The following is a 57,464-nucleotide window of genomic DNA, read 5'->3' as shown; positions in this document are numbered from 1 at the left end:
CGATCTCGTCGTGCGGCCCACCCCGAAACCGCCACAAGGCCTCGTTGCAAGACAACTCGGCACGGTACGATGGATGCCGTGCGCCTCTCCCGGCTATCTGCGTGCACGAGGCATGCCCGTCGTTCCAAACGATCTTGCGCAGCACAATTGTCTATATATCGGAGACACACCGGACGACAACCGGTGGACATTCCGGCAAGGCAACCAAGTAGAGACCGTCGAAGTCAAAGGACGCTATATAGCGAATGATGTGAATGCACGGCGTGAGGCTGCATTGGAGGATTGGGGCGTGGCAAGCCTGCCGGAGTTTGCCATAGGGGACGATCTCCGCGCCGGCACACTGGTACACATACTGCCCGAATGGCTATTCGAGCCGCGTGCCTACAGCGGGCCTGTCTGGCTCCTGTATCCGCCGAATCGGCTCCTTCCACCGAAAGTTCGAGCGTTGATTAGCTGGCTCGTGGAGCCGTCCGGTTGCTCACTTGGCTGAGCCCGCACGCCGAAAACCCAAAGCATGCAGTGTGCAACGCTGACCCTGCCTCGTTGTCACGTACGGCACGTCAGATTCCGATGTGCCCGACTGGCGTATCGACTGCCCCGTCCAAATGCAGCGGCAGTCCAGGCGCGGGCTTGCGCTGCCAGGATGTACTGTGTAGCGGTTGGATCCGCGTTGATTCGCTCAGAGATCCGACGATACGCCGACCGGCCAGATCGAGTTTCGTCGCCAGAAACAGCCAACCCTCACCAGTGGCGACAAGCGTGATGCCGCCTACCCACGCTTGGTTCAACCGCCAGCCATCGAAGCACCGATTCAGCGAGCTCGGCGCGACGGCCGGCTATGGCCGACGAAGGAGCGCTTATCTATGACGATTCGATGGCCGGCTACGGATGCGAATTCAACTCGTCGATGAAACACGCTCGAGGCTGCGTAGCCGCGAGGGATGTTGCAATGAAACCGAGATAGCGTAACCGCAAGCGTCTCCGTCTGACGGCCGCCGACGGAGTTCGGCCCCGACGGCGCGAACGTTTCGGCAGACCGCGTGAACCGCGCTCGCTTGGCCGGACTTCGCCGAAACATATCGATGGCGGAGAGAGGCCGGCGCCGCACCGATTAATTGAATGCTTTACTGAAAAACAGATAGGCGGCGTTGGGAGCGAGCGAGTTTCGTGTGAATACGGAGAACTGTGCCTTGAACTTGACGCTGCACTTGCACTCGGGAATGTTATACGCAACGACGGGGCCAACAGCCGCACTCGCAAACCGGTTTCCGCTCGGGACAGGCTGCCCGTTCATCCTATCGTCGGTAAATTGCCGTGCGTAATAGCCTGCCACGCCTGCCTGCCATCTGCCGATGACTTCACTGATCGCTACATCGACATCCGCCACCACGCCATTCTTGTACTGGGTCGCGGAGTTCTTTCCCGCGACATCCAGAAAGAAATGCACACTGAACTCGGTGCCGTCACCCAGGATGTTGGGTCCGGTCAGATAAGTGAGTGCCGCATTCGGAATGTAGTAGTACGTGTTCTGTCCGGTCGTATACAGATCGGTGGTGTTGTATTTCCCGGTCGGGATCACCATCGAATAGCCGAGCTTCACGGTCAACCCTCGCGGCAAGCCCCCGTCAAACGATCCGAGGTGCTTGCTCCACGTCAGGACATCGGTATAGATGTCGTTGACGCCCTTGAAATTCTGGCGCCTGCCATTGACTGTAATATTGCCCCACCCGTACCCGGTGGCGACGGAGCTACCCAACGTTCCGCCGAACAGCTTGAAGGGATAGACGTAAAGCAAACCGAACTCGGCAATCCCACCGGGCATCCTGACCGACGTCACGGAACTCTTTCCCGAGTTGTCATAAAACTGGTCTCCATACGCCCCGACTCCAATGAACGATCCATAAAGTCCCGGCGTCGGAGGGAGGTAGGCGTTCTGGATGTCGGTACCGCCGACCGGACCGCCATAGGTCACACCCTGTGCCCCCATCGCACCGCGCGAGAGTGCCCAGAGAAAGAGTCCGAGAAAGATGAATTGCCTCATGGTTTGTCTCCTGTTTTCGTGTTTTCTGTTATTCGAAATGCGTCCGTCATGGCCATGCCAGACGTGCGTAGTGCGGGGAGTGAGCCGATCGGCGTGCGACGGCGACTCCGGCATCAACGGATGCTCGTGCTGGCGCGCAGCTTCGGTAATGCCGCGTCTTTCGCGAGGCAGAAGCGGGATGCGCCGAACTCACCGGCAAGACGCCGCATGAAGTCCTCGAACCCGAACCACGCCCGGTTGCCCGATGTGAGCGGATGGACGACCAGCACCCAAGGTTCGTCCGGGCGCATGCGCTCATGTGCAACGGCCAGCCGATAAAGCTTGTCGTAGGCAACCGCCGCATCGAGCGCACCAAAAATTCCGCCGAACCGCGGGTGGATCAAGGCGCCGTCGATCAGTGCCGGATCGGTGGGCAGGACATCGAGCCGGCTCGTGGCCGTTGCCGTCGCATCATCGCCATGCGCTCCCGGGCCGGAACGCGGCAGGAACCGGGAGACATACTGGATGCCGTGAGCCGCGAGGACGTCGTCCGTCCACGGATTGATGGCGAGCCCCGGGGGCCGAAAGCCTGTCGGCGCCTCCCCGGTTACGGCGCGAATGCGCTCCACGGCCAGTCCGACAAGGCGATCCTCTTCTTCGCGCGACGCAATGCGCGACCAGATTTCGTGTTTCCAGCCATGCATGGCGAGCTCATGGCCTGCGGCATGCCAGATCCTCATCTCGTCCGGATGCAAAACGGCGGCATACCCTTCCGCAAAGTACGTGCAGCGAATTTGCAGGTCGTCCAGAAGCTTGAGGATCCGCGGATGGCCCAGCTCCAGACCGATTCTGTTGTAGGCGGCCCATTCAATCGGGGGGACATCGGTCGGGCAGTCCCACGGCAGCGAATCGCCAGCCGCATTGCCAAAATTGTCGAATGTGATACACAGCATGATCTGTAATCCTAATTTAAATGACTGATCCCGTCCGGCGCATGACTGCGATTTGGCACACGACGCCGCCGATCAGGTGCGCGCAGGAAGCGCGTCGCTCACCCGGTTCTCGATTTCCCCGATACCTTCGATCTGCATGCGCACGACGTCGCCGGGTGAAAGAAACAACGGGGGCTGGCGCGCGGCACCGATACCGGCCGGCGTGCCCGTGGCAAGTACGTCTCCTGGTTCCAGGGTCATGGCGCTGCTGAGTTCTTCGATCTGCTCGAAAATGTTGAAGCGCATTTCCGCCGTATTACCGTCTTGCCGCAATTCGCCGTTTACCCATGTGCGGACCTGAAGCACGTGCGGGTCGGGGATCTCGTCTGCCGTCACCATCCATGGGCCGAGCGGGCCGAGCGAGTCGAACGATTTCGCAAGCGTGATGGTCGGGCTGCGGCTGTGCCGTTCGCGGATACTGGCGTCGTTGCAGACCGTATATCCGGCGATGCAATGCACGGCATCCCGTGCCGAAACGTTACGGCAGCGCCGGCCGATGATCACCGCCAGTTCGACTTCGTAGTCGAGCGTCGACATGCCTGCCGGAACGATGAGCTCGTCAAACGGCCCGGTGATGCACGAGACCTGCTTGTTGAACCAGATCTGATGCTCCCCCACACTCACGTTCAGATGAGCGATTTCGCGGATGTGTGACGCGTAGTTGCCACCGATCGCCAGAAACGTCGACGGTCGCCGTACCGGCGGCAAAAGGCGGACAGCCGACAACGGCAAGCGCGCTGTGGATTCGCGTGCCAGCAGCGCGAGCATGCGCCAGGAGGTCGCGAGCCCCGGCAACCAGTCCGCGAGTTCCGTCGATAGCGCCGGCAATCCGGCGGTCACGTCGATGATCGTGTCCGCCTCGACCACGCCAATGCGGTCTGTGCCGCCTTCGCGAAACATGGCAAGTCTCATCTTCTCTCCTGAGTGTTTTGTGGTGCGTCCCCGCAGGGACCAGAACAATCGGCGTATTCGGTATGCGAAGCAGCGAAGGCCGCCTCACAAATCCAGCGTGATAGAGGCCGACTTCGCGCGCGAAACACAGGGCAGGATGACGTCGTTCGCTGCTCGCTCCGCATCCGAAAGCACCGCGTCGCGGTGATCCGGGATGCCATCCAGTACCCGCGTCATGCACATGCCGCAGACGCCTTGCTCACAGGAAAGCGGCACGTCGATGCCGGCCCGGGTCAAGGCGGCGGCAATCGAGCAATCCGCCGGCACTTCGACGCGCCGGCCGCTTCGGGCCGCCCATACGTCGAAGTCGCCGTTCGGCGCTGACACATCCGATACGGGCCGACTCGCACCGAAACGTTCGCAATGCAGACGATCTGACAGCGAATATCGCTCGCTCAATGTCATGGCCTCGGCCAGCATGGCGTTCGGCCCGCACAGGTAGACGTTCCGGGTGGCATCGAGGCTTTTGAAGAGCGCTTCGAGATCCAGCCGTTCACATCGCGGATCGTCCCGAAAGTGATAGCGAACCCGATCCCGGTACGCACTGCCGTCAAGCCGGTCCACGAACGCCGCCGCCGAACGGCTACTCGCGCTGTAATGCATGTCGAAATCAATGCCCCGCAGTGCCAGATGCTCCGCCATCGAGATGATCGGCGTGATGCCGATCCCCCCCGCGATCAACACGACGCGTCGATGCATCGGCGACAATGCGAAGCAATTGCCGGGGCCACGCACCTGCACGGTGTCGCCGACCCTGCATGTGTCGCACAGGTAATGCGCTCCACCACGCGAGGTCGAATGGTGAATGGCCAGCAGATAGTGATCTCGAGCGCCGGGAGAGTTGCACAGTGAATAGGCGCGCACGCCTCCTGGCACTTGAACCTCTATGTGGTCACCCGGTGCAATCTCGGAAAGCGGCATACCGCTCTCGCTCGCGAGCGTCACTGCAAAGATATTCTCGGCGAGCCGATAACGATCCACGAGGCGCAGCGGCCGCCACTCGTCTATCACGCTCCGTATGCTTTGGTCACGCATGTGATTTCCACGCTTCGTCGTCGAATTGACTGAAAAAAATGGCCTGCGTCGGGCATTCGCTCGCGGCCTGCGCGACTCGGGCAGCATAGGCGTCCACCGGTGCATCGGGCACCAGTTGCGCGCGGTTCGTGTCGTAGTCGAGCACGAACACTTGAGGACACACGCTCGCGCAGTTGCCGAAGCCGCAGCACATATCGCCCGTTATCTCGACAGTGACCTGACTCATGAGCGATCACCCCGCATTGACACGAAGCGAAACCGCCATGCGAAGCAGCATCGGGAACGTCAGATCCGGCACGCGTTCGAAGCGTGTTTCCGTCAGACGCATCCCGGGGAAACGCTGGAAGATCGTGCGCAGCAGAACATCGCCCTCGAGGCGGGAGAGCTGGGATCCCAGACAGAAGTGGCCACCGCCTGCGAACGCGAGGTGGCGATTGTCGGAGCGGTCGATAACGAAGCGGCCGGCATCCGGGAAGCGCGTTTCGTCACGATTTGCCGCATGAAGCCCGAGCAGCAGGCGCGTGCCTTTCCCGACGGTCGTGCCGCCGACCACGATCGTCTCTGACGCGTAGCGGTGCACGAAATGCACGGGGGCATCGTAGCGCAACGACTCTTCCCAGGCCGCGCGGGCGAGGTCGGGTTGAGCCATCAGGCGAGCCTTCTCGCTTTCGTGATTCAGGAGCGCCAGCACCGTGTTGGTCATCGCTACCTTGGTCGTGTGATAGCTGGCGACAAGGAAGCCGATCAGGGTCGTGACCAGTTCGGAACGCGTCAGGCCGTTGTCCGCGCCTTCTGCCGCGATCAATGCGCCGACGAAGTCGTCCTCCGGAAGCTTGCCTTTGAGCGCGTCGAGCACGTCGTCCATGTATTCGTAATAGAAGGTTGCGGACGCATCTGCTTCGGCCAGCCGCTCCGGTGTGATGTCCGACACGCTCAGTACCGCGTTCAGGCCGTGCTGCCGCGCGAAGAGTTCGCCGGCATCGGAAAGCGGCACGTGCAGTAGCCGGCAAGCGATTTCAGCCGGAACCGGATCCGCGAAGTCGGACACGAAATCGATCTCGGTTTCGCCTTCGAGCTTGTCCAGATGGTCGAGAATGACTTTTTCGACCCAGCCCCGCATGTTCGCGACGGTTTTCGGATTGAACGCCGGGGTCACGATACGGCGGATGCGCGTGTGATCGGGCGCATCGATGTTCGGCAGCGATTCGCGATAGAAACGTGCCGCAGCGCCCGTGCCGATGCGCTCGGGAAACATGCCGGGCGCCTGCTGGACGGTCGCCAGCGGGTTGCGCAACACCTCGTCGACATCGCTGTATCGCGTCAGGACGATGCAACGCTCGCCGTTGATGTCGATTTCGAAATGGTGAAAGTCGCTTTGCAGCGTGCGGTAGGTCGGGTACCGGTCCGCGAGAAAGGCGGCCGACTTGAGATCGGGGGTGTCGAGAGGGCGCATCTGATTATCCGGAAAGGGTAGGCAATCCGTCGTGCGTTGCCGGCATCGGCCTGGCGTCTCCAGTGCCCGAAGCGTCTGCACATCGGTCTGGTGGGAGTATGGTTTTCCGCTCCCATCCGAAGGACTCGTTTCCTTTTGCGAGAGCACCATCACGGCGCGCCGCTGCCGTGGCGGCGGTTGCAGCGCATCGAGGCATTTCCGGATTGCGCGCGGCGGCCCGCAGTGTTTCCCTTGTGGCACAAGGCCCGGTACGGAAACCGGTGTCCGACGACATGCTGGGATGAATGGAGTACGGTAAATGGACCCGATAACTGCTGCGCTCGATACTTGCCGCTTCGCCGAAATCGAGGCGGGTCACGCACAATCGAGCGGCCCGTGGGCCGTACATATGCCCGGCGACGTATGGCCGGTTACGCTGTATGTGTTTACCGGTGCGACGTGCAACCTGTTCATGACGCGGTCTGGCCAGAGGAATACCCTGCACGACAAAAGCGTATGCCTGATCCTGCGTGCACGGGAACACATCGTTCAGGACGCCCTATTCACCCGCCCCAACCAGCCTGTCGATTTGCGCAATCCCGCCAATGTCGATCGCTTCCAGACAATCGCGTTCGGCGAGTCGCCGGACAAAGGCGTGACGTCGACATTTTTCATCGGCATGGCGCCAGCAAAAGGCGTGAGCACCTCGCTATTCGATGCTTTGCCCGACGTGTTGCTGTTGAACTTTGACGAGTTGCCGGTGTGGCTGTGTCGCGCGACTGACGCCATTCGAGAAGAACTGACGTGGCAGCGCCCAGGATTTCGCTCGGTGGCAACGCGTCAGGCCGAACTGATCGTGATCGACATCATTCGGCACTACATCGCGTCGCATACCCCTCAGTTGCCGGCATGGGTATCGCTGCCGGACCATTCCCGAGTAACAACGGCCTTACGCGAGTTTCATCGCGACATATCCCGCCCTTGGACACTGGAGATGCTTGCGATCGCGGCCGGAACATCGCGTTCGCGGTTGATCGCTGCGGCACAACACGAGTTGGGCGAAGGTATCTTCAGCTATGTCACGCGCTTTCGCATGCAGGAAGCCTCACGGCTTCTGACGGGCACCCCGCTTTCGGTCGGCAAGATCGCATGGCAGGTGGGCTACCAGTCTGAAGCGGCATTCTCGATCGCATTCAAGCGATACAGCGGGGTACAACCCCGTCAGTTTCGAGGCGAAACTACCCGGCCGGTCTGACCTTCGCAAATATCAAACAGGGACATCTGATCGTAGTGGTGACCCAATCCCGGACAATGCGTTGATTTTTCTTCCTCAATGGCTGGCGTCAGTCCGTCATTGGACTGATGCGGTCCTATGCAATTTTCGGGCATCAGATAGTGGCTGATATCCCGATGTGCGTCCCGCACTCATCCGGCGTACGAATCCAGCACCGACCCAAGAGCAACGGCATCACGGTACCGTTAGGTTTTTTGCAGAAGTCGGCGAATAGAACGGGATATGAAGAATGCGTCCGTCTCCGCTCTGCGATCGCCGCTCCGCCCGCCAGCGTCGGATTACGCGCCCACGATCGCGCTCGCGGTCAATCGGCCAAGCTGGGGCGCGAGGATCACGCCGGGATGAGCGACGACGGCATAGACGCCTGCAACACCCGGCAAGAACCCGTTGACTGGCGCCCCGTCGTTCGTCATTGGGCGAAGCACCGACTTCGCGGAGAGCGGCGTGAGAGCCGGCGGATCGGCAAACAGTGCAGAAATGTCTGAGGCCGTACGCTCAGCGAGGGCTGCAAGCCCGCTGTCACCCTCTTCCGGCGGATCCGCGGCTGACAGCAGACTGCCCGATGGGCCGACACGCACTTCAAGATCCTGCCCGTAGAGCAAGTGGCTGATGAGACCCGGCTCGGCAGCGAAACGCATCAACACCGCCGGTTCCTCGCGAACAGGCAAGGACACGTCCAGACCCGCTGCGATGGCAACCGCGGAAGCTGCATTCGCCAGGACGACGACATCCGCCGGCACAAACCCATGCGAGGTGCGTACGCCGACTGTGTGCCCGTTGCGCGTTTCTACCGTTCCGACTGCGCAAGCGCACCGAACCCGCGCGCCGGCGGCCTGCGCACCGGCCAGCAACTGATGCGTCAAGTCGATCGGCTCGACCACGAAATCGTCCGGTGCCCATGCGATCAACTCGGGAAGTCGTGCAAGACGCGGCTCCATTCGGGCCACCTCTCGACGCCCCAACGCTTCCATTCGCACGCCCGCTGCACGCTGCTCGTCGATCAATGCAGCCGTCTGCGCATCCGTGTCCAGCCAGACAAGTGCCCCACGCGTCGTCACCGGCAACGGGCCCAACTCACACTCCAGCCGGGCGAACTCCGGGAGCGCTCCGAGCGTGCGGGAGAACCGAGAGGGGTTTTCGGACGGAAGCACGCTGCCGGTACCCACCCAGCCGAACGACCAGTGAGTCGCGCCGCCTGCGGGCGCCGCCTGCCGTTCCAGCACTGTGACCTCTGCGCCCGATCGCACAAGATGCCATGCGGTGGATGCACCAATAATGCCTCCGCCGACCACGACGACGCGCAGCGGGTTGTGTCTCATGAATGTCATTCAGAAGTTGCGGGATTCCGAATATACCGCCCGCCCCGTCTCATATTACCGGTCCGCTGACAGTGGCGACCAGCGTGCATCGCCCAGCTTTAGAAAAACTCGTCCAGCAGGTTGTAGAACCTTATGCGCCGCATGTCAGGTACTACACCGTAGACATCAAAGAATGGTGCTACCCATTGTTGTCCCAGGTTTCGCGTGATGCTGCGCGTGGCGAGCGCCAAGTCTTGGTAGCGGTCGCTGACACCTAGCCTGCCGCAATCAATGAAGCCAGAGAACGTCGAGCCATCAGCCATCAAGTTGGGCAAGCAGGCGTCTCCATGAACCACGACCGCATCGACGGTATCCGGCGTGCTCGACAGCAACTCGGCAAATACATCGGCCGCAGTACGACCCAGTCGTTCGTTGTCGAAATTGGCTTCATCGACTACCTGCGCCTCCACCCGCGCCCGCGCATCGATCACGCGCTGCCCTGGCCGGTGATCGAACGGACACCGCTCCCACGGTATCGCATGCAGGCTACGCAAAGCCTGCGCGATGATTTGAACGATCTGTGCAGGCGCCAAGTTCGCAGCACTGGCCAAATCGCGTCCGGCAACGGCAGTCATCAGCAACCAATGACGGCCGTTCTCGGTCGTGGCTTCCAGCACCTGCGGGCATGGCAAACCCACCTGCCGCATCCAGCGCAGTCGCGCAATCTCTTGCGGCAACTCGCTCAGCGAGTCGGCACGCTCGGATTTGACGAATACCTCGGCACCGCTCTGGCGACGCAGGCGAAAGACATCTGCACGCGATTCGCCAACGGTCTGCCGCTCCATGCCGCCGTCTAAAAAATAGGCATGCCACGCAGCCGGGAAAAGCAGGTTGTCGCTGACTTTGTTCACGATATTCACATCCGTATCAATAGTTTTTCTTTCCTTTGGCAGCATCGACGATGCTTCGCTTTCAAAGCTAAGCACGTATGTCGTTGGTTCACGCAACTCGGTTTCGGCAAGATACACGTATGATCGGATTATCGATAAGAACTCGCCTGCCGCCGCCAAGTGTTTGCGATAACGTCACCCGACTGAATCAGCATCGAGTGAGTTCCGCAGCGGCAGTTTCGCGGCTTGGTGCGATGATGCCTAGGAACAAGCCGGTCCATCGCGGACGAGGCAGAAATCAAAGCGTGTACGCCTACCCAAGCCGTGGCATCGGGATACCGATATTGCTGGTGCTCGCTGAATCCTCGAGTACGTCCCCGTAAACTCTGCGCGCGCAACTGCGGGCGTGACCCGCTACGTGGTGTTAGAGACTCATGGGCGTAACGTTCAACTTGAAAGTTAGGGCGCGCATCGTCAATCCTGTGCTGCAACCTTACTCAATAGCACGAGCGCTATGGAATGCAGTCACCTCTTACGAATCAGTCCCTGGCTAGACGATCTCGTGATCGATTCATGGAGCAGCCGGAAAGCACACTGCACCATACCAGAAGGAACGCTTCCTTCACCATCGAGCTTCCTTAGCGCATCAGCATCGCGAAGAAGATTGCGGCGATGTACAGCGCGATGCCGTAGTACAGGTGCGCGATTACGCCCCGCCGACGTGCCGCCCAGGGGTCCGGCGTGCGCGAGCACAGGACACCCATGCCGAACGCTGGAACGACGATGAAGAACGGTATCGCGAGCGTGAGTAGACCTGCTGCGATTGCAACTGCCCACGTCGGATCGGCAATCCAGTCCGTGCCGCCACCGAGCAGGATCGGCAAGAAGCCGAACGCAGCACCCAATGCGTAATGTGCTATCCAGCCGATCGCTTTCTCGCCCGGGATCGGAGGCGTCGCGAAAATCGGCTTGTGGAAGAATTGTCCGTGTGCCATGTGCCCGATCCAGCGCCCCACGACATCGAAGCCGTAATTCGGTACCTTGAACGTCTTTTCGAGAAACACCGCCCACAAATCCGACAGCGCCGTGGCAACCAGACCGATAAAAACGCCTGCGATGATGATGTCACTCATGGTTTTTCTCTCTACTTTCTAGTCACGAAACGCGTCGACGCTACCTGCATCGAGTCGGTCTTTCCACGTATCAGGACAAAGCCACCACCGAAGGATCGAGCGATGGCAGCTCACGTTGCTCCGCCATCGCTGAAACGCCCTGCTCGCTGTAAAGCTACTGTGCATTCAGAATCATGTTCAGCACGCGCCGCAGTGGTTCAGCCGCCCCCCATAGCAATTGATCGCCCGTGGTCAACACGCTGTACATCTGCGGCTCGACGTTGAGGCGACGCAGTCTCCCTACGCCGATCTTCAGCGATCCGCTGACGGCGGCTGGCGACAGCCGCTGCATCGTTTCCTGCCGGGTGTTCGGCACCCAATCGACCCACTCGTGCGCGTCGCGAATCAGCCTTTCGAGACGATCCAGCTCGACGTTCTCCTTCAGCTTCAGCGTGATCGCAGCCGAGTGGCTCTGCAGCGCGGCGACGCGCACGCAGAGTCCGTCAACCCGGATCGTGCCCGGCGGCAGCCCGAGGATCTTGTTCGTCTCGACTTCGCCCTTCCATTCCTCGCGGCTCACGCCGTTGCCGAGGTCGCTGTCGATCCACGGAATGATGCTACCCGCGAGGGGCGCGCCGAACGCTTCGAACGGGTATTCGCTCGCGCGGGACGCCGCGTGTGCTTTCGCCAGCACGTCGAGCACCGGCGTGTCGGGATCGGCAAGATCGTCGTCGACGCGCCTGGCGACGGCCGACATCTGGCCGAGCAGTTCCTTCACATGCTGTGCGCCGGCGCCCGACGCCGCCTGGTAGGTCATCATGCTCATCCATTCGACGAGCCCGGCGCGGAACAGCCCGGTCAGACCGATGAGCGAGAGCGTGATCGAGCAGTTGCCGCCAACGTAGTTGCGCACCCCGGCAGCGATGCCGGCCTCGATCTGTTCGTGATTGACCGGGTCGAGCACGATGATCGAATCGTCATCCATCCGCTTCGCGGACGCCGCATCGATCCAGAAACCGCTCCAGCCCGAAGCGCGCAGCACCGGATACACCGCCTTCGTGTAGTCGCCACCCTGGCAGGTGATGACGATGTCCATCTCGCCGAGGCTTTCGACCGAGTTCGCATCGAGCAGGCGGTGCTCGACACCAAACGGGTCACGATACGTGTGCCCTGCCGCCGACGTGCTGAAATATGTCGGCGATATTCTCGAAAAATCCCCCTCTTCGCGCATCCGCTTCAGCAGCATGGAACCCACCATGCCGCGCCAACCTACCAGTCCGACCTTTATCATTACGTCCCCTGCCTTATCAAAATTGTTTCCATCCTCTTCAACCCTGGTATTCAAGATGAATCAGCGGGTACGGCCTGCCTTGATCGTCGACGGATGAACGGCCCGTGCGCTCGAAGCCCATCTTTTCATAGAAGCCCATTGCCTGACTGTTCTGCTCATTAACGTCAGTCGTCATAGTCGGATGAAGCGTCAGGCCGTGGCGAACCAGCGCAGCGCCAATCCCAGTGCCTCGACAGGCCGGATCAACGAATAGCGCCTGCATGTGCCCGTTCTCGATGAACATAAAGGCCAATGGATAATCATTGGTATCGACGGCAAGCCAAAGCAGCGCTTGTGGCAAAAAACCGCACACCATCTCGTCAATCGCGCGGCGGTCCTCCGGCGACAAAAAATCATGCGTCGCATCAACCGCACCTCGCCAGATTTCAACCGCGCGCGCACCTTCTTCGGATCGAGAGGCCCTAATCTTAATCATTTGCATATTTTCAGATATTGGATAATCCGAAATCCCACACGAAAGTAGGTTCCCAATGTCAATTAATCCATGTCCCAAGCCAAAATCAAATTTGAGTGGTAACAAATTGCATTGAAATCAACTTCCCGGGCGGAAAATCGAGCCACCTTGACCTGCCGCCCATGGCGGTGCCCTGAAGGATTTTGCGGGCGAATCATTGGCTGGAACCTGCCCGTACATGCCGACCGTAACGATGGAGCAAGACTGGACGGTTCAGGAGACGGCAACGCTTAACGCGACGATCCCGCCATCGCCTGGCCGGTGAACGTCCTCGCAACCATTTGCCGTCACGTGACAACCTTCAAGCCCGCCCGCGCACAAGCTGCATGGCAACTTCCGCCACGCGTTGACCCAAATGGCGAGCCGTCGCCAGATCCGATTCCGGCGGCACGATATCGGCCGCCTGATCGACATTGGATTGCGCCCCTGCACCGAGCCAGAATCCCAAGCGGTTCAAGTCCTGGTCCGAGCCGGCCGTGGAATTGTTCGCCGGCGGTAGCGCAAGGTTGACCCAGTGCATGCCGTGCTGGGCGGCAAACAGCGCGATTTGGATCAAGGTGGCAAGCTTGTCGCCGGCGTGAGCGCCCGAGTTTGTAAACCCTGCAGCGACCTTGTCTTTCCATGCGTCTTTGGCCAGGACGGCGTTCGAGGTCGCTTCCTGAAAAGTCTTGAATGCTGCAGACACGCTGCCCATATAGGTCGGCGAGCCGAAGATGATGCCCTCCGCCAATGCTAGGTCGTCCCAGCGAGACGGCGCCTCCTCGGTGGTCAGGAGAAACGCTTCCGCACCTTGAATCCGTTCTACGCCAGCGCGCACCGCGTCAGCCTGCCTGGCAGTGTGGCCATACGTGCTGTGATAGATGATTGCGATTCGAACAGTCGACATACCTGCAATTCCTTGAACGTGCGGCCGAAGCCGATGACTTGCGCCGGGCAAGCATTGCCCCTGGGGCCTGCCGGCAGGCAGACTCCATCGGGGGGAAAGCGTTGATGTTCAGTCGCCGGAACTAGCCGATGAGCTGATCCAGTTTGTCCAGAAAGCGAGGCCAGGCCGCGCCAAGGCGCACGTAGCTGAGCGCGGTCGGAGACGGAAAGCCCGACTGCTCCATATGCAGCAAGGTGCCGCCTTCATGTGGCGTCAAGGTCCAGGTGACGATCGTCTTCAGCCTGCTCGCGGATTCCGTGCCATCGCCCCAGCGATAGCTGAGCAGCCGTTCCGGCTCCACCGCGATGACCTGGCAATTCGTGATGCCCGACCACCCGGGCAACGGCTGCGCGCGCAGCGTAAAGCGGTGACCGACCTCAGGCACAAAGTCGTTGGCCATCAGCCACTCCTCGATCAACCACGATTGCGTGAGCGCGCGCCACACTTTTTCGGGCGGATGCCGAAGGTTCCGCTCCACGACCAGATTGTGCGATTCTTGCGATACCGTCATGTGTCCATCCTGTCCAGCAGGTCAGACAACGCGTCGATTCGATCCCGCCAGAAGACACCGTAGACACCGAGCCAGTCGATCAAGGGCGCGAGCCCCTCCGATCGGACACGGTAATAGGTTTCTCGTCCTTCCGGGCGCCCTTCCACCAGCCCTGCCTGTCGCAAAACGGCCAGATGCTTGGACACGGCAGGCTGCGATACGCCCGCATGCGCGGTCAGTCGTCCGACGGTCTGCTCGCCTTCATGGGAAAGCCGTTGAAAGATTGCCCGGCGGGTCGGCTCGCCCAACGCGGCGAACAGGTCGTTAGCAGTAGGTTCCAATCCATCGCTCAAAGGTTATGAATCTGAATGATAACCGTAGGGTTATGGATTTTCAACCCTGCCGCCGGCCATTTCCCCATCGAGTCGATGCTGCTTGTTTGACGCATCGGCGCGCGCTTCGGCACTTCGTCGCTGATGCTTTGTTTGATGGTCGACGCTTGCGTAGACCGAAATAAAGTCGTCACCGTTTGCGAAGAAAAAATGTCACTTCGCCGCCTCTCGCCGGCGATGAAGGCCGAAACCGTCGCAAATTCATGAGGTTACTCGTCGCGAATTAAAGTTGTCACCGGCCGCGGTATTGCGAAGACGAGTGTCAACTCCCGCGCAGCGCCGTTGCAGCGCTGACAGCCCCTGTCACGCGTTGTGCGCAACCGGAGTTTGAGCAGCCGGTCACGCCGTAGTGGTTACAAGGTATCTGATAAGAAAGAGGCTTATCTCGCGGGTGATTCCTTCGGCGATGTCGGCAAACAGCTGCGAGCGAGACCGGGTGGCCGTTCTTGAGTCGCGCGAAAGGCTCTTGACGTCCCATACCCGACATCGGCGGTACTGGTTGGGGTGCCCAGACGCTGACGCTCGTACTGTCGAGTAACGAAGGGGATGTCGCCGCAGGCCCGTGCCCTCGATGGAGGTCGGCTGCCCCGTAGAGATCCTCGGACAGTCGCCCTGATACCGCTGCATTGCAGTGGACCGATGTCTACACCTAGGGCTTGGCTTCAATACCGCCGTCGGCCAAAAGCGCTGGAACTTTGCTCTCTGCGAACAACGTTCGCAACAACCGTCCGAAACTGCACCACATCGAAGTAGCGCCATGTCTTGTCGCGCCTTCGCGTTGACGGCAGCCTCATGCTGGCGCCCAAATTGACTGGTCCTCGGATAGACGCTGTGATCCGCGCACCCAATTCTTTGTCGCGAGTACGTTGTCGTTCGAGCCGGGATTTTCGGTCGCCCGGCAGCCTCTGTCACGCGGTGCCCGCGCACTTTTTCCGATTTCGCTTGCACCTCACGTTACGTCAGCTTTTATGGTCGATACGGACGAAACGGCCTGTGCAATGGCGTGGCGCTGGAGCCGGAGCTGGCCCTTGATCTGAATGGGCCGCATGCGCATGGCCATTGACCACGTATCTAATCCGTTGACCGCGGGCTGAAGCAGCGTGCCAGGCCCGCGTGCTTACGTCCGCTTGTCCAGATTCATCAGTAGGGAGCCACTTTCATGGCGTTAGCCGCCGAACTGAAACAGAATGCTTCGCTGTATTTCCTGGCGTTGGGTGCCTTTGCGATTGGTACCGAAGGATTTATGCTCGCGGGGCTGCTGCCGATCATCGCGACAGATCTGTCCATCAGCGTCGCGGAGGCGGGACAGCTCGTGACCGTCTTTTCGCTTGCGTATGCGATCAGCTCGCCGATCCTGACGACGGCCGGTGCGGGCGTGAACCGGCGGCATTTCCTGATTGTCGCGCTGCTGTGCTTCGCAGCCGCCAATTTCGCGGCTTGCGCATCGCCCGGCTATCTGCCGCTGCTGGCCGCGCGCGTCCTGCTAGCCGTATCGGCCGGCCTGTACATGCCGAGCGCGAATGCGCTCGCCGGCTCGCTGGTCGCGCCGGAGCGTCGGGGGCGTGCGCTCGCGACCGTCCATGGCGGGGTTACGATCGCCGTCGCACTTGGCGTGCCGCTCGGCGCGTGGATCGGCAGCCACTTCGGCTGGCGTGCGACCTTCGCCAGCATCGGCGTGTTGTCCGCGCTCGTGACGCTCGGGGTGATGGTCGGCTTGCCGCGCGGGGTCGGCGCGAACCTGTCGGTACCGTCGCTCGCCCAACGCGTGGCCGTCGGGCGCCAGCCCGCCGTGCTGGTCACGCTGCTCATTACGACCCTATGGGCCGCCGGCATCTGGACTATCTATCCCTATCTCGCGCCGTTCTTGACAGGCCGCCCTGGCTTCAGCGGCGCGCAAGTGGGCGTCGTGCTGCTGCTGTATGGCGTGTTTGCCGGCATCGGCGTATCCATCGGCGGTCGTGCGATTGATCGTCTCGGCAGCGGGAAGGTATTGATCGCCTGTCTGATCGTAATGACGCTGTCGTATGAGAGCCTGACCGCCAGCGCGCTGCACCTGGAACCCGCGCATGCGCGCGTCGCGATCCTGATCGCGATCGCCGCATGGGGTGCAGCAGGCTGGGCGTTCAACCCGGCTCAGCAAACCAAGCTGATCGACATCGCCGGCCTTGACGTCGCGCCGGTCTCGCTGTCGCTCAATTCATCGTTCACGTATCTCGGCTTCGCGCTCGGCGCGGCGCTTGGATCGTTCATCGTCGCGTACCGCTCCGTGACTGACATTGGCGCGATCGGTGGAGTGTGCGAGGTCGCTGCGCTGCTCATCGCGCTGGTGACCCATCGCCGTGTCCGGCCTACGGCGACGCGCATTCACGGCGCGGTCCCGACTGCCCCCACGCCCGCCGAACGTTCGACGCAGCCATGAAACGACACGAATGCAAGACAACGTAACGGGACACGATGAGCCCGTAGTGCCTTCGTCCCGGTTGACGTCGACAGCGCCGGACTGACAGAGATCTTGACCCGACGATCGACATTGACGGATCGTTGTGGGCGAGTCGGAAATCGTGATACGAGGAAAAGTACCTCACTCACGCGGAGGCGATCGTGATGGAGGCACCGGCAGACGTGCCAAACTGATGAGCGAAGCCGTCGCACCTTTCTGGTTCAAACCGATCACCAAAACCGGGACTGCCATGACTACCGAAGAGCGACTCAAAAGTTCAGGGTTAGTACTGCCTCCAGTTCCTTCTCCTATCGCCAACTTCGTGAGTTGGCGGCGATCCGGCCAGATTCTTTATCTATCCGGTCAGGGGCCACGCGATGCTTCCGGCATGATTATCAGCGGGAAATTAGGTCCGAACTACAGTGTCGAACGAGGCTATGCCGATGCCCGTCAAGTGGGTCTGCAGCTTTTGTCGACAATTCAACAGGCGGCAGGATCGCTTGATCACATTGCCGGCGTTTTGAAAATCTTCGGCATGGTGAACGCAGCGCCGGACTTTTGCGATCATCCGAAGGTCATTAACGGCTGCTCGGACCTGTTTGTGGAGGTACTAGGCGATCGCGGTCGGCACGCCAGGTCGGCGGTTGGGATGGGTTCGCTACCCAACGGGATGTCGGTGGAAATCGAAGCGATCGTCGAGATCGTGAACGGGCACTAAGACATCGATGGTGACGCAATGACGAATGCGATCTCGCGGCACTACGATACGCTCCTTGCAGAGCACTACACCTGGATGTTTGGAATGCCTTTCCAGGCCAAAGTGGATGAGCAGAGAAAACTGCTCGAGGCGCTGGGAGTGGAGGCCGGCAAGCATGGAACAGCCCTCGATCTCGGCAGCGGGCCTGGATTCCAGTCGATTGCACTCGCGAGCCTGGGTTTCGAAAAAGTCGTTGCCGTCGATACGAGCCAGACGCTACTAGACGAACTCACTACGCGGAAGGGCGATCTTCCAATCGAGACGGCCTTCGCCGATCTGCGAGGCTTCGATCGCTTGGCCGTTCCCGGGTCTTCGGAGGCAATCGTGTGCATGGGCGACACGCTCACCCACCTGGACAGCATGCAGGACGTAAAGGACGTGTTCAGGAAGGCGCGAGATGTTCTGCAACCGTCGGGCCTTCTGATCCTGACTTTTCGGGATCTCTCCATCGAGCTAACCGGGTTGGACCGTATCCTCCCCATTCACGCTGATCACGATCGCATCATGGCGTGCATACTCGAATATGGCCCGGACGCCGTTGTTGTCAATGACCTTGTCCATGTTCGAGAAGCGGGAGCCTGGACGCTTCGCAAGGGCAGTTATCGAAAGCTCCGGCTGCATCCTGATACGCTTTCTGATGAATTGAGCCGAATGGGTTTCACCGTGAGAACAAACGCGCCAATTGGCAGAATGCACGCACTTGTCGCGGAGAAGTGATCGAAGGTCGTGGAGGAAAATTACTCGTTGAAAGTTGCTTGCACAACCTTTTATATTTCTCTTGCACATGACGTTACGTCAGATTTTATGGTCGGTACCGACGACTGGGAAAAATGCGACTGAAAATCGGCGATCTTGCGAAGAAGGCGGGACTGAGCGTCCGTGCATTGCATCACTATGATGCAATCGGGTTGCTGTCGCCGTCGCAGCGTACCGAGGGCGGTGCGCGCCTTTATGGGCGCGACGATCTCATCCGGCTGCACCGCATCGAAGCATTGAAGCGGTTCGGGTATTCGCTTCCGGACATCAAGGCCAGCCTCGATGGTCAGTTCGCCGATCCACCGCTTCTGCTTCTGCAGCGCCAGATCGCCGAACTCGACGCACAGGCGTCACGCGCGCAGCGTCTCGGTCGTCACCTGCGATACATCGTGGACATGATCGCCACCGACGGCGAGACCACGACGACCGACTGGCTGAATGCTCTGGAGCTGATGAACATGGTTCAAAAACACCTCGATGACGACGAATTCGATGCGCTGCTGGCAGCCGGGCCTGAGTCGATGCCGTCGACCGATCCGGCATGGTCCGCGCTGATCGACGAAGTTCGCGAGGCCGTGCAACGGCCATCGCCGACAGACAGCGACGCAGCCATGGCGCTCGCGTGGCGCTGGATCCGGCTGGTGGTGCGGATGACCCGCAACGACCCGACGCTCGCCGCCAAGCTGATGACAATGCAGCTCGACGAGCCGCGTGCACCACAACTCGTCGGCATCACCGCACCGATGCTGGCGTGGATCGATGAAGCATTCGTGCACGCGCGCTGCGCGCTATTCGCGAAGTATCTCGGCGCGGCGCAGATGAGCGAAGTGCGCAATCGCCAGTTCGCGATGATGAACAGCCGCGCGTGGCCCGCGCTGGTAGGCGATTTGCGCGCGCAGATGGAAGACGGGGTCGATGCAGGGGCGGCACCGGTACAGGCGATCGTCAAGCGCTGGCAGCAATTGTTTCGCGACAGCTTCTGCGGGGAGGACAAGGTGCTCGAGGCGCGCGTGCTCGATGTGATGATGCGCGAGCCCGATCTGCAGCTTGGTGTCGGCATCGACGACGCGTTGCTTGCCTATCTGCACCAGGCGAACTTCGCTGGCCACGGCGTGATCGCAGCCAACGCCGGACCCAAGCCGAGCGCGTTGATGGTAGCCACGCAGCGGGCTGCGCACCAGTTGCTCGATCGGCCTCTGGTGCTGGACGATCCGGTCGCTCTCGCTGTCCTTGGTGCGACTGAAGCCCAGGCTGTGCACGACAACATCGACCGGTTCCGGCATCCGGCTTCGGTCGGACTGCGCAGTTCGGTGATCGTACGCAGCCGGCTGGCCGACGACGTGTGGGCGGCGGCGATCGAACGAGGTGTTCGCCAGTACGTGGTGCTCGGCGCGGGGCTCGATACCAGCGCGTACCGGCATCCCCATGCGGCCGAGCGTATCTTCGAAGTCGATCTGCCGGCGACGCAGGCGTGGAAGCAAGCGCGCTTGCGCGAGGCAGGCATCGCATTGCCGCCATCGCTGCATTTCGTGCCGGTCGACTTCGAGCGCGTCGGCTTGGCAGAGGGTCTTGCACGTGCCGGTTTCGACGCGGATGCGCCGGCCATATTCAGTTGGCTTGGGGTGACGATGTATCTCGACGAGGCGGCGGTCATCGATACGTTGCGTTTCGTCGTCGATCGTTCCGAAGGCAGCGCGGTGCTGTTCGACTATGCTCTGCCGCTGTCGAGTCTGCCGCCGATCCTGCGTATCGCGATGGAGCAGATGACGTCGCAATTCGCCGAGCGCGGGGAGCCGTGGAAGAGCTTCTTCGAGCCCGCCGCACTTGCCGAAAAGTTGGTCTCGCTGGGTTTCACCCAATGCACCACATGGACGCCGGACGATTTGAATCAGCGTTATTTCTCGAACCGCACCGATGCGCTGCTTCTCGGAGAGGCGCCCACACGGCTCGTGCTGGCGACAGTCTGAATCCGGTGCCTCTTTCCGCCTGAAAACTCGCTCTAGATCTGGTCCGGAAAGCCCAAGCGGGTCATATCGCTCGCTGACCCTCACATTAGGAGGTCAGTTTCAGCCTTACCCGATTCCTAGCAGCTTAAGGATAACTTAAGTATGGCATGGCAACGTGCATATGCCGCGCCGGTTCGATACCGTGCGGCTCTTGTTTTGTTCGTCCACGCAGAGTGACGGCAAACTCACCAGGCAGCGATCGATTCATGAAATTCGTTGCTTGTCGTTCGCTGCGCTCGTTCGACCCGGTGCGAGTCCGGGTCTTTTTTTGTTCCGACACCTTTCCTGCAGCGATGGGCCGGCGCGAAACGCCCATATGGGCCCGCGGATCGCACATTCGCATTCACCTTCGATCCGGCTCATCAACATCATCGTTAACATTATCTTCAGTTCGGGAGGCGCATGCTGTTTCTACGGCATCGCACATCGTGTGACTGCCCTTCCCAACTCACTGGAGGTCACGACCATGAAACTCGCCATTCGAACCGTCATGCTGGCACTTGCGGTTGTTCCTGCACTTGCGTTCGCGGGACAAGGTCTTACTCGGGCGGAGGTTCGTGCACAACTCGTTCAGATCGAGCACGCCGGATACAACCCGGCCCGCAAAGACATTCACTATCCGCAATCAATTCAGCAGGCAGAAGCGCGCCTGCACTCGTCCGAGTCGACTGCCCAGGCAGACACAACAGGTTACGGTTCCGCACAATTCGCAGGTAGCAACTCGGGACATGCCCTCACGACACATGCCCCGTCTCGCTCGATTTATCTTCACCACTGACGGACCTGTTCACGGCATCGTTTATCGTCCGGCCGGCAATCCATCGCCGTTCGGACGATACTGTTCCCCACCGTCAGCAAGCCTGGCGAATCGTCATCGTCGTCTGCTCGTCCGCGTCAACGAAACATCGACCGAATATGAGTCTACGAGTGTGATCCGCATGAGCGCATTGCTCCACGAAAAGAAGCTTCACCAAATATTCGACGTGAGTTTTTGGTTAAAGGCAGTCTTCTCGCTTTCCGAAGATCAATACCGGCAAAGTAAAGGACGGCTTGTCTCGAGTGGCTTCAGGACATAATCGTCGGCACCGCCGTCTAACTCTCGCAGCCTGTCGTCGAGCGCGTCGCGGGCGGTGACGACCGCGACCGGGACAGAATTTCCCATCGCACGGATGCCGGTCGGCAGGTCGAGCCCGTCTCTGCCCGGCAGCCCCAGGTCGAGCACCACGAGATCGGAATGCTGAGCCTCCGGCGCCGTGGAAGCCGACGTGCCGGTCCTGGCACAATCGACCGCGTAGGTCCCATTCTTCAATGCATCCTGGACCGCTTCGCCGATCATCGGATCGTCTTCGATTAGAAGTACCCGCATCCGATTCCCTCGTCTTCGCGAGCCGATTCGGCGCGTCGATTGCGCCGAATGCCATCGGGGGCTACCGTGCCGGCAATCGCGGAAAATCGTTCAATCGTCCGACAGTCCTTCGGCCCCGGGTCGTGCAACCAGTACCCGCAACAGAACCGGCAACACCAACAAAACCAGTGGAAGCTGTACGATGAGCCCCGATATGATTGCCACCGCCAGTGGTTGCTGCATCGCCGAACCCTGACCGAACGCGAACGCAAGCAGCAGCAATGCGAGGATCGCAGCGATCGTCGTCATGGCGATCGGCCGCACCGGTTGCGGCCCGCAGCGAGCAGCGCGACGTCCGGTGCCATTGCTTCATCGCGCACGAGCGCCTGAAACTCCGATACATAGAAGATCGCGACCTCAGTCACGATCCCGACGATCATTGTCATCCCCATCATCGCCGAGATGTTCAGCTCGATGCCCGTCACCCACAGTCCGATGAAAACCGCACCGGTGGCACACAGCGGCATCGCCATCACGGCGAGCGCGACGCGAAGCCGCTCGTAGAGGAACAGCAGCAGCCCAAAAACCAGCGCCACGGCCGCACCGAACACCGCGAGAAGCCCGCGGAACGCGATCTGTTGTTGCTGATACAGCCCACCGAGCTCGTAATACACGCCCGACGGCAGCAGATTGGCGTCGCCGAAGCGATGCGCCGCGAGTTCGGGTAGCGGCATTTTCCGGGGATCGCTTTCGACGCGAGCCAAATCGTCCTGCGACAGCGCGGTCGATACCTGAGAAAGCGGTTTTGTCTGGTAGGTCGTGCAGCCGGCGACGAGGCCGCACAGCGCAACGCACAACGATGCCGATTTCCATCTGCTCGACAGAGCGTGGTCAACCATTATCGACACCGGGGTATGAAGACTTGAAAGCGAAATGCAATCGATAGCGCTGCATTGCACGGTAGAGGCAAATTCTCTCGCTCCCCACCTTAAGTGCGCGTTAGCAAATACGCTGGCCGATAAGCGAATCCCGTGCGTCCCATCAGTACTGCTGCGGTGCACGGTGCAGCCTCAGTCAAGTGCGTCATGGTCGTCGTGATCGACGCTGTCTACGGCAGAGGTGAGGACGGTTCCCTTGTTCGCGTCGACACGAACGTCGTATGCGTTGCCGTCGCTGACCACCTCGACGTCGTACACCCAGGATTGCTTTGAATTTTCATACTCTGCTCGCGCAGCTTTGCCGTGCACGTGCTGCTCGGCCGCACTCACTGCCTGTGCGAGCGTCACGGGTGCGTGCACGATCGACATGGCGTCGTTTTCCCTGTTGCCATTCGCGCCATAAGCTGCTGCGGCGCCAGTAACGACCAGAGCGGCAAGAGCAGAAAGATTGATGTAGCGATACATGATTTCTCTCCGAAGAAGCGCAGGAACTTGCGCAAGTCGAAGCGTACGAAGAGAGACTTAGTCTTACCTCAGGTATGCAATTTTTCTGCGTGAGACACCTCCGGCATCGCGAATACCGTCTAAGTGAAAATGCTCGCGCACTCCGATCGGTATTTATATGCATAAGCGAAACTTCAATCTGATATGTAGGTTTCCTCTATTTATAGTTAACCGCATCTTAAGATTTGGCTGTCAAGCTTGTCCTGCCGGTTGCGAATCTCACGTGTTCGTACTGGAAATGCGTAACTTCATAGAGAGACCGATCATGAACCTGAAACTCAAGCTGCTCGCCCTATCGCTGGCCGTGCTTTCTCCGGTGGCATCATTCGCCCAGTCCGACAACGCTCCGCTTACGCGCGCGCAGGTACGGGCACAACTGATTCAGATCGAGAAAGCCGGATATTTTCCGCAGCGCAAGGATCCTAACTACCCTGACGCTCTTCTGGCCGCTGAGCGACGCATCTCGCTCGAACGAACCGGGAGCGGCGTTGGAAGCGATCCTGCTAATCAGACCGCTTCGGGACAGCATGTGTGGAAGAGTGACGAGAGCCAGTTGTATCGGCATCACTGATCGGGATGTCGGGTGGCATGATCACACCGCTTCGGGATCGGCTGGTCGCGTGCGGGGCACGCCGGAATGGCTCGGCAAGCCATTCCGGAAATCCTGTCATGCCGGACTGCCCTGCAGAGCGGAACGCGGGAATTCGAGCCGTCGCACGACATTCGACAGCTTCGCCAATGCCCGGCCCTGATGGAGTGGCGCGCAAGGTTCTCACGTCATGCTCAATGCGATGCGCGCTTGAACCGGGCACGTATGCGTGAAGGACCTGAATTCCTTCTTGATCAACCCGCGCGAAAACCCGCTGCCCAGGCGCTACCGCGCCAATGCGCTTTCTGCGTCACACCCCTGGTCATCCGTTCTTTTCGGCGACGTCGTCGGCAGTTGTCGCTTCGCTGCGTGTCGCGCGTCATCGATCGCACGATTCTCACTCGCCACCCTGATGCGATCGAGCGTAACGTCCGCGATCGCGATACCGGTACCCTAAACGCTGGAACCATGGCGAGTGCTAACGCCAGCAGAGCATGGATTTGCAGTTTCATCGAGTTATTCCGCCGTCGCGGCTCCAACCCTTCACATGGTTACGGAAGTCATGATGCGTACCGTCGGTCCGACGACACCGGCCGCTTCGTTCGACATCGAGAATGCCTCCTTGTCGTCCATTCCTTCCACGCTTGCCGGGCGGCACCCAGTATCGAGCCGTATCGAGTCAATCTCGAACAGAACAGCCGCTGCGAGCAGCCTAGCTGGACAAACTTAGGAAAAGCTTAGGGCGCTGCCCTGGGCATGAGCAGAGACGCGGCCCGGCTTGCCCTTCTGCATCACGGTCCCGACTGCAATTCAGGTGCGTGGCGACATACCGCCACGACCAGCGCGCGGCCGGGCCGGCACCTGTTAACCATTCCTTAAGCCTTCACCGTCATGATCTCGCCATGAGATTCAGCACGGGCGTTGATCCGGGACTGTCAGGAGGCTAAGGCAATGGGTTCAGCAATGAAATTCACGGCGCTGGCTGCGATCATGCTCGTGCCGGCACTGGCGCTTTCTCAAACGTCGCGCGCTCCGCTTACCCGGGTACAGGTCCGCAATCAACTGATCCAGTTTGAGGACGCCGGTTACTACCCGTCGAGAAAGGACAACATGTATCCGGCGCCGATCCAGGCCGCAGCGGCAACGGTCTCGTGCGAATTCTCCGGGAACCCTGCCCGGCAGGCGGCGACCGGTCCCGCGCCGTTGTTCCATTCGCCTTCGTATGCGCTGTCCGGGAACGATTCCTCGCTTGCGTCGCGGCGATCAAACGAAATGGAGCCGGCATGCGCATTTTGCTGGTAGAGGACGATGAGCAGATTGGCAGCGGCGTGCAGCGCGGGCTACGCCAATCGGGTTTCGCCGTCGACTGGGTTCGGGACGGTGAAGCCGCATCGACCGCATTGCGCTCGACACAGTACGGTCTGATCCTGCTCGACCTCGGACTCCCCCGGCAGGATGGCTCCTCCGTGCTCGCCAGGTTGCGGCAGCGAAACGACCCGACCCCGGTCATCATCGTCACTGCCCGCGATACCATTGGCGATCGCGTGGCCGGCCTGGATGCCGGCGCGGATGACTACCTTGTCAAACCTTTCGCGCTGGAAGAACTGCTCGCACGAATCCGTGTCGTCTCCCGAAGGCAAACGGGAAACGTGCAAACGGTGTTCCAGTCCGGCACCCTGCGGCTCGATCCTGCGCAGCACCGCGTCTGGCTCGGGACCGCGGAAGTGCCGGTGACGGCGCGGGAGTTTGCCATCCTGGAAGAACTGATCCGCCGTCCGAAGGGAATCGCTACACGGGAGCAGCTCGAAGAGTGCCTCTACGGATGGAACGAGGAGGTCGAGAGCAACACGGTCCAGGTCCACATACATCATCTTCGCCAGAAGCTCGGTACGGACGTCATCGTGACCGTACGGGGTATCGGATACCGGATCGGAGAGCCCGGATGAAATCGCTCAGGCGCAGACTCCTGCTGTGGCTCGTGCCCACGACGCTGTTGATCGGCGTAGTCGCCAGCGCGGCCACGTACTGGGGCGCATTGACAGAAATCGACGAACTTCTGAGCGATCAACTGAAGGCGGTTGCCCGGCACGTGGTAGTCGATGCCAACGGGCGTCTGTCACTGACCGGCTTCAAGCACGGTGACGACGATCGACTGTCAGGCCAGCAATCGCACGGTGTATTGCTGGAAGTCTGGCGTGGATCGGGTGTCCTTTTCAGCACCGACCCCGACTCGTCGCTTCCACCTCCGCATGGCCCGGGGCTTGCGGACATCGCCGTTCAGGGGCAGCTATGGCATACCTACGTGTACCGTAGCGGTGACACCCTGATTCGTGTCGCCCAGGCACAACGTGCGCACTGGGAGGCCGTCGCCGAAATAGCGATGCATCTGCTGTGGCCGGTTCTATCGTTACTCCCCGTTCTCGCGCTCTTTCTATGGTTCGGGATCGGCTACGGGTTGCGCCCGCTCCGGGAAATCGCTTCGACGCTCAGACGGCGCGACGCCGACAACATGCAGTCGATCGACACGACTGCAATGCCCAGCGAAGTCGCTCCGCTGGCCGACGCAATCAACGACCTCCTGCTTCGACTCGACCAGTCGTTTTCCGTACAGCGACGCTTCATCGCAGACGCCGCCCACGAGCTACGCACACCGATCATGGGGCTCGGCATTCAGGCCGAGCTCCTCCCCCGTGCCCAGGGCGAACAGGAACGGGACGCGATCGTCACGCAGATTCGCATCGGTACGTCCAGGCTCGCCCATCTGGCGGAGCAGTTGCTGACGCTGGCGCGTCTCGCGCCGCAGGCTCCGGAAGCCCCGTTCGAGCAGCTCGATATCGCAACGATCGCGCTCTCGGTCGTGAGCGACCGGGAGCGAGTTGCGAAAGCTCATCATGTCGACCTGGGGCTCGTTGCAGCGGATGCCGTGATCGTTCGGGGAAATCGGGAGGAACTGCGGATTCTGCTCAACAATCTGGTCGACAACGCGATCCGCTATGCGGGCGCGGGCGCATGCATCGATGTCGTTGTCGGGGAAGACGGAAATCACCCGATACTGGAAGTTCGGGATACCGGACCAGGCATTCCCGATAACGAGCTGACGCGAGTCTGTGAGCGCTTTTATCGCGGCGCGGGTCAAAACGCATCGGGAACGGGCCTGGGTCTCTCGATCGTGCAACGTATCGCGGAGCACCACCAGGCGGAGCTGAAGATGACCAACCGGAGCGACACGCGGGGGCTCAGTGTTCGAGTGATCTTTCCTCGCCGGACAAGCTGACAGGAAACGTCCGAACGCCCCGCAACATCGCTCCGGTACATGCCCGTCTTCCCCTGAAACGCCCTGGCGCGCTTCAGGGGACTCCCATCGCGATTACGGTGCGACGGGTTTGCCGGTCGCGTCCTTGACTCTGACCTTCCATTGACTCTCGATCTCGCCCACCACCGATTGCGGCAGCGAAATGTAGTCGAGGCTGTCGGCGGCCGACGTGCCGTTCTTGAATGACCATTCAAAGAATTTGAGCGTTTCCTTCGCCTGCTCCGGCTTGTCCTGTACCGTATGCAACAGCACAAACGTCGCGCCAACCACCGGCCATGCGTCCTTGCCCGGTTCGTTCGTCAGGATCTGGTAAAACGACTTCTTCCAGTCTGCGCCGGCGGCAGCGGCCTTGAAGGTTTCCGTCTGCGGCTGAACCACGGCGCCCGACGAGTTTTTCATAGCCGTGTAGTCCATGTGATTTTGCTTCGCATAGGCCCACTCGACGTAGCCGATCGCACCCGGCAGACGCTGCACGAACGCCGCAACGCCGTCGTTACCTTTGCCGCCGGTACCCGTCGGCCAGTTGACCGTCGTGCCTTCGCCTACCTTCGCCTTCCATTCCGGGTTCACCTTCGACAGGTAGTTCGTCCAGATGAAGCTCGTGCCCGAGCCGTCGGCGCGGCGCACCACGGCAATGTCCGTATCCGGCAGATTGACCTTCGGATTCAGCGAGGTGATTGCCGGGTCGTTCCACTTCTTGATCTTGCCGAGGTAGATGTCGCCAAGGACCTGACCCGAGAGAACGATCTCGCCCGGCTTGATGCCGGGCAGGTTCACTGCGGGCACTACGCCGCCGACGACCGTCGGAAATTGGAACAGGCCGTCCTTGGTCAGTTCGTCATCTTTTAGCGGTGCGTCCGAGCCGGCAAAATCGACGGTTTTCGCGTTGATTTGCTTGATACCACCGGACGAACCGATGCCTTGGTAGTTAACCTTGCCGCCTCCCGACTTCTGGTAGGCGTCGGCCCACTTCGTATAAATGGGAGCGGCGAATGTGCTCCCTGCGCCAGTAATGTCCGCAGCGTGGGTGCTGGCTGTGAAAGCGGCAAGCACAAGGCCGGCAAGGGCGGAAATCCTCATATCATCTCCAGTTCGACGCCAATTCGTCGGGTGCCGAGACGATAGAGTCGCAATGTGACTAAAATGTGACAGCACGTCCTTTCTGGTCCTCGTCCCTACCTCGCGCCACGCGAGTTCGCCGTTTTCCCTTTCACGGTGTTTCTACTCGAATAGATCGACAGTCACGAGCTTCGCGATGCGATCAAGGCGAGCACCGGAAAAAATTTGAAAAACAGACAAATCTCGTCCAGATTGGAGTGGCTTCACACTTGAAACTACTCCGTGAGCAAGAGAATGCCGTTCAATTGGTGCAACGCGAAAAAACGGAGTTCTCACTATCGAACCGACTTGATGCGGTGATCAATTGCCATTATGTCCGTGACCTCGGGCAATCCGCGCTTGCATTCGGAAGCCCGCCTTTCTAGTATGCGAAATCGAGGGTCATCCTAGGCACCCGTTTAGTGAGGATATCCATGCAGCCTCGGTCGGCGGCACCTTACTATGTCGTGGTGCTCGGTGTCCTGATCGCTTTTACACTGATGGGTCTGTGCGTTTTTCAGTTGCTCCAGAGCCGTCAGGACGCGCTTGATCGCGCAAGCGAAACTTCGCGCAATCTTGGTCTGATGGCAGAGAGAGATATCGAGCGCAATTTTGAGCTCTACGACCTGTCATTGCAGGCTGTGATTCACGGACTGCAACGGCCCGATGTGATGGCTGCCTCCCCCGCCCTGCGGCGAGCCGTGCTGTTTGACCATGCCATGACCGCCCAGTACATTGGCGCGATGCTTGTGCTGAACGCAGCCGGCGATATCGTCCTCGACTCGGAAAGTGACGTACCGCGTAAGGGCAATTTTGCCGATCGGAAGTACTTCATGATCCAGCGCGATCACCCCGACATTGGGCTCTACGTTAGCGATCCATATGTGTCGCGCCTACGCGGTGGCACCCGCAGCCTCGCGTTGTCGCGACGTCTTTCGAACGCCAACGGCGCATTTTCCGGCATTGTGGTGCTCACGATCAATCTCGAATATTTCAACAGATTGTTCGCTGGCCTTGCGCTCGGCACCCATGGTTCGATGTCCCTGATTGGCAAGGATGGAATCATGTTCATGCGCCAGCCGTTCGACGTGCGCATTATCGGGCGCGACATCAGCCAGGCGGTGACTTTCCGGCGTTTCCGGGCTAGCCCGGAGGGCACGTTCTCGGAAACGGCGTCGATCGATGGCGTGCGGCGGCACTACTACTTCAAGAATCTGCCGAATCTACCGTTGATCATCATGGTGGCCGAAGCTGAGCAGGACATCTATGCCGGGTGGCGGCACCGCGCGATCACAATCGGCTCACTGGTGGCGGCGTCCGGGGCTGGCTCCATCGCTCTGTCCCTCTTGCTGAGTGCGCAACTGCGGCGCCGAATGCGGGCGGAGTCCGAGCTGGTACTGCTAGCGCGCATTGATGGCCTTACCGGACTCAACAATCGTCGTACGTTCGGGGAGATTCTCGATCAGGAATGGCGCCGCGCGCGTCAGGCGCGCTCCGTGTTTTCACTGCTGTTCGTCGATATTGACCGCTTCAAGGCGTACAACGATACCTACGGTCACCAGGCCGGAGACGACGCACTAGCCGCAGTCGCGAGGTGCATCGGCGAGAATATTCGCATTCCGAGCGACCGCGCGGCCCGCTATGGTGGCGAAGAGTTCGTAATACTTCTACCCGACACACCACCTACGACCGCAGCACTTATCGCCGAAAGGATTCGGGCTGCGATCAGTGGCTTGATGATCGTACATTCGAGCAGCGAGTTTGGGCGCGTGACGGCCAGCATCGGTCTAGCCAGTTGGACCCCGGAAGAGGATGTCGATGTGGGGGCGGTGATCAAAGCGGCCGATGACGCGTTGTACCACGCGAAGGCAGTCGGTCGGAACAAAGTTGCCGCCGGCCCGTCTCGATCGACGTTTGCAATGTGAATTTGCGCCGGTCTCGGCGACTTCCCACCGGAGACTAATGCTCGAGCTAGCCGGCCGAATCGTCGCTGTCTTGGTGCACCGGAGCGCTGGCTACCGGTACGCCGAGGATGCTGCTCAGGAATATTGGTGTCGCCGCGAGCGATTCGAGGTTCGGGGCCTCGGAATAGCACCCCCCTGTTTTTCGTACTTTTTCAGGGGTATCCCGATCCAGATGCGACAAAGGTTTGCGGTCTGATCCCAAAAATGATGGAAAAACGGGGCGACGCCGGTGGCCATCGTCCTTACGTTTTGGCAACGGGGTACCCAATGCTGTCGAATGGTCGCCGGAAGTCCGCCGGCAGTCACCCATTCTGATTTACCTCCGTGCGGCGACTAAACTGAAATGAGTAGCGAACGGAGCACCGGTTCGAGGCGCGCTCACGGGGTGCGCAGGCCGGCGCTAAGCAGCCATGAGCACGAAATTCAACCTGCCTGTTTGGCCGCCGCGCGAGCACGGCACGGGGCGAGCGTTTGGACTGGCGGTGGCTCTACACGTCCTGCTGGCGGCGATGGTGATTTCCAGCGCAGGCCTGTCGCACCACCACGCCCCCACTGGAACGGATACGGTAATTAAGGCGCCCGGCACGCCGTTGCTGTTGACGACGTCGGCCCAGCATACCGCCAACCCGGCGTCGGTATCACTCGTTCGGACTCCGTCTGCCGAACTCGGAACCGTGAACGCGCTGGTGCCCGTTGCGCGCCATCTTCACGGGATCACCATCAAACCCCAGCGTCTGAAGGCGCCAGCCTTGAGGATCAGCGCGATCGCAGCACGCCGGCCCCGGTTGCCGATCGCCACGACCGTGACTGCGCAAGCAGACGGCGAAATTGAGCGCGAACGTACCGCTCGGCTCGCGGCACTGCAGGACATCGCCGGCGGGCCTCCGCCGAAGATTGACGTTGCTGCGTCTCAGGACTATGCAAAGACGGTAGCCCGCCGGGTGCGCGCCAACGTCGTCGTGCCGTTCGAGATCCCAGGCAATCCATCTGCCGTCATCGCTGTCACGTGCGCCCCCAGCGGGGCGCTGCTCAGCGTCAGGATGCAACGTTCCAGCGGTAACCCGCAGTGGGACCGTGCTGTGCTGGCAGCGGTCGAGAAGTCGGACCCGATGCCACGGGATATCGACGGCGCGACGCCAGCGAGCATCGTTCTTACGTTTCAACCGAAGGGCTGACGGACGCGCGCAGGCGGTCGGTCGGATGTCGGCGCCCGCCTCTTCTCGCCAAACCTGGTTCGCTCAGTCTAGCGAAGCCGTAGCGCCGCTTCGACCGGTATCTTCAGTTGATCCAGAAGCAGCGCAAACCCGATCGCGGTCATTGCCACGGCTCCCACCAGCGACCACGGTAACCTGGCCATCAGCGTACCTGACAGTACGAGCCCCGAGACGATCGTGACGTCGATCGCGGATGACAGCAGTAGCCACCGGCCCGGCCGTGAATGCCAGAGATGGCCGCGCTCGCGTAATACATAAAGCACCGCCTGATTGCCGAAGGCGATCGCGAGGAAGCTCAGGCTTTGCAATTCTCTGATTGGAAAGCGACCGTACAACGCGCCGGCGGCCACGATGCCGCCAGAAAAGAGCAGCTTGCAGCTCCCGAAAATGGTGGCTGCGGTGACGATGCGGCGCATGTGCCAAACAGACGGTGCCGGTGCCGGTCTTGCCCGGTCAGTCGTCAAGGACATCGTCAGGAAATCGTTTGTGACGAGCAGCAACACCATCATCATCGGGGTGAGCAACGCACGATGGACAACCACGAGACCATAAGCCAACAGCAACACGACCTCGATCTTCTTCACCAGCATGTTTAATGCATAGATCTGAAGACGCCGGAACGCGGAGCGACCTTCGTGGACGGTCGAGAGAATGCCTGCCAACCCCGGTTCCGTCAGAACGATCGCGGCCGCTGCCTTCGCCGCATCCGTGGCGGATGAAACGGCGATCCCGACCTGCGCCTGACTCAGTGCGGGCGCATCATTGGCTCCATCTCCGCACATGCCGACAACGTGTCCGCTATGTTGCAGTTCCTCCACGAGACGGTACTTGTCCTCCGGCAGTACACGGGCGTAGACGTCGAACTGTTGAAGATCGGCGTGATGGTATGAGGCTGCGGCAGGATACGGTGTGGGCCGAAGCCCCACTTTCCCGGCAATGACGGAGGCTGTGGCGGCCGAATCCCCCGTAACCATCACAGTGCGCACACCGAGCCCCTTGAGCGCTCCGATGAGTTGGGCGGAATCAGCACGTGGAGGATCGCTCAGTGCGATTAACCCGGCCAGCTGCATCGAACTCCCCGGTGCTCCTACCGCGACCGCAATGATCCGGTGACCTTGATTGGCAAGCTCGTCTGACTTCGCACGTGCGCCTGGCGCTACATCAGCAATCTGCTCGATCGCCTGCAGCGCGCCCTTTACTACACGCATCGGCTCATGGCCATCGTCCGACAGATAGGCTTCTGATATTTTCGTCTCCGGATCGAACGGGACGAAGCGTGTCGGTTCTCGATCGTATCGCGCGGGAATCAACGACGCTGCAGCTCGCTGAACGGCTGCATCGAGCGGATCATCACCGGTACGAGAACTTGCCATTGCGGCTAGAAACAGCAAACGCTCGCGATCAAAGCCCGGCATTGGCGAGGTTTCTTCGACTTCCAGCGCATTCTGAGTGAGCGTGCCAGTCTTGTCGGAGCAGAGCACGTCCATGGCTGCCGCCTCGTGCACCGCGGATAAACGCGTGAGCAATGCACCGCGACGGCTCAGCGCAAGCGCACTGAGCGCCGCGGTGAGCGTGAACGTAGCCGGCAGCGCCACCGGCACCGTTGCCAGCAAAGCCGTGAGCGCAAGACGCATCAGTTCGGCGCCCGGAAACCCGAGAAGATACGCATATCCCACCGAGACGAGCGCGACGATCCCGTTAACGAGTCCGAGGCCTTTCACTGCGGCGAGCACCGCGTGCTGTTCGGAACTTGGCGCGTGCGCGATCCGAACGAGTTCGACGGTGCGGCCAAAGTAAGTACGTGCGCCCGTCGCCGTGACCATGGCTGATGCCCGCCCGCTCCTGACGAGCGAGCCCGCATGGACTATCCCGCCAAGCTGAACCTCGACAGGTACGGACTCTCCGGTCAGCATCGATTGATCCACCATCACGGAGCCCCTCGTCACGCGCACATCTGCCGGCACCACGCCCCCAAGTGCCAGCTGCACTGCGTCACCAGGCACGAGATCCGCCGCAGGCAAGCGTGTCCATTGGCCGTCGCGGCAAACAAGCGCGTTCGGTTCGAGTCTTTGTTTGAGTGCGGCGAGCGCGACGCCGGCTCTGTGTTCCTGAACGATGCCGAGTACGGCGTTGAATACGAGCAGTGCGCCGACGACAGCCGCCTCGATGTAAGCGCCCATGCCAATCTGCAGCACGATGGCGGCTTCAAGTAGCCAAGGCACCGGTGCCCAGAACTTGGGCAATAGCACACGCCAGTATGGCGCCGCCTGTTCGCGGATTGTGTTCGGTCCGAATTTTTTCGCGCGCTCGCGCGCTTCGACAGTCGACAGTCCGGCAGTCGATTCCAGCGTCACGGTCTCTTCCATGGACGAGGCACCTTCAATACCGCGCTACCCAGGGTCGAACCGCGGAGGGGCCCACGGTGATATGTGGCATGCGGTTTTCGCGTCCCTGTAAAAAAGGCATTACTGCCAATTCAGCCAGAGCGCTTCGATAATGGTCATTTGTGTCTGCACAAAACAAGCCACAACCGGGGAACCGGTTCAATCAGGCGGCTTGACCGACAACCTGCGGACGCGCCCACGGGCAGATCAACTTGCCGCAGCGGTGTGGCGTCAGTAGGGCACCCCCTCTTCGATCGGAAGTGAGAAGTCACGGGACCATTCGTTCCAGGAGCCGAGGTATAGCCGCACGTTCCTGATGCCGGCTTCCTCGAGAGCAACGAACGTTGTGGACGCCCGCGCGCCCTTGAAGCAGAAAACGACGACCGGCGTATCCTGCTGAATCCCGACTGTCGCGCATTCCGCCAGAATCTCTGCTGGAGACTTGAACATCTGGCCGGCCGGTGTCGGCTTCAGCATGCGGTACCACTCGAGCCACACCGAGCCTGGAATGCGACCTTTTCGCGGGCAAAAGTCTTTACCGTACGGAGATGAGCTTTCCCCAATCCACTCGTCGACGTCCCGCACGTCGAGTTTCACCACGTGTGGGTCGGCGACCGCGACTTTCATCTCGTTCAGATCCACCAGAATGCCGGCGCCCTCCGCTCCGACGGGAAACCTGACGGGCGTCGGCGCCGGTACGTCGGTCGTGCTCGGTAGCCCGGTTGCGCGCCAGGCACTGAACCCGCCGTGGAGCACCTTGATCTTGTCTTTCGGATAACCGAGATAGCGGAGCAACACGTAGCCCCGGCAGGACTGTCCAAAACCCGTTGTCATAGACTGCTCATAGACGACTGCTGTTTCGTGCCCGGACAACCCGACCTTGCCGAAGGCGTCGGCGAAGGTCTCGCGCAACGCCGCTATGCCTTGCGGCGTCGACATTGCCAGATACGTGAATATCTCGTGGATGTTGACTGCACCGGGCAAGTGGGCTTCCGCGTAATTGGCAGCGTCTCTCGTGTCGATGAGCACCGCCGGCATCATTTTCATGAGTTCCGCCAAGTCGGTGGCGGAAATGAGGACTCTTTCATGCATGGCAAGCCTCACTGGCTGATGACGAAACACACTTCTGCGTAGCTGTCTTCGCGACGCGCGACAGTCGCCTGCGGCAAGAATTTGGAGGCGTTCACCGCATCGACGTTGATGTCAGTCAATCGCGAATACCGGGAAGCCCCGTTGACGCAGGTCAACGGTCGGCAATCGCCACGACCATCGATCCGGTCACGTCGGCGGATTTCTGGTCAGGGCAACCCGGGCCCCGTCGCGCGCGACGAATCCCTCCCGCTCAAGTTCGGCCAAGACGCGATACAGGGTCTCGTGTGCGATCCCAAGCGCGCGTGACCACTGCATCAGCGACTCCGGTACCGTGAATACGCCACGGGCGTCGCCTTCGAGTCGCAGGCAATGCAGGATGCGCTCGCGCGGTGATCTCAGCGTGAGGCGCTCGGCGCGTGCACGGGATTGCATCAACGCCTGGGACAGGAGCCTGATCCAGTCGATCGCAAAGGTCGAATCGAGCCGCAGAGACGCCAGCACTGTTTTGGCTGGCAGAACCAGCAATTGACTGGCGACCGGGCAAACGCCGTCGCAGTGGTATCGCGCGCTAAAAAGACTCGCTTCCGCCACAAAATCGCCAGGTCCGGCGATCTGCAGTGTGATGGACTCGCCGCGGGCTTCGTCACGCCGCAACAATAGACGGCCCGCCTGAGCCGCGTACTTTGCAGCCCATTAAGCTTAAAGGTGGTGGGCGGTGCAATGCACTACTTGGTCGCCCGAGACAAAATCATGTGCTCGAGGCCAACTCGCCCGACCGGTGCCTCAGCGAGCCACGGAATGAGCGCGGTGCGCTGCGCCAGATCGTCCGCCACGCGGCGCACGAACGGCACCTCGTAAGTGCCCCGCTGACACAGCATCGGGTCGGTCGTGCCGCTCGCCAGCAACGACTGGTTGATGACCCACGCGTACGGCGTAATTCCGGCGCGCGCGAGGTCGGCGCTCAGGCGTTCCGCTTCGTGAACGGGAGTGGCTTCTGGCAACGTGACGATCAGGATGCGGCTGTAATCCGGGTCGCGCAAGCGCGGCAGCAGTTGACGGACCGACTCGGGCATGTCGCCCTGGGTGCGCATCACTTCGCGGTGATAGCCCTCTGCTGCGTCCAGCAGCAGAATGGTGTGCCCGGTCGGCGCCGTATCGAGCACCACGAAGCCGGACTTGCCCTGATCCACCGTACGTGCGAACGCGCGAAAGACCGCGATTTCTTCGGTGCACGGCGAGCGCAAGTCTTCCTCGAGCATGGCCCGGCCGCCCGCATCGAGGTGCGATGCCGCTTTCGCCAGCACCTCTTCGGTGTACTGCTGTACTTCGCGCGCCGGATCGATGCGGGTGACGCTCAGGCGAGGCACGACGCCGTCGACGGTAGCGGCCACATGCGAGGCCGGGTCCGTGGTCGAGAGGATCACGCCGTGTCCGCGGCCGGCCAGCGCAACAGCGATCGCGGCCGCTATCGTAGTTTTGCCTACGCCGCCCTTACCCATCGTCATGATCACGCCATGGCCCGCAGCCGACAGTTCGTCTACGAGGCCGCCCAGGCCAGGCGGCAACGCGGTGTCGGGCATCCGGCGTTCGGTCGGCATGCGCACGCGCTCGGGATGCGCCATGTCGCGCAGCGCGTCCAGCCCGACCGTGCCGCGCGGCAAAAACGGAATGCGCGTCTGCGGTAAGCCAGCCAGCTCGCGCGGCATGTCGGCCAGCGCCTGTTGCGCGCGCAGCGCCATGGCGGTCGCAATCGCGTCGTCGGTGCGATCTGTGGAGAAGAGGCCGTTGATCGCCAGCACCTGGTTGCGAATGCCGAGTTCGGCCAGCTCGTGCCGCGTGCGATTCGCTTCGCGCAGTGCCGCGACTTCGGGCCGACTCACCAGGACGACGGTCGTTTGCGCTGCACTCGACAGGCGTTCGACGGTCCCCGCGTACAGCGCCTTCTGATTTTCCAGCCCGGCTAACGGCCCGAGGCAGGAGGCACCGCCCGTCGACGACGATATGAACTCGTTCCACGCCGAAGGCAAGGTCAGGAGGCGCAGCGTGTGCCCCGTCGGCGCCGTATCGAAAATTACGTGATCGAAATCGGCCGTCGCGGCCGGGTCGCCGAGCAGTTTGGAGAATTCATCAAAGGCGGCAATCTCGACCGTGCAGGCGCCGGAAAACTGCTCTTCCATATTGCGGATCGCTGCCGCGGGCAAGACTCCGCGATAGGGGCCGACCATTCTGTCCCGGTATGCCTGCGCGGCCGCTTCGGGGTCGATATTCAACGCGAACAGGCCCGGAGCCCCGGGCACCGGCGTCGGCGATTGACTCAAGCCGACGCCGAGTACCTCGTCGAGATTGGAGGCCGGGTCCGTGCTGACGATGAGCGCCCGCTTGCCGGCATCTGCCATGGCGAGGCCGGTGGCACAGGAAAGCGAAGTCTTGCCGACGCCGCCTTTTCCGGTGAAAAAGAGATATCGGGTTTGCGTTTCAGGAAGGGACATGGTCGCGCTCTAGCAACAGCCTGAGCCCGGCGCGCGGCAGCTGCCGGCCTTGATGTGCGGTTTTTCCGCCGTGGTCAGCGCGATGCCGAGTTTCTGCACAAGCTGCTGGCGTGACGGATACATGCCCGTCGATACGATGTGGCCATCGATCACTAGGATCGGCAGCCGTTCCATGCCGGCTTCCATTTCCTTGACCACCGCGGAGTTGGCGGCGAACGCTTGCGGTTCCTGGCCCAGGTTGTAGCGGGACACGGTGACGCCGTGCGCCTCGACCCATTTCAGGTCCGCGGCGAATTGCGCCAGCACGGGGTCCACGTCCACACCGCATACCCCCGTCGAGCAACACATCGCGGGATCGAACACTTCGAGTTTCTTCATGGCAGCGCCTCGGAACAATCGGGATTCAGGGGTTTCCACAAGCACGGATGCGTCTGCGGGCAAAGGTGCGTGAATTCGGGCAGATTGCGAATTAGCTCGGGAATGTGGTTTCGCTCGATCTGCGTGAAGCCGCGCCGCGCAAAGAAGGTGCGGGCTGCTTCATCATTCGGAATAAGGTAAAGCGCGCGCAGCGATCGCGTTTGCGCTAGCGCAACGGAAGCGTCGATAAGACGGGTACCCAGACCGGATGCGCGCAGTCGCGGGTGAACCGCGACCGAACGCAACAGGGCTGCGTCGCCGGTTTGTTCCAGTCCCGCCACCCCGACGATCGCGGCGTCGCGCACGGCGACGTGAAAGCCGTCGAGGCTCCGTGCCGTGAGGTCGCTCGCCGGCAGCCCGCAGGTGTCCAGCAACGCGCGGATATGGTCGAAGTCCGTGGCGGCTGCCCGGCGAATGTCCTCAACGGGCGTACTCATTTCAATCCTCCGCTGCGTTCACGGCGTCGAAGCGTCTGCCGGATGGTGATGCATCGCGTCCGGATCGTGCCCGGCCATCGCGTCGTGCCCATGATCGGACAGTTGGGCATCGAACCAGTCGTGCAGAGCGGCGACAAGACGAGGCTGCTCGCTGCGATACACGATTTCGCCGCCGCGGCGCACGTCGTGATATTCGATCGTCAGCTCTCCGCGCCGGGCAGCACGCAATACAGCGAGGCCTGGCATGTCGTTGCCGTGGATCTGCTCAGGCGCGCCGAAGTCTCCCTCCGAGAAGCGACGGGCGATCGCGGCGAGATGTCCGCGGATCAGCGCGGCCTGCCGCGCGTCGGGACGCTTCGTGACGACCCGCTGGATGCCGCCGTCGGCCGTCTTCGTGAAGATGTGGGTGGTGGCCGCGAGCGAGAACGGCATCACGTCCGCGCCGTGTTGCGCGACCTCCTTCCGGCGTGCGGGTGCATCGGCAAGGGTGAGCGGCGAAACAAGCGCCATGCCTAGCAAGACCAGAATCGATGCAGCGACGACTGTTGCTGAACGGCGTTTCATGGAATATTCCACCTGGAATCGTGCCGGAGCCTGGCGCCGGCGTCCTGTTCGACGGTTGAGTGCAATCATACGGCGGGCACGCGCTTCTTCGCTCTACCGGGTGGATACCAGCATGACGCGATCGCGACTACGAGAATTCATGGCAATCGCAGCGACTGCGACCGCAGACACGAGGGAGACGAGCCGCACTGTCCACTCGACGGCACCGTAATCCCGATCGATGTCTTTCAAGACAACCTCCCTGATCTGTCGCGGATGGTGGCTCGTCTGACCTGCCCCCTTCAACAGGGCCAATGGGCTTCTAGCAAAGTTCCTTTAAACCAGCTCCTGGAACGCGGCAGGAGCATCCGCGGTTGCCCGATGTTTCGCCGCAAACTCTGACGGCGCAAGCCAGTTCAGTGTGCGGTGCGGCCTTTGCTCGTTATAGTCCTGACGCCATGCCGCGATGACAGCCCGAGCGTGCGCGAGCGTCGTGAACCAGCGCTCGTTAAGGCATTCGTCGCGGAACTTGCCGTTGAACGATTCGATGTACGCATTCTGCGTCGGCTTGCCCGCCTGGATCAACTTCGGTGTGACGCCGTTCGCATACGACCACTGGTCAAGCGCGCGGCTCGTAAATTCGTGGCCCTGGTCTGTTCGCACCGCCTTGGGAGAGCCACGGAATCATGTTCTTCTTCTCCGAGAACGAACGTTACTAGACTCCGGCTGGCCCTGTTTGTAGGGGCAGGTCAACCGATACGGCCGCGCTGCTGCAGGCGATGGGCGAACTGCCGCCCGACGCAGGCGCGACGGTCGGCACCCGGCAATGATCGCGGCGGGGCGCGCGTCGGGCCGGGTGCGTGCCTGCGGGGCGCGCCGGACCGAATCCGGGGGGCGATGCACGCCGCCGCTCGTGACGATGAATGTTCGGCGCGTCGCGCGGGATGAACCGGCGTCGCGACGACGCGGCATACCGCATCGGGCATCCGGTATCCCGGGTGCCCGACCGGATCAGCGCGTTGCGTCGGCGGGCTCGACCACCGGCAGCGGCCGGCTCGCGATCTTCTCGGCTTCCGCGCGCTTGAGCCCGAGCGTCTGCAGCAGCGTGGCCGCCGTGCGTTCCGGAAAATGCTCGCCGCTGAAGCCGAGTTCCGCGAGCACGTCGGCAGCGGGCGCGCCGGGGGCGACGAAATTGAGTTCCGCGGCGATCGCGGTCAGCACGGTGCCGCCGACCGACAGGAAGCCGATGAACGGATCGGCGACGACGAAGCGTTGTGCGGCGATCCCGCGCGCGATGTCGCGCAAGAGCCGCTGACCGAGGCCGAGCGTCAGCACCCGCGCGGAAAAACCTTCGCGTATCAGGAAGTGGCCCCACACGGGCTCCCGGCGTGCCCGCATCAGCGTGTGCCGGACCGCCACCGCAATGATCTCCGCGGGATCGGACAGGCCGCTCGCCAGGCGATCCAGCGAATCGGCGAACTCCTCGAATACCGTCTCCACGAGCGTCGTGTAGATCGCTTCCTTCGATTCGAAGTGGTTGTAGAACGACCCGAAGCCGACGTCGGCGGCTTCGGTGATCTCGTTGATGGCCACGCCTTCCATGCCTTTTTCAGCCATCAGCTTCAACGCCGCCTCGAGCAGACGGCCACGGGTTTCGCGCTTGCGCCGCGCCCCGCGCGGCTCGCGCTCTTCGGCAACCGGCGCGGCGACGTCGGCGGCGACGGCAGGCTCGGCGGCGGCACGTTTGGGTGCCCGGCGTTTCGGAGTGTTCGACATGACGGATCCGGTTCTGATATGGGTCGAGTATAGATTCAAATGTCTACATTGACAAAGTCATCATCTATGACTTTAATGTCACTCAACACATCCGGTCGCACGCGGCAGCCGAGATCGACAGACGAATGGAGACACGGTGGAGACATTTGAAGCAACGGGCGCGCATTCGCGCGCCGCGGGCAGCGCGGCGCAGCCCGACGCGCGCGGGCTGCCGTCGGCGGCCGACATCCTGATCGTCGGGTTCGGGCCGGTCGGCGCCGCGCTCGCGAACCTGCTGGCGCGTCACGGCGTGAAGGTCGTGGTGATCGACAAGGCGACCGGGATCTTCATGGCGCCGCGCGCCATCGCGCTCGACAACGAAGCGCTGCGCATCCTGCAGATGGCGGGCGTCGACGAACGCGATTTCGACACGGTGCCGATCCCTTACGTCCGGATGCGCTCGCCCGCACTCGGTGAATTCGCGCGGATCGATACGCTCGGCACGCTCGACGGCCATCCGAAACTCGTGACGTTCTACCAGCCCGATCTCGAACGCTGCCTGCGCGCGCGGCTGCGCGAGCGCGACAACGTACACGTCGCACTCGGGATGACGTTCGAAGGTTTCGTCGACGAACGCGACGGCGTCGTTGCGTCGCTGACCGACGAGCACGGCCATGCGCACACGGTCCGTGCCCGCTACCTGGTCGGCGCGGACGGTGCAAGCTCTCAGGTGCGCCAGTTGATCGGCCAGCAGTTCAACGGCAAGACCTACGCCGAGGACTGGCTCATCGTCGATGCGCGTCACGTGCCGCGGCCGATCGATCATGTCGAGTTCATTTGCGACCATCGGCGCCCCACTCCGCACATGGTCGCGCCCGGCGCGCGCGAGCGCTGGGAGTTCATGCTGCACCCGGGCGAGCGTCGCGACGAGATGGAGTCGGATGCCCGCATTCGCGAACTGCTCGCGCCGTGGGGCAATGTCGACGAGCTCACCATCGAGCGCAAGGCGGTCTATCGCTTCCACGCGCGCACCGTGGACGCATTCTGCAACGGCCGGGTCTTTCTCGCGGGCGACGCCGCGCACATCACGCCGCCGTTCGTCGGCCAGGGGCTCGTCGCCGGGCTGCGCGACGCGGCCAACCTCGGCTGGAAGCTCGCATGGGTGGTGCTCGGCCGCGCCGAGCCGCGCATTCTCGATACGTACGACGCGGAACGCCGGCCGCACGCACGCGCGATGATCCGGCTCGCGAAGCTCATGGGGCGCCTGGTGATGCCGCGCAACGCGGCCCTGGCGTACGCCACGCACGGGCTGATGCGCGCGCTGCGCTGCGTGCCGGTGCTGCGCGCGCAACTCGAGGAATTGCGCATCAAGCCGAAGAACGCGTTCCGCACCGGGCTCTTCGTGCGCGGCCGCTCGGGCGCGAAGCTCACGCGCGGCGCAACGCTCGCACAGGGATGGCTGAGGGGAGCCGACGGCACCGCGCGCCTGAGCGACGACGTGCTCGGCCACGGCTACACGCTGGTCGGCTTCGGCTGCGACCCGCGCGTCGGGCTCACGGCGGACGCCACGACCGCGCTGGCGGGCGCCGGCGGCGCCATCGTGCAGATCGTGCAACGCGGCCGGCGCCCGGATCGCGGCGGCCGCGATTGCTGGGAAGACCTGGAAGGCACCTTCCTTCCCGGCGTGGCGCGCGTCGGCTGGGTGGCCGTCGTGCGCCCCGACAAGACCGTCGTCCACGACGGGCCGGCCGCCGACGTCGAGCGCATCGTGCTCGACAGCCTGTCGCTGCTCGGCGCGGCGCCGCGCGCCATGCCCGTTCCCGTTTCATCCGTCGTCCGTCCCTCCTGAGCCCCCATCGCCATGAAACTCACCACCGCCCAGCCTGCCCGCCATCCGCGGCCCACGACGAGAGCCGCCGCCCTCGCCTACCTGGTCTTCGAGCGCCCGGATCTCGACGAAGCCGAACGTTTCCTGAATGACTTCGGATTGCGAACCACATCGCGCGATGCCGACCTGCTGCTGTTGCGCGCCACCGGCGCGTCCGGCTTCTGCTACGTGGTGCGCCGCGCGCCCAAGCCGGCGTTTGCCGGGTTCGGGCTCGCGGTCGACAGCCGAGAGGACCTCCGTGCGCTGACCGCCGTGCCCGGTGCGTCGGGGATCGAGCCGTCGGCGTGGCCGGGCGGCGGCGAGCGCGTGCGGCTCGTCGATCCGGCCGGCTTTCGCGTCGATGCAGTGGCCGGCATGACGCGACTGCCGGCGCTGGCGCACCGCGCGCCGCTCGCGTTCAACTCCGTGGATGCGCGCGTTCGCATCAACGACACGCAGCGCCCGCCCGCCGCGCCACCGGAGATCGTCAGGATCGGCCACGTGGTGCTCGAGATCGCCGATTTCCAGGAAACGTGCGCATGGTACACGCGGCATTTCGGTTTCATCCCGAGCGATGTCCAGGTGCTGCCGGACGGATCGCCGGCGGTCGCGTTCATGCGGCTCGACCGCGGCGACACGCCGGCCGACCATCACACGCTCGCGCTCGCGCAGGGCTTCGTGTCGACCTACAGCCACAGCGCGTTCGAGGTCGTCGACACCGACGCGCTCGGCATGGGCCAGCGCATGCTGCGCGACGCCGGCTGGACCCACGCGTGGGGCATCGGGCGGCACATTCTCGGCAGCCAGGTATTCGATTACTGGCAAGACCCGTGGGGCGCCAAGCACGAGCACTACTGCGACGGCGACCTGTTTACCGCCGACGAACCCACCGGCATCCACCCGGTCAGCCGCGAAGCGATGGCGCAGTGGGGCCCGACGATGCCGCGCAGCTTCACGAAGCCGCGCTTCACGCCGTCGAGCATTGCCGCGCTGCTTCGCAACCTGCGCCGCAGCCCCGATCTGACGCTCGGCAAGCTGCTGACCCTCGCAAAACTGTTCGCCTGACTCCGACGCCTGTTCGACTCACGAGAGACCCACACATGTCACTGCTAGTCCTGCACTTCCGGCACAACGGCCGCGCCCAGTGGGGCGTCGTCGCCGATGGCGCCGTCACGCCGATTCCCGGCGACTTCGATACGACCGCGCGCTTTCTGGCGGCGAACCCGGTCGAGCGGCTCGTCACGCTCGACGGACCGACGATTCCGGAGGCGGACGTGGAATGGCTGCCCCCCGTCACCGCCAACCAGCAGTTCGTCTGCCAGGGCGCGAATTATCGCCAGCACATGATCGAATCCGGCATGGATCCGGATGCGAAGAAGTTCAACATGATCTTCACGAAGGCGACGAGTTGCATCGTCGCCGCGAATTCGCCGGTCTTGAAGCCGAGGCAAGTGCGGTTTCTCGACTACGAGATCGAGCTCGGCCTCATCCTCAAGCGCGACATCACGAGCCGCCAGCGGATCACGGACGCGAACCTGCACGACTACGTCGCCGCCACGGTGATCGTCAACGACTACTCCGCGCGCGACGTCCAGATCCCGCAGATGCAGTTCTACAAGGGCAAGAGCTTCCGGACGTTCGGCCCGGTCGGCCCTTACCTGTGCCTGCTCGAGCAGCGCGACTTCCCGAAGCTGAAGGCGCTCGACCTGACGTTGACGGTCAACGGCGCGGTGCGTCAGCAGGATTCGACGTCGAACCTCGTCTATGGGCCGGCCGAGACGTTGACGGAATTGTCGGGCGTGCACGACCTTCACGCCGGCGACCTGCTCGCGACCGGTACGCCGGCCGGCTGCGCCCTCAGCATTCCGTCGCCGCTCAAGCAGCGGGCCGTCGCGCTCTTTCCCGAATCGGTCAAGTGGAAGATGTTCATGAAGGTGCAGGCGGGACGCACGCAGTACCTGAAGGCAGGCGACATCGTCGAAGCCCGGATCGCGAGCCGTGACGGCACGATCGATCTGGGTGTGCAACGCAACGAAATCATGGACGAAGCGGCATGAACGGCATCGCGACCCACGACGACGTACTGGCGCTCGAAGCGCAAGGCTTTCCGCCGGCGCTGCCTGCCAGCACGTACGAGATGATTTGCGCCGGTGCGGCGATCGATCCGTCCGCGCCCGCGCTGTCCTTCTTTCCGACCGCCGACGCCCACCGCGACGCCGAGCGCTGGACCTATCGCGAGCTGGTGCGCGACATCACGCGGACGGCGAACATGTTCACCCGCATCGGCGTGCGCGCGAATTCGGTGATCGCCTATGTGCTGCCCAATCTTCCGGAAACGCATTTCGTGATCTGGGGCGGGCAGGCGGCCGGCATCGTCTGCGCGATCAATCCGCTGCTGGAAGGCGAAGCGATCGCCAGGCTGCTCGAGGCGGCCGGCGCGTGCGTGCTCGTCACGCTCGCGCCGTTCCCCGGCATCGATCTCTGGCAGAAAGTGGCCACGATCGTCGATCGGGTCGAGTCGCTGCGGCACCTCGTGCTGGTCGATCCGGCGGATCGTGTGCGCGGCCGCACGGTGCCGCCCGCCGCGCGAACGTGTGAGCGCGACGATGGCGGCTTGCGCGCCGCGGTGCCTGCACACATCGAGATCCACGACTTCGGTACGGCGATTGCGCGGGAATCCGGCGACGCGCTCGATCATCCGCGCCGCGCCCGCCCCGACGACATGTCGTCGTTCTTCTGCACCGGCGGCACCACGGGCCTGCCCAAAATCGCGATGCGCAGCCACGGCAACGAAGTCGCGAACGCATGGAGCGCGAGCCGGTTCCTCGGCGACAGCATCGGCCCCGGCAAGACGACGTTCTGCGGCTTGCCGCTCTTTCACGTCAATGCCGCGATGGTGACCGGCCTGCTGCCGTTCTCGCGCGGCGCCCATGTCGTGCTCGGGACGGCGCAGGGCTACCGGGGGGACGGTGTCGTCAAACGTTTCTGGGAAATCGTCGAACACCATCGCATCAATTTCTTCAGTGGCGTCCCGACGCTCTATGCGTCGCTGCTCGACGTTCCCGTCGACGGTCATGCGATCGATTCGCTCGAATACGGCCTGTGCGGCGCGGCGCCGATGCCCGTCGGCGTGTTCAAGGCGTTCCAGGAAAAAACGGGAATCCGGATCCTCGAAGGCTACGGCCTGACCGAAGGAACGTGCGTGAGCAGCGTCAACCCGCCGACCGGCGAGCGCCGGCTGGGCTCGATCGGGCTGCGCATCCCGTTCCAGGCGATGAAGACGGTCGTCGTGGACGATGCGGGACGGTATGTGCGCGATTGCGCGGCAAACGAGGCGGGGCTGCTCGTCATCGCGGGGCCGAACGTGTTCAGCGGCTACCTGCGTGCCGACCAGAACAACGGGCTGTGGCTCGATCTCGGCGACGGCCGGCGCTGGCTGAACACCGGCGACCTCGGCCGCCGCGACGCCGACGGGTACTTCTGGCTGACCGGCCGCAAGAAGGAGCTGATCATTCGAGGCGGCCACAATATCGATCCCGCGTCGATCGAGGAACCGCTCCATCGGCATCCGGCCGTGCAGGTTGCCGCCGCCGTCGGGCGTCCCGATGCACATGCCGGCGAGCTGCCCGTCGCGTATGTTCAGCTCAAGCCCGGCATGCACGCTACCGAGGACGATCTCGCGGCGTTCATGCAACAGGAAATCGCGGAACGGGCTGCGGTGCCCAAGCACGTGCGGATCGTGGCGGCCATCCCGCTCACGGGCGTCGGCAAGATCTTCAAGCCCGAGCTCAAGCGCCGCGAGACACGCGATGCGCTGCAGGCCGCGTTGGCTCAGGCAGGCGCGCCGTGCACGTCGCTCGACGTCAACACCGACGACACGGGCAGGATGTCGGTCGCGGTCGCACTGAGCGACCCGGCGCTCGAGGCCGCCGCGCGCTCGGTGCTCGGGCGTTTCCCGTTTGCATTCTCGATCTCGATCGCCGCGCAACCAATGCGGCCGGCCTGACCGACAACGACATATTCCGGGCGACGGGAGATTTCCGGTCGCCCGGATGACTATCGCGCTTCAAGGCAGTACGTGCTTTTTGATCAGTAATCCATATTAGTTTTGAAAATTGAATCGCCATTCGCAAAACGGATCGAGACAGAGGAGACACGAGATGAATTTCAACAGGACGATGAGTGCAGCAAACGTGGCGGCTTGTATCTGCCTGGTTTCGCTTGCGGCCCGCGCGGATGCGCAGACGGCCGGCAGCATCACGACGTCGGTGGGATGGCTGCACATCGCGCCGCAGGGCGACGCGACGCCGCTGACCGTGCAAAGTGTCGGCGGCGTCGCGGTCAATCAGCAAGTGGCCGGTACCGGCGCACATGCGAGTTCGACCGACACGATGGGCATCACGACCGAGTATTACGTCACGGACAATCTGGGTGTCGCGGTACTTCTGGGCATGCCGCTGAAAGTGAACCTGATCGGCGACGGCACCTTGCAGAAGTACGGCACGCTCGGCACGACACGGCCGATGCCGCCCGCGATCGAGCTTCGCTACCACCTCTTTGCAGCCGCATCGAAATTCCGTCCGTACCTCGGCATCGGCGTGAACTACACGTGGTTCACGCAGGTTCGCGCGACCAATAGCCAGTTCATTTCGGACAGCTTCGGGCCCGGCGGCTCGGCACGCGCGACCCTCAGCGCATCGTGGAACCCCGTGTTCGAGATCGGCGCGAATTACGCGCTGACGAAGCACTGGTCGGTCGGCACCTCGGTCAACTACATGCCGGTGAAGACCCACCTTACGCTGTACGGACAAACCGCGACCGGCACGCCGGTGGTATCCACCTCGACGCTCCGGCTCAATCCGCTGAGCGTGTTCCTGAATGTCGCCTATACGTTCTAGCAGAGTGGGCCGGATGCCGATCGAGACTGGCCGCGGCCACGTGTCATCGACTGATCTCGACGCCGGCATCGAGCCAGTCGCGCATCATGATGGCGACCTCGTCACGCAGCCACTGACGAAACAGTCGGTACTCCGGCCGCGAGTGCGCATTCCTGTGCGTGATCAGGTAATGATGGCGATCACGAAACACGAGGACATCCTGCACCGGGCGCACCAGCACGCCCGCGTCGATCTGCCGGTGCACGAGGTGGTGCCAGCCCAGCAGCGTGCCCTCGCCGGCCTCGGCCTGCGCGACAAGCAGCCGGTAGTCGTTGCTTTCCAGATATTTGCTCCCGGCCAGCGTCTCGGTGCCGTCGCTCTGCTGGAACCAGTTGCGCCACACGCGCCAGTCGACGTGCTCGCACACCTGGGCACGACCGAGCATCGACAGGTTCAGCGTCGGGCACGACAGCAGGTCCAGCGGCTTCAGCGACCGGCCATGAAAATGCCGCTCGCGAAACGACGGGCTGCACACCGGATACACGATGTCGTGGAACAGCGGTTCGGCTTCGAACTCCGGGGCGCGCGGCGGGTTCTTCGTGATGATCACGTCAGGCTCGATGAGGCCGTCGAGCTCCATGAAATTCTCGGTGACGATCACGTGCAGCTGGATATCCGGAAACCGCTCGCGAAACGCGGGCAGTCGCGACGACAGCCACAGTGCGGAAAACGTGTGCGATGCGCAGACCATCAGCGCGTGCTTGTCGGTCCGGCGCACGGCCTCCGCCGCCTCGGCGATGTTCATGATCGACAGGTACGACGCGTTGTACAGGACCCGCCCGGCATCCGTCAGCGCGATATGCCTGCCCGTGCGCTCGAACAGCGCGACGTCGAGCGAATCCTCGAGCTCCTTGATCTGCCGGCTGATCGCGGCCTGCGTCACGCACAGCACCTCGGCGGCCTGAGTGAAGCTTTCGTAGCGCGCCGCCGTCACGAAGCAGCGCAGCGCGCGAAGCGACGGCATCTGCGCGAGAAGTCGGTCGGCAAACAATTGCTTCTTCAACATGGCTTCCACTCTCAAAACGGCGGTCGGACGCTGCGCCGACGAACGCGTCGACGGCAGTCGCGCCGGCTGCCCTCAGTCAGTCTCGCCGCAAACCTTTCAATTAGATGATATTGCAGCTTGCGCATCGGCCGGGCGGCTCGCAAGAGCGCCTCGGCCGCGGAAACGGCGTCACGATGACGCCATTTTCGGTCGATTGTGCACCGCATCGCTATTATCGGAAGCGATGAGGGGGACGGCAACACGCACGTCCGGCAGACACCGCCGCTCCATGCCTCGCCGATGCGCGGCACACCGCAGCCGGTACCGTCGCGGTGTCGCGCCGCCAGATGCGGATCGCCCTTCCCTTCGCGCACCACCTGCGGGGCGCTCACCGGCGATCGGCCGGTGACCATGCCCGCACAACAGGGTGCAGCACGACATCGTGGTCGATCGGCGGCAGAGCGCGCGCCGCCGAAACCGCTCCTCCAAGCGCCATCGCGGGCCGTGCGGGCCTGCGATGCCACGTGCTCCGCATCGCTCAGTCGAGCTTCAGCCAGGTGGTCTTCAGTTCGCAATATTGATCGTGCGCGTACACGGACTTGTCGCGGCCGCCGAACCCCGATTGCTTGAATCCGCCGAACGGCGTCGACAGGTCGCCTTCACCGAAGCAGTTCACCGTGACCGTCCCCGCGCGAATGCGCGCGGCGACCTTGTGCGCACTGTTCACGTTGTCGGTCCAGAGCGATGCAGCGAGCCCGTAGCACGTATCGTTCGCGATCCGCACCGCGTCGTCGACGTCGTCGTACTCGATGAAGCAGACGACGGGCCCGAACACCTCGTCGCGCGCGATGCTCATCTCGGGCGTCACCTGGTCGAAGATCGTCGGTTCGACGAACCAGCCGCCGGTTTCGGCGAGCATTGCCTGCCCGCCGCGAACCACGTGCGCGCCTTCCGCCTTCGCTTTCTCGATATGGCCGAGCACCTTGTCGTAGTGCTTCTGCTCGATCAGCGCGCCGAGCTTCACGTCCGGGTCGAGCGGGTCACCGGTCTTCCAGCCGTCGAGCACCGCCTGAACCTTCTCCAGCAGTTCCGCCTTGAGGCTCGACGGCACGAGGATCCGCGAGCCGGCGCTGCAGTTCTCGCCCATGTTCCAGAACGCGGCCGCGACCGCCTGCTCGGCGACCGCGTCGAGATTCGCGACGTCCGGCAGGATCACCTGCGGGTTCTTGCCGCCGCATTCGAGCACGACGCGCTTCAGGTTCGTATCGGCCGAGTAATACAGGAAGCGCTTGCCGGTTGCGGTCGAGCCGGTGAACGCGACGAGATCGACGTCCGGATGACGGCCGATCGCCTCGCCTGCCTCGCCGCCGAACCCGGTGACGACGCTGAACACGCCCGGCGGCACGCCGGCTTCCAGCGCGAGATCGGCGATGCGCAGTGTCGACAGCGACGTCTGCTCGGCCGGCTTCACGACAACGCTGTTGCCCACCGACAGGGCGGGGCCGATTTTCCACGCGAGCATCAGCGCCGGGAAATTCCATGGCAGCACCGCGCCGACGACACCGATCGGCTCGCGCGTGATCATGCTGACGACACCGCTGCCGGACGGCGACAACGCGTCGTAGCGCTTGTCCGTCACCTCCGCGTGCCAGCGGATGCACGCGGCCGACTCGGGAATGTCGAGCCCAAGGCACTCGCCGATCGGCTTGCCGGCTTCCAGTGCCTCGAGCAGCGCGAGTTCCTCCGCATGCTCGTCGATCAGTTGCGCAACGCGCAGCAGCACCGCCTTGCGATGCGCGGGCGCGGCCTTCGACCAGACACCCGACTCGAATGCATCGCGCGCAGCCGCGACCGCGCGATCGACGTCGCGCTCGTTGCAGCGCGCTACTTCGGCGAGTACCTTGCCCGACGCCGGGTTGAGCGTCGCGAACGTCTCGCCCGACGCCGCCGCACTGCGCTCGCCCGCGATGAACGCGCGGCCGTCGAGCGACAACGCATTCGCCTTCTGCTTCCAATCCTGATGGGTCGTCATGTCGTTTCCTCAATAATCAAAGCTCGGCACCGGCCGAGAATTCCTTCGCCCAGATCGTCGCCGACACGGCAAGGTCGACGAGCGGTCGAACCGGCAGCGGCCGCGGATGCGGCTGCTTCAGCAACTGCTGCACGAGACTGTTCGACTCACCGAGCGCGTATTCGGCGATCAGCTTGCCGGACGACGATCCGCGGCTCAGCCCGAGACCGTTGCAGCCGATCGCCTCGTAGAGACCATCGTCGCGCTTGCCGAACAGCGCGCCGTTGTTCGCGGACAGGCACAGCGGCCCGCCCCACGTATATTCGAGTTCGACGCCACCGAGCATCGGGAAGCGGCGCTCGAACGAGCGCTGATGCAGATGCCGCGCCTTCGCAAGATCGGCAGGCGACACCCTCAGGTCCGGCCTGAACGCGAAATGGTTGCGCACGCAAATGCGATCGTTGATCAGGCGCCGCACCGTCGTGCCCATCGGATCGGCCGGAATCACTGCCCACGACCGCGCTCCGCCGAGCTTCGCGACTTCGTCGGCATTCATCTGCCGCGTAAGCGACGCGAACGTATAGACGGGCAGCAATCCGTTCGAATGAATGCCGAAGGTCGCTGCGTACGCATTCGTGCACAAGATGACCTGCTTCGCGACGATCGTGCCGCCGGCGAAGTGCAGCGCGCGCGCGTCGCCGCGCGGCTCGATCCGCGTGACCGGGCTGAGCTCGAACACCGTCACGTTGTCCGGCTGCGTGGCCGCGAGGCCGCGCATCAGCGCGGCCGGCTGCACCGTGCTGCAGCCCGGCGTGAACAGCGCGCCCGTGTAGAAGTCGGTGCCGGTCACGGCCCGGATGGCCGGCTGGTCGAGCCACTCGAACGCCTCGCGGATGCGCGACAGGCCGTCCGCGAAATGCGTAAGCGCGGCGGCGCCCTTCCTGTTGACCGATGCGTGGAATTTGCCGTCGTCGCGCCAGTCGCAATCGATGCCGAAGCGCCGCACGATGTCGCGCACATAGTCGATACCGTGCCGCTGGAACCGCACGTCGGCGCGGTCCTCGTCGATGCTGCGCGAGTAGCTTTCGCTGCTGATGTCGTGCGGCAGGTCGACGAAGAATCCGGAATTGCGCCCGGCGGTCGTGCGGCCGATCCGGTCGGCCTCCACGAGCGCGATCGACGCACCGGGCGCGAGCTCCGCGAGCCGGCGAGCTGCGCACAGCCCGGTGATGCCGCCGCCGACGACGACCCAGTCGAACCGGCCGTCGGACGTGACGGTGCGCGCGTCCGGTGCGGGCGGCAGGCTCTCCCACCAGCCGTTCATTCCGTCCGGCGCCGGAAACCGCGCGAATTCCAGATTCGAATGCATGATGAATTACCGGCCGTCGCGCAGCAGCGGCTTCACGAGCTTCGCGAACGCGTCGCGCTCGTCGCCCGACAGCGCGCCGAGCGGGGCGCGTGCGACCCCGACCGACAAGCCGGCCAGCTCGCATCCGTAACGCACGTACTGGATGAACTTGCCGCTGCGCTCGAGCAGTTCGAGCACTGGCAGCAATTGCGCCATCAGCTTGCGGCCGGCCGCGAAATCGCCGCGCGTGACGCACGCGTCGAACAGGTCCGTGTGTGCCTCCGGCAGGAAATTCGACGCGCCGCCGACCCAGCTGCGCGCGCCCCATGCGAAGAACTCGAGCGCCTGGTCATCCATGCCGCAGCTCAGCACGAGCCGGCCGCTGAAATGCGTGGACAGGTGATGCAGATGCGCGATGTCGCCGGTGCTCTCTTTCATCGCGACGAAATTCTTGCGCTCGAGCAGCGTCTCGAGAATCCCGTCGCCGATTTCGGTGCCGGTGCGGGCCGGAAAGTTGTACAGCATGATCGGCATGTCGAGTGCGTCGTCGATCGTGAGCAGGTGCGCGAGCAGTTCCTGCTGCGTCGGCTGCGCGTAGTACGGCGCCGCCACCAGCAGCGCATCCAGCCCCGCACGTTTCGCTTCGCGGCCGAGGCGCAGCACTTCCTTCGTCGTCGTCGCGTTGATGCCCGCGGTCAGGAACGTCTTGCCGCCGGCGGCAGCCGCGACCGTGTCGAACGTGCGCACGCGCTCGTCGAAGCTCAACGCGTAGTATTCGCCCGTCGTGCCGCCGATGCCGAGGCCGGCCACGCGGCCGGCGAGATCGGCCGCATGCCGGCCCAGCAGTGCGTGATCGATTTCGCCGTCCGCGTCGAACGGGGTGACCAGCGGTGTGTGTACGCCCTCGAAGCTCATTTCAATTCCTCATTCAGGTGAGTGGGTGCCCGGTTCCCGCCGTCACGCAGGGACGGGCACTGGACAAGACGTCGGCGCGCGCCGCGCGTATTCCGCGCAGCCACGCCGATCGATTCGTCATGCGGTTCGAACCATGTGTCCGCCCGATCCGGTACCGGCGATCACGCAAACGCCTCTGCGTGTGCGTAGATCGGAAACTGGGCGCACAGATCGCGCACGCGAGTGCGGACCGCGCGCTCGACGCCCCCGTCCCCGTCCGGATTGCGCTCGAGCGCCGCCAGGACCGCGAGGATCATGTCGCCGATCTGCTCGAACTGCGCGGGCCCGAAGCCGCGCGTCGTGCCGGCGGGCGTGCCGAGCCGGATCCCGGACGTGACGGTCGGGTTTTCCGTATCGAACGAAATTCCGTTCTTGTTGCAGGTGATGCCGGCACGCTCCAGCGCCTTCTCGGCCTGCGTGCCGGTAATGCGCCGCGCGCGCAGGTCGACCAGCAGCAGGTGGTTGTCGGTGCCACCGGTCACGAGCGTCAGGCCGCCGGCCGTCAGCACCTGTGCGAGCGCTTGCGCGTTGCGCAGCATCTGGTCGATATAGCGCGTGAACTCCGGGCGCAGGGCTTCCGCGAAGGCCACCGCCTTGCCCGCGACGACGTGCATCAGCGGGCCGCCCTGCAGCCCCGGAAAGACGGCCGAGTTGATCTGCTTCGCGACGTCGGCGTGGTTCGTCAGGATGAAACCGCCGCGCGGGCCGCGCAGCGTCTTGTGCGTGGTCGACGTCACGACGTCGGCGAACGGCACCGGGTTCGGGTGGCGGCCGGCCGCGACGATGCCGGCGATATGTGCCATGTCGACCATCAGCTTCGCGTCGACGCTGTCCGCGATCTCGCGGAACGCGGCGAAGTCGAGCGCGCGCGGATACGCGGAATAGCCCGCGATGATCAGCTTCGGCCGATGGCGCTGCGCGAGCCGGCGCACGTCGTCGTAATCGATGCGCAGCGTGTCAGGGCTCACGCCGTACTGCACCGCGTTGAACCACTTTCCCGACAGCGCGGGGCGCGCGCCATGCGTCAGGTGGCCGCCCGCATCGAGCGACATCCCCATCACCGTGTCGCCCGGCTTGACGAGCGCGAGCATCACCGCGCCGTTGGCCTGCGCGCCCGAGTGCGGTTGCACGTTCGCGTGGCTGGCGTCGAACAGCGCGCACGCGCGGTCGATCGCGAGTGCCTCGATCCGGTCGACATGGTCGCAACCGCCGTAGTACCGGCGCGACGGATAGCCTTCCGCGTATTTGTTCGTCAACACGGTGCCCTGCGCTTCCAGCACCGCCGCGGACGCGATGTTTTCGGATGCAATCAGTTCGATCTGCGTCTGCTGGCGACGCAACTCCAACGCGATTTCAGATGCGATCACCGGATCGCGGCTCTGGAGCGTTTCGGCAAAAAAGCGGGCGTTCTCGTTCACTGGGTGACTCCGCGACGCGATTCGTGACGTGCTGTGTGGATTCAAAGCACCGCGCGCTGCAAGGCCGGCGCCGTCGTGACGGCCCCGGGCCCCAGGCCGCCGGCTTCGGCCAGCGCACGTGCGCGGCTTGCGCGGACGACGCGGCTCGCGTCATCCACATGGCCGGCGCGTGGCCTTACTGCTGCAGCCAGGCTTTCAGCTTCTCCGGATGGGTGTCGACGAACTTCTTCGCGGCGCTCGCGTAGTCGTTCGTGCTGTTGCCTTCGAACTCGATCGCCTCGACGTCGGCCAGCGTCAGCTTCAGGTGCTTGAAGAACACGTCGGCGCGCGGAAACTTGCCCGCGAACTTCTTCGATGCGAACGCGTGGATCTGCTCTTCACCGCCCAGCGTGCCCTTCGGGTCCTTCAGGTAACGCATCTGCCACTTCTGGAACAGCCAGTGCGGGCTCCAGACCGTCGCGACGATCCACTGCTTCGACTGGTACGCGCGCGACACGCTGGCCAGCATCCCGGCCTCGCTCGACGCCTGGAGGTTGTAGCCGTCCAGGCTGTAGCCCTTGATCGTCCGCTCCGACGCCTGCATCAGGCCGCCGCCCGGTTCGATGCCCTGGATCGTGCCGTTCAGCTTGCTCTTGACTTCCGGTTTATTCAGGTCGGCGATCGACGACAGCTCCGACTCCGGCACGTAGGTCGGCACGGCCCAGCCGTTCTTGCCGCCGGTGTAGATAATGCCCACGTCATCCAGGTCGTTCTTGTACTTCGCGTAGTACGCGCCGTGCGTGACCGGCAGCCAGCCGCCGACCATGATGTCGAGATCGCCGCGCGCGACGCCCTGATACTGGATGCCGATGTCGGCCTGCACGAACTGCACCGGCTGCTTGAGCTGCGTCTCGAGCACGTACTTCGCGACATTGGCCACCGCGAGCACGTCCGCCCAGTTGGTGACCGCGATCTTGACCGGCTCCGCCGCCGACGCGGCACCCACACCTGCGCTGCAGGCGACCACCGTCGATAGGGCAAGTTTCGCCAGAAGCGACTTGAACACATGGGCATTCATCTAGTACTCCTTTTTAATCACGCGAGTCTTTCAAAGATGAGGAACGCCTTCGATCGGCGTTTCCGGTCTCCACGCACTGCTGCACCGGTTCCGCCGCGGCACCGCGGCCGCGGCGCTTCATCGTCCTTCGATGATCTTCGACCGCCGTGTCCGTCAGGTCCGTGCCGCGCCGCGCGGCTCTGCCTTGCCGGCACGCGCGAGCGGCCTTTTCACCTTCTTCTTCGCCTTCACGCCGAAGCTCTCGGTCAGGCGATCCAGCACGATCGCGAGCAGCACGACGCCAAGCCCGCCTTCGAAGCCGATCCCGATGTCGAGACGCTGGATCCCGCTCAGCACGTATTCGCCGAGGCCGCCCGCGCCGATCATCGACGCGACCACCACCATCGACAGCGCCATCATGATCGTCTGGTTCACGCCGGCCATGATCGACGGCAATGCGTTCGGCAGCTGGATCTTCCACAGCAGCTGCCAGTCGGTGCTGCCGAACGAACGGCCGGCTTCGATCAGTTCCTCGCGCACCTGCCTGATGCCGAGCGTCGTCAGCCTCACGACGGGCGGCATCGCGAACACGATCGTCGCGATCACTGCCGGCACGCGTCCGAGCCCGAACAGGATCACGGCCGGAATCAGGTACACGAACGCGGGCATCGTCTGCATGAAGTCGAGCAGCGAGCGCAGGATCATGCCGATCCGGTTGTTGCGCGCCCCCCAGATGCCGAGCGGCACACCGATCACGAGGCTGAAGAACGTCGCCGCGGTAACGAGTGCGAGGGTCGACACCGTCTGCGCCCACAGGCCCATGTAATGGATGACGAGCAGCGCGCAACCGACGAAGATCGAAAACACGACGCCTCGGCGCCACAGTGCGAGGCCCACCAGGATCACGACCATCGCGATGAACGGCACGGCGGCGAGACCGTCCTCGAGCAGCTTCACGACCGCGCCGAGCCCCGCCGAGAACGTGTCGAAGCCGCCACGGAAATGCAGAAACAGAAAGTTGACGACGTTCTCCGCGAACTTCCCGATCACCGACGAATTCATGCTGCCCTCCGTTGCATCATCTGCTTGAGTATCGTCCGGCAGGACACGACGCCCGTCAGCCGTCCCGCTCCGTCCGTCACCGGCACGTCGTGCTGCTGCGTCAGCGCGATCGACGCGAGCCGATGCAGGTCCGTATCGATCGACACCGCGTTGAAGTCGCTCAGGAACGCGTCGCGAATCGGCTTCGCGCCGGACCGGTGCAGCGTGGCGGGTGTGACGCAGCCAAGGTAACGGCCGGATTCGTCGCACACGTAGCCGCATTCCGCGCCGCTGTCGATCAGCTGGTTCAGATAGCGGTCGGACGGCGTGAGCGCATCGCAGCGAAGCAGCCCGCGCTCGACCGGCGTCATCATGCTCGACGCCTTCAGGAAACGCGACACGTCGACGTTGCGGAAGAAGTCCTGCACGTACGCGTCGGCCGGCGTCTGGATCAGTTCGGCGGGCGTGCCGACCTGGATCAGGCAACCGTCCTTCATGATGCCGATGCGGCCGCCGATCTTGACGGCTTCCTCGATATCGTGGGAGATGAACACGATCGTGCGCTGCTCTTCCTTCTGCAGGCGCAGCAGCTCGTTCTGCATTTCGAAGCGGATCAGCGGATCGAGCGCGGAGAATGCCTCGTCCATCAGCAGCACCGACGGATTCACCGCCAGTGCGCGGGCGAGACCCACACGCTGCTGCATGCCGCCGGACAACTCGCTCGGCAGCAGTTTCTCGTACGAGCCGAGGCCGACGCGCTCAAGCGCCGCGCGCGCGACCTCGTAGCGCTGCGCCCTCTTGATCCCCGCGACTTCGAGCCCGTACGCGATGTTGTCGAGCACGGTGCGGTTCGGCAGCAGCGCGAACGACTGGAACACCATTGCCATCTTCTGGCGCCGGACGTCGCGCAGTTCCGGCGTCGACATCGGTGCGATGTCGCGGCCTTCGAGCACGACCTGCCCGGCCGTCGGCTCGATCAGCCGGTTCAGCAATCGGACGAGCGTCGACTTCCCCGAACCCGACAGCCCCATGATCACGAAGATCTCGCCGGCGCGCACGCTCAGGCTCACGTCGTTGACCGCGACCATGTTGCCGGTTTCCGCGAAGATCTCGTTGCGGCCGACGCCGCGCTTCATCATCTCGATCGCACGCTCGGGCTTCGGACCGAAAATCTTCGACAGGTGCTTGAC

The 57,464-nt window shown here is 62.8% G+C and carries 51 protein-coding genes and 2 pseudogenes (2 of these 53 cut by a window edge); 18 read left to right on the top strand and 35 right to left on the bottom strand.

Going from position 1 to position 57,464, the window contains the following annotated elements; genetic code table 11:
• A protein-coding gene (locus C5O79_RS05395) for a LysR family transcriptional regulator (protein ID WP_081421353.1) crosses the window boundary here: on the top strand, window positions 1–490 show its 3' portion. It extends 434 nt beyond the left edge of the window; the window shows 490 of its 924 coding nt (coding positions 435–924); its start codon lies off the left edge, out of view; the stop codon is at window positions 488–490.
• Between the two features lie 621 nt (window positions 491–1,111).
• Here the strand turns inward: C5O79_RS05395 and C5O79_RS05390 are convergent.
• From C5O79_RS05390 to C5O79_RS05365, 6 genes are all read right to left on the bottom strand, one after another.
• Complete coding sequence (locus C5O79_RS05390) at window positions 1,112–2,041, bottom strand: transporter (protein ID WP_047853377.1); 930 nt, start codon at window positions 2,039–2,041, stop codon at window positions 1,112–1,114.
• A 113-nt stretch (window positions 2,042–2,154) separates the two neighbouring features.
• Window positions 2,155–2,973 carry a polysaccharide deacetylase family protein gene (locus C5O79_RS05385; protein ID WP_053060357.1) on the bottom strand — a complete coding sequence of 273 codons (819 nt, stop codon included), beginning with the start codon at window positions 2,971–2,973 and terminating at the stop codon, window positions 2,155–2,157.
• A 72-nt stretch (window positions 2,974–3,045) separates the two neighbouring features.
• Window positions 3,046–3,924 carry a fumarylacetoacetate hydrolase family protein gene (locus C5O79_RS05380; protein ID WP_047853376.1) on the bottom strand — a complete coding sequence of 293 codons (879 nt, stop codon included), beginning with the start codon at window positions 3,922–3,924 and terminating at the stop codon, window positions 3,046–3,048.
• Between the two features lie 84 nt (window positions 3,925–4,008).
• Window positions 4,009–4,998: a PDR/VanB family oxidoreductase gene (locus C5O79_RS05375; RefSeq protein WP_047853375.1), complete on the bottom strand. Its 990-nt coding sequence runs from the start codon at window positions 4,996–4,998 to the stop codon at window positions 4,009–4,011.
• Window positions 4,991–5,224 (bottom strand): ferredoxin, encoded by a 234-nt coding sequence (locus C5O79_RS05370; RefSeq protein ID WP_047853374.1) that lies wholly within the window; start codon window positions 5,222–5,224, stop codon window positions 4,991–4,993. The genes C5O79_RS05375 and C5O79_RS05370 overlap by 8 nt, the downstream gene beginning before the upstream one ends.
• A 6-nt stretch (window positions 5,225–5,230) precedes the next feature.
• Window positions 5,231–6,532 carry a cytochrome P450 gene (locus C5O79_RS05365; protein WP_205746223.1) on the bottom strand — a complete coding sequence of 434 codons (1,302 nt, stop codon included), beginning with the start codon at window positions 6,530–6,532 and terminating at the stop codon, window positions 5,231–5,233.
• A 217-nt stretch (window positions 6,533–6,749) separates the two neighbouring features.
• On the opposite strand from C5O79_RS05365, the gene C5O79_RS05360 reads away from it, so the two are divergent.
• Window positions 6,750–7,685, top strand: a complete 936-nt coding sequence (locus tag C5O79_RS05360) for an AraC family transcriptional regulator (RefSeq protein ID WP_053060355.1) — start codon at window positions 6,750–6,752, stop codon at window positions 7,683–7,685.
• Window positions 7,686–8,002: 317 nt separating this feature from the next.
• Here C5O79_RS05360 and C5O79_RS05355 read toward each other — a convergent pair whose 3' ends face one another.
• The 8 genes from C5O79_RS05355 to C5O79_RS05320 form a co-directional block, all read right to left on the bottom strand.
• Window positions 8,003–9,043, bottom strand: coding sequence for an FAD-binding oxidoreductase (locus C5O79_RS05355; RefSeq protein WP_047853732.1), 1,041 nt, complete (start codon window positions 9,041–9,043; stop codon window positions 8,003–8,005).
• Between the two features lie 98 nt (window positions 9,044–9,141).
• Entirely contained in the window at window positions 9,142–10,050 is a 909-nt protein-coding gene (locus tag C5O79_RS05350; RefSeq protein ID WP_236862415.1) for an APH(3')-II family aminoglycoside O-phosphotransferase, read from the bottom strand.
• A gap of 500 nt (window positions 10,051–10,550) precedes the next feature.
• Window positions 10,551–11,045, bottom strand: a complete 495-nt coding sequence (locus C5O79_RS05345; protein ID WP_047853372.1) for a DUF2938 family protein — start codon at window positions 11,043–11,045, stop codon at window positions 10,551–10,553.
• Window positions 11,046–11,199: 154 nt separating this feature from the next.
• A complete protein-coding gene (gene asd, locus C5O79_RS05340) occupies window positions 11,200–12,312 on the bottom strand; it encodes an aspartate-semialdehyde dehydrogenase (protein ID WP_205746226.1) in 1,113 nt (370 codons plus the stop codon).
• Between the two features lie 40 nt (window positions 12,313–12,352).
• Window positions 12,353–12,790 (bottom strand): acetyltransferase, encoded by a 438-nt coding sequence (locus tag C5O79_RS05335; RefSeq protein WP_047853370.1) that lies wholly within the window; start codon window positions 12,788–12,790, stop codon window positions 12,353–12,355.
• Window positions 12,791–13,130: 340 nt separating this feature from the next.
• Window positions 13,131–13,715, bottom strand: a complete 585-nt coding sequence (locus tag C5O79_RS05330) for a flavodoxin family protein (protein ID WP_047853369.1) — start codon at window positions 13,713–13,715, stop codon at window positions 13,131–13,133.
• A gap of 121 nt (window positions 13,716–13,836) precedes the next feature.
• Window positions 13,837–14,265, bottom strand: coding sequence for an SRPBCC domain-containing protein (locus tag C5O79_RS05325; RefSeq protein ID WP_047853368.1), 429 nt, complete (start codon window positions 14,263–14,265; stop codon window positions 13,837–13,839).
• Window positions 14,262–14,585, bottom strand: coding sequence for a metalloregulator ArsR/SmtB family transcription factor (locus C5O79_RS05320; protein WP_205746222.1), 324 nt, complete (start codon window positions 14,583–14,585; stop codon window positions 14,262–14,264). The genes C5O79_RS05325 and C5O79_RS05320 overlap by 4 nt, the downstream gene beginning before the upstream one ends.
• Before the next feature lie 1,210 nt (window positions 14,586–15,795).
• Between C5O79_RS05320 and C5O79_RS05315 the strand changes: the two genes are divergently transcribed.
• The 5 genes from C5O79_RS05315 to C5O79_RS05295 all read left to right on the top strand — a co-directional run bounded on the left by C5O79_RS05315 (window position 15,796) and on the right by C5O79_RS05295 (window position 21,373).
• Entirely contained in the window at window positions 15,796–17,055 is a 1,260-nt protein-coding gene (locus C5O79_RS05315; RefSeq protein ID WP_047853366.1) for an MFS transporter, read from the top strand.
• 214 nt (window positions 17,056–17,269) lie between these two features.
• Entirely contained in the window at window positions 17,270–17,794 is a 525-nt protein-coding gene (locus tag C5O79_RS05310) for a RidA family protein (protein WP_236862416.1), read from the top strand.
• 18 nt (window positions 17,795–17,812) lie between these two features.
• Entirely contained in the window at window positions 17,813–18,550 is a 738-nt protein-coding gene (locus tag C5O79_RS05305) for a methyltransferase domain-containing protein (RefSeq protein ID WP_122477759.1), read from the top strand.
• Between the two features lie 113 nt (window positions 18,551–18,663).
• Window positions 18,664–20,556, top strand: coding sequence for an SAM-dependent methyltransferase (locus C5O79_RS05300; RefSeq protein ID WP_047853364.1), 1,893 nt, complete (start codon window positions 18,664–18,666; stop codon window positions 20,554–20,556).
• A 505-nt stretch (window positions 20,557–21,061) separates the two neighbouring features.
• On the top strand, window positions 21,062–21,373 hold the full coding sequence (locus C5O79_RS05295) for a DUF4148 domain-containing protein (protein WP_081421351.1): 312 nt from the start codon (window positions 21,062–21,064) through the stop codon (window positions 21,371–21,373).
• 246 nt (window positions 21,374–21,619) lie between these two features.
• Here the strand turns inward: C5O79_RS05295 and C5O79_RS05290 are convergent, their stop codons facing one another.
• The 3 genes and pseudogenes from C5O79_RS05290 to C5O79_RS05280 all read right to left on the bottom strand — a co-directional run bounded on the left by C5O79_RS05290 (window position 21,620) and on the right by C5O79_RS05280 (window position 23,343).
• Window positions 21,620–21,961 carry a response regulator gene (locus C5O79_RS05290; protein ID WP_081421350.1) on the bottom strand — a complete coding sequence of 114 codons (342 nt, stop codon included), beginning with the start codon at window positions 21,959–21,961 and terminating at the stop codon, window positions 21,620–21,622.
• A 90-nt stretch (window positions 21,962–22,051) separates the two neighbouring features.
• A pseudogene (locus C5O79_RS05285) lies at window positions 22,052–22,641 on the bottom strand (efflux RND transporter permease subunit); the annotation flags it as partial.
• A 369-nt stretch (window positions 22,642–23,010) separates the two neighbouring features.
• The gene (locus C5O79_RS05280) at window positions 23,011–23,343 is read right to left on the bottom strand and encodes a PepSY domain-containing protein (protein WP_047853361.1); all 333 of its coding nucleotides are present in this window, start codon (window positions 23,341–23,343) and stop codon (window positions 23,011–23,013) included.
• 304 nt (window positions 23,344–23,647) lie between these two features.
• Here C5O79_RS05280 and C5O79_RS05275 point away from each other — a divergent pair, with 304 nt between their 5' ends.
• From C5O79_RS05275 to C5O79_RS05260, 4 genes are all read left to right on the top strand, one after another.
• Window positions 23,648–23,953, top strand: coding sequence for a DUF4148 domain-containing protein (locus C5O79_RS05275; protein ID WP_163009063.1), 306 nt, complete (start codon window positions 23,648–23,650; stop codon window positions 23,951–23,953).
• A 969-nt stretch (window positions 23,954–24,922) separates the two neighbouring features.
• Window positions 24,923–25,273, top strand: coding sequence for a DUF4148 domain-containing protein (locus C5O79_RS05270; RefSeq protein WP_047853360.1), 351 nt, complete (start codon window positions 24,923–24,925; stop codon window positions 25,271–25,273).
• A complete protein-coding gene (locus C5O79_RS05265) occupies window positions 25,255–25,917 on the top strand; it encodes a response regulator (protein WP_122477765.1) in 663 nt (220 codons plus the stop codon). The genes C5O79_RS05270 and C5O79_RS05265 overlap by 19 nt, the downstream gene beginning before the upstream one ends.
• Window positions 25,914–27,245: an ATP-binding protein gene (locus C5O79_RS05260; RefSeq protein WP_047853358.1), complete on the top strand. Its 1,332-nt coding sequence runs from the start codon at window positions 25,914–25,916 to the stop codon at window positions 27,243–27,245. The genes C5O79_RS05265 and C5O79_RS05260 overlap by 4 nt, the downstream gene beginning before the upstream one ends.
• 93 nt (window positions 27,246–27,338) lie before the next feature.
• Here C5O79_RS05260 and pstS read toward each other — a convergent pair whose 3' ends face one another.
• Entirely contained in the window at window positions 27,339–28,364 is a 1,026-nt protein-coding gene (pstS, locus tag C5O79_RS05255; protein ID WP_047853357.1) for a phosphate ABC transporter substrate-binding protein PstS, read from the bottom strand.
• 452 nt (window positions 28,365–28,816) lie between these two features.
• Between pstS and C5O79_RS05250 the strand changes: the two genes are divergently transcribed.
• Both C5O79_RS05250 and C5O79_RS05245 read left to right on the top strand, forming a co-directional pair.
• Window positions 28,817–30,307, top strand: coding sequence for a sensor domain-containing diguanylate cyclase (locus C5O79_RS05250; protein ID WP_047853356.1), 1,491 nt, complete (start codon window positions 28,817–28,819; stop codon window positions 30,305–30,307).
• Between the two features lie 449 nt (window positions 30,308–30,756).
• Window positions 30,757–31,521, top strand: a complete 765-nt coding sequence (locus C5O79_RS05245) for an energy transducer TonB (RefSeq protein WP_053060350.1) — start codon at window positions 30,757–30,759, stop codon at window positions 31,519–31,521.
• Window positions 31,522–31,589: 68 nt separating this feature from the next.
• On the opposite strand, the gene C5O79_RS05240 is transcribed toward C5O79_RS05245, so the two are convergent.
• From C5O79_RS05240 to C5O79_RS05200, 9 genes and pseudogenes are all read right to left on the bottom strand, one after another.
• The gene (locus C5O79_RS05240) at window positions 31,590–33,926 is read right to left on the bottom strand and encodes an HAD-IC family P-type ATPase (RefSeq protein ID WP_047853354.1); all 2,337 of its coding nucleotides are present in this window, start codon (window positions 33,924–33,926) and stop codon (window positions 31,590–31,592) included.
• 249 nt (window positions 33,927–34,175) lie between these two features.
• Window positions 34,176–35,036: a sulfurtransferase gene (locus C5O79_RS05235; RefSeq protein WP_047853353.1), complete on the bottom strand. Its 861-nt coding sequence runs from the start codon at window positions 35,034–35,036 to the stop codon at window positions 34,176–34,178.
• Between the two features lie 186 nt (window positions 35,037–35,222).
• A complete protein-coding gene (locus C5O79_RS05230; protein WP_053060349.1) occupies window positions 35,223–35,693 on the bottom strand; it encodes a Crp/Fnr family transcriptional regulator in 471 nt (156 codons plus the stop codon).
• 68 nt (window positions 35,694–35,761) lie between these two features.
• A complete protein-coding gene (gene arsA, locus C5O79_RS05225; protein ID WP_131931225.1) occupies window positions 35,762–37,525 on the bottom strand; it encodes an arsenical pump-driving ATPase in 1,764 nt (587 codons plus the stop codon).
• A 9-nt stretch (window positions 37,526–37,534) separates the two neighbouring features.
• Window positions 37,535–37,903 carry an arsenite efflux transporter metallochaperone ArsD gene (gene arsD, locus C5O79_RS05220; protein WP_046546893.1) on the bottom strand — a complete coding sequence of 123 codons (369 nt, stop codon included), beginning with the start codon at window positions 37,901–37,903 and terminating at the stop codon, window positions 37,535–37,537.
• Complete coding sequence (locus tag C5O79_RS05215; RefSeq protein ID WP_122477776.1) at window positions 37,900–38,379, bottom strand: GNAT family N-acetyltransferase; 480 nt, start codon at window positions 38,377–38,379, stop codon at window positions 37,900–37,902. Before C5O79_RS05215 ends, arsD begins: the two co-directional genes overlap by 4 nt.
• A gap of 18 nt (window positions 38,380–38,397) precedes the next feature.
• On the bottom strand, window positions 38,398–38,943 hold the full coding sequence (locus C5O79_RS05210; protein WP_122477779.1) for an aspartate carbamoyltransferase: 546 nt from the start codon (window positions 38,941–38,943) through the stop codon (window positions 38,398–38,400).
• Between the two features lie 315 nt (window positions 38,944–39,258).
• Window positions 39,259–39,606 (bottom strand): annotated as a pseudogene (locus tag C5O79_RS05205) (integrase core domain-containing protein); the annotation flags it as partial.
• 327 nt (window positions 39,607–39,933) lie between these two features.
• Window positions 39,934–40,698, bottom strand: coding sequence for a TetR/AcrR family transcriptional regulator (locus C5O79_RS05200; RefSeq protein ID WP_122477784.1), 765 nt, complete (start codon window positions 40,696–40,698; stop codon window positions 39,934–39,936).
• Between the two features lie 208 nt (window positions 40,699–40,906).
• Here C5O79_RS05200 and C5O79_RS05195 point away from each other — a divergent pair, with 208 nt between their 5' ends.
• The 5 genes from C5O79_RS05195 to C5O79_RS05175 all read left to right on the top strand — a co-directional run bounded on the left by C5O79_RS05195 (window position 40,907) and on the right by C5O79_RS05175 (window position 47,442).
• Window positions 40,907–42,526 carry a bifunctional 3-(3-hydroxy-phenyl)propionate/3-hydroxycinnamic acid hydroxylase gene (locus C5O79_RS05195; RefSeq protein ID WP_236862434.1) on the top strand — a complete coding sequence of 540 codons (1,620 nt, stop codon included), beginning with the start codon at window positions 40,907–40,909 and terminating at the stop codon, window positions 42,524–42,526.
• Window positions 42,527–42,538: 12 nt separating this feature from the next.
• Complete coding sequence (locus tag C5O79_RS05190; protein WP_046546899.1) at window positions 42,539–43,609, top strand: VOC family protein; 1,071 nt, start codon at window positions 42,539–42,541, stop codon at window positions 43,607–43,609.
• Window positions 43,610–43,644: 35 nt separating this feature from the next.
• On the top strand, window positions 43,645–44,601 hold the full coding sequence (locus C5O79_RS05185; RefSeq protein ID WP_122477790.1) for a fumarylacetoacetate hydrolase family protein: 957 nt from the start codon (window positions 43,645–43,647) through the stop codon (window positions 44,599–44,601).
• On the top strand, window positions 44,598–46,550 hold the full coding sequence (locus C5O79_RS05180; RefSeq protein ID WP_122477793.1) for an acyl-CoA synthetase: 1,953 nt from the start codon (window positions 44,598–44,600) through the stop codon (window positions 46,548–46,550). Before C5O79_RS05185 ends, C5O79_RS05180 begins: the two co-directional genes overlap by 4 nt.
• A gap of 154 nt (window positions 46,551–46,704) precedes the next feature.
• The gene (locus C5O79_RS05175; RefSeq protein WP_122477796.1) at window positions 46,705–47,442 is read left to right on the top strand and encodes an OmpW family outer membrane protein; all 738 of its coding nucleotides are present in this window, start codon (window positions 46,705–46,707) and stop codon (window positions 47,440–47,442) included.
• A gap of 43 nt (window positions 47,443–47,485) precedes the next feature.
• On the opposite strand, the gene C5O79_RS05170 is transcribed toward C5O79_RS05175, so the two are convergent.
• From C5O79_RS05170 to C5O79_RS05135, 8 genes are all read right to left on the bottom strand, one after another.
• Window positions 47,486–48,487: a LysR substrate-binding domain-containing protein gene (locus C5O79_RS05170; RefSeq protein WP_122477798.1), complete on the bottom strand. Its 1,002-nt coding sequence runs from the start codon at window positions 48,485–48,487 to the stop codon at window positions 47,486–47,488.
• Between the two features lie 517 nt (window positions 48,488–49,004).
• Window positions 49,005–50,498, bottom strand: a complete 1,494-nt coding sequence (locus C5O79_RS05165; protein WP_122477800.1) for an aldehyde dehydrogenase — start codon at window positions 50,496–50,498, stop codon at window positions 49,005–49,007.
• Between the two features lie 16 nt (window positions 50,499–50,514).
• Window positions 50,515–51,846: an FAD-binding oxidoreductase gene (locus tag C5O79_RS05160; protein ID WP_122477805.1), complete on the bottom strand. Its 1,332-nt coding sequence runs from the start codon at window positions 51,844–51,846 to the stop codon at window positions 50,515–50,517.
• Between the two features lie 6 nt (window positions 51,847–51,852).
• A complete protein-coding gene (locus C5O79_RS05155) occupies window positions 51,853–52,740 on the bottom strand; it encodes a dihydrodipicolinate synthase family protein (protein WP_122477808.1) in 888 nt (295 codons plus the stop codon).
• Between the two features lie 161 nt (window positions 52,741–52,901).
• A complete protein-coding gene (glyA, locus tag C5O79_RS05150) occupies window positions 52,902–54,197 on the bottom strand; it encodes a serine hydroxymethyltransferase (protein ID WP_122477811.1) in 1,296 nt (431 codons plus the stop codon).
• Between the two features lie 175 nt (window positions 54,198–54,372).
• Window positions 54,373–55,254: a glycine betaine ABC transporter substrate-binding protein gene (locus C5O79_RS05145; protein ID WP_122477813.1), complete on the bottom strand. Its 882-nt coding sequence runs from the start codon at window positions 55,252–55,254 to the stop codon at window positions 54,373–54,375.
• A gap of 153 nt (window positions 55,255–55,407) precedes the next feature.
• Window positions 55,408–56,295, bottom strand: a complete 888-nt coding sequence (locus tag C5O79_RS05140; RefSeq protein ID WP_046546909.1) for a proline/glycine betaine ABC transporter permease — start codon at window positions 56,293–56,295, stop codon at window positions 55,408–55,410.
• Window positions 56,292–57,464: the 3' portion of a glycine betaine/L-proline ABC transporter ATP-binding protein gene (locus C5O79_RS05135; RefSeq protein WP_122477816.1), read on the bottom strand. 117 nt of this gene lie beyond the right edge of the window; the window shows 1,173 of its 1,290 coding nt (coding positions 118–1,290); its start codon lies beyond the right edge, outside the window — the gene reads right to left on this strand; its stop codon occupies window positions 56,292–56,294. Before C5O79_RS05135 ends, C5O79_RS05140 begins: the two co-directional genes overlap by 4 nt.

The sequence above is a fragment of the Burkholderia sp. SRS-25 genome, assembly GCF_004343765.1.
GTDB classification, from domain to species: Bacteria; Pseudomonadota; Gammaproteobacteria; order Burkholderiales; family Burkholderiaceae; genus Burkholderia; species Burkholderia contaminans.
The sequence above is the reverse complement of the archived record's forward strand: the minus strand, read 5'-3'. Positions and strand labels throughout refer to the sequence as shown.

Excerpts from the sequence above, each read along its gene's own strand:
- C5O79_RS05390 (WP_047853377.1), bottom strand. The coding sequence starts at position 2,041 with ATGAGGCAATTCATCTTTCTCGGACTCTTTCTCTGGGCACTCTCGCGC.
- C5O79_RS05385 (WP_053060357.1), bottom strand. The coding sequence starts at position 2,973 with ATGCTGTGTATCACATTCGACAATTTTGGCAATGCGGCTGGCGATTCG.
- C5O79_RS05380 (WP_047853376.1), bottom strand. The coding sequence starts at position 3,924 with ATGAGACTTGCCATGTTTCGCGAAGGCGGCACAGACCGCATTGGCGTG.
- C5O79_RS05375 (WP_047853375.1), bottom strand. The coding sequence starts at position 4,998 with ATGCGTGACCAAAGCATACGGAGCGTGATAGACGAGTGGCGGCCGCTG.
- C5O79_RS05370 (WP_047853374.1), bottom strand. The coding sequence starts at position 5,224 with ATGAGTCAGGTCACTGTCGAGATAACGGGCGATATGTGCTGCGGCTTC.
- C5O79_RS05360 (WP_053060355.1), top strand. The coding sequence starts at position 6,750 with ATGGACCCGATAACTGCTGCGCTCGATACTTGCCGCTTCGCCGAAATC.
- C5O79_RS05355 (WP_047853732.1), bottom strand. The coding sequence starts at position 9,043 with ATGAGACACAACCCGCTGCGCGTCGTCGTGGTCGGCGGAGGCATTATT.
- C5O79_RS05345 (WP_047853372.1), bottom strand. The coding sequence starts at position 11,045 with ATGAGTGACATCATCATCGCAGGCGTTTTTATCGGTCTGGTTGCCACG.
- C5O79_RS05335 (WP_047853370.1), bottom strand. The coding sequence starts at position 12,790 with ATGATTAAGATTAGGGCCTCTCGATCCGAAGAAGGTGCGCGCGCGGTT.
- C5O79_RS05330 (WP_047853369.1), bottom strand. The coding sequence starts at position 13,715 with ATGTCGACTGTTCGAATCGCAATCATCTATCACAGCACGTATGGCCAC.
- C5O79_RS05325 (WP_047853368.1), bottom strand. The coding sequence starts at position 14,265 with ATGACGGTATCGCAAGAATCGCACAATCTGGTCGTGGAGCGGAACCTT.
- C5O79_RS05315 (WP_047853366.1), top strand. The coding sequence starts at position 15,796 with ATGGCGTTAGCCGCCGAACTGAAACAGAATGCTTCGCTGTATTTCCTG.
- C5O79_RS05310 (WP_236862416.1), top strand. The coding sequence starts at position 17,270 with ATGAGCGAAGCCGTCGCACCTTTCTGGTTCAAACCGATCACCAAAACC.
- C5O79_RS05305 (WP_122477759.1), top strand. The coding sequence starts at position 17,813 with ATGACGAATGCGATCTCGCGGCACTACGATACGCTCCTTGCAGAGCAC.
- C5O79_RS05300 (WP_047853364.1), top strand. The coding sequence starts at position 18,664 with ATGCGACTGAAAATCGGCGATCTTGCGAAGAAGGCGGGACTGAGCGTC.
- C5O79_RS05295 (WP_081421351.1), top strand. The coding sequence starts at position 21,062 with ATGAAACTCGCCATTCGAACCGTCATGCTGGCACTTGCGGTTGTTCCT.
- C5O79_RS05290 (WP_081421350.1), bottom strand. The coding sequence starts at position 21,961 with ATGCGGGTACTTCTAATCGAAGACGATCCGATGATCGGCGAAGCGGTC.
- C5O79_RS05280 (WP_047853361.1), bottom strand. The coding sequence starts at position 23,343 with ATGTATCGCTACATCAATCTTTCTGCTCTTGCCGCTCTGGTCGTTACT.
- C5O79_RS05275 (WP_163009063.1), top strand. The coding sequence starts at position 23,648 with ATGAACCTGAAACTCAAGCTGCTCGCCCTATCGCTGGCCGTGCTTTCT.
- C5O79_RS05270 (WP_047853360.1), top strand. The coding sequence starts at position 24,923 with ATGGGTTCAGCAATGAAATTCACGGCGCTGGCTGCGATCATGCTCGTG.
- C5O79_RS05265 (WP_122477765.1), top strand. The coding sequence starts at position 25,255 with ATGCGCATTTTGCTGGTAGAGGACGATGAGCAGATTGGCAGCGGCGTG.
- C5O79_RS05260 (WP_047853358.1), top strand. The coding sequence starts at position 25,914 with ATGAAATCGCTCAGGCGCAGACTCCTGCTGTGGCTCGTGCCCACGACG.
- pstS (WP_047853357.1), bottom strand. The coding sequence starts at position 28,364 with ATGAGGATTTCCGCCCTTGCCGGCCTTGTGCTTGCCGCTTTCACAGCC.
- C5O79_RS05250 (WP_047853356.1), top strand. The coding sequence starts at position 28,817 with ATGCAGCCTCGGTCGGCGGCACCTTACTATGTCGTGGTGCTCGGTGTC.
- C5O79_RS05245 (WP_053060350.1), top strand. The coding sequence starts at position 30,757 with ATGAGCACGAAATTCAACCTGCCTGTTTGGCCGCCGCGCGAGCACGGC.
- C5O79_RS05240 (WP_047853354.1), bottom strand. The coding sequence starts at position 33,926 with ATGGAAGAGACCGTGACGCTGGAATCGACTGCCGGACTGTCGACTGTC.
- C5O79_RS05235 (WP_047853353.1), bottom strand. The coding sequence starts at position 35,036 with ATGCATGAAAGAGTCCTCATTTCCGCCACCGACTTGGCGGAACTCATG.
- arsA (WP_131931225.1), bottom strand. The coding sequence starts at position 37,525 with ATGTCCCTTCCTGAAACGCAAACCCGATATCTCTTTTTCACCGGAAAA.
- arsD (WP_046546893.1), bottom strand. The coding sequence starts at position 37,903 with ATGAAGAAACTCGAAGTGTTCGATCCCGCGATGTGTTGCTCGACGGGG.
- C5O79_RS05215 (WP_122477776.1), bottom strand. The coding sequence starts at position 38,379 with ATGAGTACGCCCGTTGAGGACATTCGCCGGGCAGCCGCCACGGACTTC.
- C5O79_RS05210 (WP_122477779.1), bottom strand. The coding sequence starts at position 38,943 with ATGAAACGCCGTTCAGCAACAGTCGTCGCTGCATCGATTCTGGTCTTG.
- C5O79_RS05200 (WP_122477784.1), bottom strand. The coding sequence starts at position 40,698 with ATGTCGAACACTCCGAAACGCCGGGCACCCAAACGTGCCGCCGCCGAG.
- C5O79_RS05190 (WP_046546899.1), top strand. The coding sequence starts at position 42,539 with ATGAAACTCACCACCGCCCAGCCTGCCCGCCATCCGCGGCCCACGACG.
- C5O79_RS05185 (WP_122477790.1), top strand. The coding sequence starts at position 43,645 with ATGTCACTGCTAGTCCTGCACTTCCGGCACAACGGCCGCGCCCAGTGG.
- C5O79_RS05180 (WP_122477793.1), top strand. The coding sequence starts at position 44,598 with ATGAACGGCATCGCGACCCACGACGACGTACTGGCGCTCGAAGCGCAA.
- C5O79_RS05175 (WP_122477796.1), top strand. The coding sequence starts at position 46,705 with ATGAATTTCAACAGGACGATGAGTGCAGCAAACGTGGCGGCTTGTATC.
- C5O79_RS05170 (WP_122477798.1), bottom strand. The coding sequence starts at position 48,487 with ATGTTGAAGAAGCAATTGTTTGCCGACCGACTTCTCGCGCAGATGCCG.
- C5O79_RS05165 (WP_122477800.1), bottom strand. The coding sequence starts at position 50,498 with ATGACGACCCATCAGGATTGGAAGCAGAAGGCGAATGCGTTGTCGCTC.
- C5O79_RS05160 (WP_122477805.1), bottom strand. The coding sequence starts at position 51,846 with ATGCATTCGAATCTGGAATTCGCGCGGTTTCCGGCGCCGGACGGAATG.
- C5O79_RS05155 (WP_122477808.1), bottom strand. The coding sequence starts at position 52,740 with ATGAGCTTCGAGGGCGTACACACACCGCTGGTCACCCCGTTCGACGCG.
- C5O79_RS05145 (WP_122477813.1), bottom strand. The coding sequence starts at position 55,254 with ATGAATGCCCATGTGTTCAAGTCGCTTCTGGCGAAACTTGCCCTATCG.
- C5O79_RS05140 (WP_046546909.1), bottom strand. The coding sequence starts at position 56,295 with ATGAATTCGTCGGTGATCGGGAAGTTCGCGGAGAACGTCGTCAACTTT.